Annotated in this window: 53 protein-coding genes and 1 pseudogene (1 of these 54 running past the window's edge); 30 read left to right on the top strand and 24 right to left on the bottom strand. The window is 48.4% G+C overall.

Features of this window, described 5'->3' with window-relative positions; translation table 11 throughout:
* From leuB to ACEW9I_RS12245, 3 genes are all read right to left on the bottom strand, one after another.
* Positions 1-347, bottom strand: the start of a protein-coding gene (leuB, locus tag ACEW9I_RS12255; protein ID WP_373540615.1) for a 3-isopropylmalate dehydrogenase. The gene continues 736 nt to the left of window position 1, outside the view; only the first 347 of its 1,083 coding nucleotides appear in the window; its start codon is at positions 345-347; its stop codon lies off the left edge, out of view.
* A gap of 73 nt (positions 348-420) precedes the next feature.
* Entirely contained in the window at positions 421-990 is a 570-nt protein-coding gene (locus ACEW9I_RS12250) for a Uma2 family endonuclease (RefSeq protein WP_373540614.1), read from the bottom strand.
* A 155-nt stretch (positions 991-1,145) separates the two neighbouring features.
* Positions 1,146-1,796, bottom strand: coding sequence for a PEP-CTERM sorting domain-containing protein (locus tag ACEW9I_RS12245; protein WP_373540613.1), 651 nt, complete (start codon positions 1,794-1,796; stop codon positions 1,146-1,148).
* Positions 1,797-2,058: 262 nt separating this feature from the next.
* Between ACEW9I_RS12245 and argB the strand changes: the two genes are divergently transcribed.
* Together argB and ACEW9I_RS12235 are read left to right on the top strand one after the other, a co-directional pair.
* Positions 2,059-2,934 carry an acetylglutamate kinase gene (gene argB / locus ACEW9I_RS12240; protein WP_373540747.1) on the top strand — a complete coding sequence of 292 codons (876 nt, stop codon included), beginning with the start codon at positions 2,059-2,061 and terminating at the stop codon, positions 2,932-2,934.
* A 175-nt stretch (positions 2,935-3,109) separates the two neighbouring features.
* Positions 3,110-3,655 (top strand): hypothetical protein, encoded by a 546-nt coding sequence (locus ACEW9I_RS12235; RefSeq protein WP_373540612.1) that lies wholly within the window; start codon positions 3,110-3,112, stop codon positions 3,653-3,655.
* Between the two features lie 122 nt (positions 3,656-3,777).
* Here the strand turns inward: ACEW9I_RS12235 and ACEW9I_RS12230 are convergent, their stop codons facing one another.
* Together ACEW9I_RS12230 and ACEW9I_RS12225 are read right to left on the bottom strand one after the other, a co-directional pair.
* Positions 3,778-4,224: a CAAD domain-containing protein gene (locus ACEW9I_RS12230; RefSeq protein WP_373540611.1), complete on the bottom strand. Its 447-nt coding sequence runs from the start codon at positions 4,222-4,224 to the stop codon at positions 3,778-3,780.
* A 314-nt stretch (positions 4,225-4,538) separates the two neighbouring features.
* A complete protein-coding gene (locus ACEW9I_RS12225) occupies positions 4,539-5,411 on the bottom strand; it encodes a 6-carboxytetrahydropterin synthase (RefSeq protein WP_373540610.1) in 873 nt (290 codons plus the stop codon).
* Positions 5,412-5,690: 279 nt separating this feature from the next.
* On the opposite strand from ACEW9I_RS12225, the gene ACEW9I_RS12220 reads away from it, so the two are divergent.
* A complete protein-coding gene (locus tag ACEW9I_RS12220; RefSeq protein WP_373540609.1) occupies positions 5,691-6,107 on the top strand; it encodes a hypothetical protein in 417 nt (138 codons plus the stop codon).
* 78 nt (positions 6,108-6,185) lie between these two features.
* On the opposite strand, the gene ACEW9I_RS12215 is transcribed toward ACEW9I_RS12220, so the two are convergent.
* Positions 6,186-7,961: an ABC transporter substrate-binding protein gene (locus tag ACEW9I_RS12215; protein ID WP_373540608.1), complete on the bottom strand. Its 1,776-nt coding sequence runs from the start codon at positions 7,959-7,961 to the stop codon at positions 6,186-6,188.
* Positions 7,962-8,358: 397 nt separating this feature from the next.
* Between ACEW9I_RS12215 and ACEW9I_RS12210 the strand changes: the two genes are divergently transcribed.
* From ACEW9I_RS12210 to ACEW9I_RS12200, 3 genes are all read left to right on the top strand, one after another.
* On the top strand, positions 8,359-9,510 hold the full coding sequence (locus ACEW9I_RS12210; protein ID WP_373540607.1) for an FtsW/RodA/SpoVE family cell cycle protein: 1,152 nt from the start codon (positions 8,359-8,361) through the stop codon (positions 9,508-9,510).
* A gap of 147 nt (positions 9,511-9,657) precedes the next feature.
* Positions 9,658-11,070: a 1-acyl-sn-glycerol-3-phosphate acyltransferase gene (locus ACEW9I_RS12205; protein ID WP_373540606.1), complete on the top strand. Its 1,413-nt coding sequence runs from the start codon at positions 9,658-9,660 to the stop codon at positions 11,068-11,070.
* Between the two features lie 166 nt (positions 11,071-11,236).
* Positions 11,237-13,126, top strand: coding sequence for a chloride channel protein (locus tag ACEW9I_RS12200; protein WP_373540605.1), 1,890 nt, complete (start codon positions 11,237-11,239; stop codon positions 13,124-13,126).
* A gap of 518 nt (positions 13,127-13,644) precedes the next feature.
* On the opposite strand, the gene ACEW9I_RS12195 is transcribed toward ACEW9I_RS12200, so the two are convergent.
* Positions 13,645-13,872, bottom strand: coding sequence for a hypothetical protein (locus ACEW9I_RS12195; RefSeq protein WP_373540604.1), 228 nt, complete (start codon positions 13,870-13,872; stop codon positions 13,645-13,647).
* An 86-nt stretch (positions 13,873-13,958) separates the two neighbouring features.
* Positions 13,959-16,985 (bottom strand): phosphoenolpyruvate carboxylase, encoded by a 3,027-nt coding sequence (ppc, locus tag ACEW9I_RS12190; RefSeq protein ID WP_373540603.1) that lies wholly within the window; start codon positions 16,983-16,985, stop codon positions 13,959-13,961.
* Positions 16,986-17,003: 18 nt separating this feature from the next.
* On the opposite strand from ppc, the gene ACEW9I_RS12185 reads away from it, so the two are divergent.
* On the top strand, positions 17,004-17,201 hold the full coding sequence (locus ACEW9I_RS12185) for a hypothetical protein (protein WP_373540602.1): 198 nt from the start codon (positions 17,004-17,006) through the stop codon (positions 17,199-17,201).
* A 129-nt stretch (positions 17,202-17,330) separates the two neighbouring features.
* On the opposite strand, the gene ACEW9I_RS12180 is transcribed toward ACEW9I_RS12185, so the two are convergent.
* The gene (locus ACEW9I_RS12180) at positions 17,331-17,558 is read right to left on the bottom strand and encodes a hypothetical protein (RefSeq protein ID WP_373540601.1); all 228 of its coding nucleotides are present in this window, start codon (positions 17,556-17,558) and stop codon (positions 17,331-17,333) included.
* A 184-nt stretch (positions 17,559-17,742) separates the two neighbouring features.
* Here ACEW9I_RS12180 and ACEW9I_RS12175 point away from each other — a divergent pair, with 184 nt between their 5' ends.
* From ACEW9I_RS12175 to cobD, 7 genes are all read left to right on the top strand, one after another.
* Positions 17,743-17,937, top strand: a complete 195-nt coding sequence (locus tag ACEW9I_RS12175) for a hypothetical protein (RefSeq protein ID WP_373540600.1) — start codon at positions 17,743-17,745, stop codon at positions 17,935-17,937.
* Between the two features lie 169 nt (positions 17,938-18,106).
* Positions 18,107-19,222, top strand: coding sequence for a type IV pilus assembly protein PilM (gene pilM, locus ACEW9I_RS12170; protein ID WP_373540599.1), 1,116 nt, complete (start codon positions 18,107-18,109; stop codon positions 19,220-19,222).
* 4 nt (positions 19,223-19,226) lie between these two features.
* Complete coding sequence (locus tag ACEW9I_RS12165; RefSeq protein WP_373540598.1) at positions 19,227-20,210, top strand: PilN domain-containing protein; 984 nt, start codon at positions 19,227-19,229, stop codon at positions 20,208-20,210.
* Positions 20,207-20,983, top strand: a complete 777-nt coding sequence (locus tag ACEW9I_RS12160; RefSeq protein WP_373540597.1) for a pilus assembly protein — start codon at positions 20,207-20,209, stop codon at positions 20,981-20,983. Before ACEW9I_RS12165 ends, ACEW9I_RS12160 begins: the two co-directional genes overlap by 4 nt.
* A gap of 140 nt (positions 20,984-21,123) precedes the next feature.
* The gene (locus ACEW9I_RS12155; protein WP_373540596.1) at positions 21,124-23,190 is read left to right on the top strand and encodes a secretin and TonB N-terminal domain-containing protein; all 2,067 of its coding nucleotides are present in this window, start codon (positions 21,124-21,126) and stop codon (positions 23,188-23,190) included.
* 534 nt (positions 23,191-23,724) lie between these two features.
* On the top strand, positions 23,725-24,006 hold the full coding sequence (locus ACEW9I_RS12150; protein WP_309739032.1) for an HU family DNA-binding protein: 282 nt from the start codon (positions 23,725-23,727) through the stop codon (positions 24,004-24,006).
* 35 nt (positions 24,007-24,041) lie between these two features.
* On the top strand, positions 24,042-25,115 hold the full coding sequence (cobD, locus tag ACEW9I_RS12145; RefSeq protein ID WP_373540595.1) for a threonine-phosphate decarboxylase CobD: 1,074 nt from the start codon (positions 24,042-24,044) through the stop codon (positions 25,113-25,115).
* A 30-nt stretch (positions 25,116-25,145) separates the two neighbouring features.
* On the opposite strand, the gene ACEW9I_RS12140 is transcribed toward cobD, so the two are convergent.
* From ACEW9I_RS12140 to ACEW9I_RS12130, 3 genes are all read right to left on the bottom strand, one after another.
* The gene (locus ACEW9I_RS12140) at positions 25,146-26,438 is read right to left on the bottom strand and encodes a glutamate-5-semialdehyde dehydrogenase (protein WP_373540594.1); all 1,293 of its coding nucleotides are present in this window, start codon (positions 26,436-26,438) and stop codon (positions 25,146-25,148) included.
* 187 nt (positions 26,439-26,625) lie between these two features.
* On the bottom strand, positions 26,626-27,276 hold the full coding sequence (hisIE, locus tag ACEW9I_RS12135) for a bifunctional phosphoribosyl-AMP cyclohydrolase/phosphoribosyl-ATP diphosphatase HisIE (protein ID WP_373540593.1): 651 nt from the start codon (positions 27,274-27,276) through the stop codon (positions 26,626-26,628).
* A 124-nt stretch (positions 27,277-27,400) separates the two neighbouring features.
* Positions 27,401-27,775: a ferredoxin-thioredoxin reductase catalytic domain-containing protein gene (locus ACEW9I_RS12130; protein WP_373540592.1), complete on the bottom strand. Its 375-nt coding sequence runs from the start codon at positions 27,773-27,775 to the stop codon at positions 27,401-27,403.
* 321 nt (positions 27,776-28,096) lie between these two features.
* On the opposite strand from ACEW9I_RS12130, the gene ACEW9I_RS12125 reads away from it, so the two are divergent.
* From ACEW9I_RS12125 to ACEW9I_RS12115, 3 genes are all read left to right on the top strand, one after another.
* Positions 28,097-28,303, top strand: coding sequence for a hypothetical protein (locus tag ACEW9I_RS12125; RefSeq protein ID WP_373540591.1), 207 nt, complete (start codon positions 28,097-28,099; stop codon positions 28,301-28,303).
* A gap of 133 nt (positions 28,304-28,436) precedes the next feature.
* Complete coding sequence (locus tag ACEW9I_RS12120; RefSeq protein ID WP_373540590.1) at positions 28,437-29,279, top strand: inositol monophosphatase family protein; 843 nt, start codon at positions 28,437-28,439, stop codon at positions 29,277-29,279.
* A gap of 277 nt (positions 29,280-29,556) precedes the next feature.
* A complete protein-coding gene (locus tag ACEW9I_RS12115) occupies positions 29,557-29,799 on the top strand; it encodes a hypothetical protein (protein WP_373540589.1) in 243 nt (80 codons plus the stop codon).
* Positions 29,800-29,837: 38 nt separating this feature from the next.
* On the opposite strand, the gene ACEW9I_RS12110 is transcribed toward ACEW9I_RS12115, so the two are convergent.
* On the bottom strand, positions 29,838-31,010 hold the full coding sequence (locus ACEW9I_RS12110; protein WP_373540588.1) for an AGE family epimerase/isomerase: 1,173 nt from the start codon (positions 31,008-31,010) through the stop codon (positions 29,838-29,840).
* 93 nt (positions 31,011-31,103) lie between these two features.
* On the opposite strand from ACEW9I_RS12110, the gene ACEW9I_RS12105 reads away from it, so the two are divergent.
* The 3 genes from ACEW9I_RS12105 to cobA are packed head-to-tail and all read left to right on the top strand — an operon-like array spanning position 31,104 to position 33,594.
* The gene (locus ACEW9I_RS12105; protein ID WP_373540587.1) at positions 31,104-31,976 is read left to right on the top strand and encodes a PEP-CTERM sorting domain-containing protein; all 873 of its coding nucleotides are present in this window, start codon (positions 31,104-31,106) and stop codon (positions 31,974-31,976) included.
* A 59-nt stretch (positions 31,977-32,035) separates the two neighbouring features.
* Positions 32,036-32,791, top strand: a complete 756-nt coding sequence (locus ACEW9I_RS12100; RefSeq protein WP_373540586.1) for a sirohydrochlorin chelatase — start codon at positions 32,036-32,038, stop codon at positions 32,789-32,791.
* A 5-nt stretch (positions 32,792-32,796) separates the two neighbouring features.
* Complete coding sequence (gene cobA / locus ACEW9I_RS12095; protein ID WP_373540585.1) at positions 32,797-33,594, top strand: uroporphyrinogen-III C-methyltransferase; 798 nt, start codon at positions 32,797-32,799, stop codon at positions 33,592-33,594.
* Here the strand turns inward: cobA and ACEW9I_RS12090 are convergent, their stop codons facing one another.
* The 4 genes from ACEW9I_RS12090 to ACEW9I_RS12075 all read right to left on the bottom strand — a co-directional run bounded on the left by ACEW9I_RS12090 (position 33,595) and on the right by ACEW9I_RS12075 (position 37,017).
* A complete protein-coding gene (locus tag ACEW9I_RS12090) occupies positions 33,595-33,804 on the bottom strand; it encodes a hypothetical protein (RefSeq protein WP_373540584.1) in 210 nt (69 codons plus the stop codon). It lies immediately after the preceding gene.
* A gap of 118 nt (positions 33,805-33,922) precedes the next feature.
* Entirely contained in the window at positions 33,923-34,642 is a 720-nt protein-coding gene (locus ACEW9I_RS12085; RefSeq protein ID WP_373540583.1) for a PP2C family serine/threonine-protein phosphatase, read from the bottom strand.
* Between the two features lie 177 nt (positions 34,643-34,819).
* Complete coding sequence (locus tag ACEW9I_RS12080) at positions 34,820-36,655, bottom strand: ABC1 kinase family protein (RefSeq protein ID WP_373540582.1); 1,836 nt, start codon at positions 36,653-36,655, stop codon at positions 34,820-34,822.
* Positions 36,656-36,702: 47 nt separating this feature from the next.
* A complete protein-coding gene (locus ACEW9I_RS12075) occupies positions 36,703-37,017 on the bottom strand; it encodes a DUF6825 family protein (RefSeq protein ID WP_373540581.1) in 315 nt (104 codons plus the stop codon).
* A gap of 457 nt (positions 37,018-37,474) precedes the next feature.
* Between ACEW9I_RS12075 and ACEW9I_RS12070 the strand changes: the two genes are divergently transcribed.
* The gene (locus tag ACEW9I_RS12070; RefSeq protein ID WP_373540580.1) at positions 37,475-40,516 is read left to right on the top strand and encodes an MFS transporter; all 3,042 of its coding nucleotides are present in this window, start codon (positions 37,475-37,477) and stop codon (positions 40,514-40,516) included.
* On the opposite strand, the gene ACEW9I_RS12065 is transcribed toward ACEW9I_RS12070, so the two are convergent.
* Positions 40,513-40,785 (bottom strand): hypothetical protein, encoded by a 273-nt coding sequence (locus ACEW9I_RS12065; protein ID WP_373540579.1) that lies wholly within the window; start codon positions 40,783-40,785, stop codon positions 40,513-40,515. The two genes, ACEW9I_RS12070 and ACEW9I_RS12065, sit on opposite strands and share 4 nt — an antisense overlap.
* Positions 40,786-40,878: 93 nt before the next feature.
* Between ACEW9I_RS12065 and ACEW9I_RS12060 the strand changes: the two genes are divergently transcribed.
* From ACEW9I_RS12060 to ACEW9I_RS12045, 4 genes are all read left to right on the top strand, one after another.
* Positions 40,879-41,253, top strand: a complete 375-nt coding sequence (locus ACEW9I_RS12060) for a photosystem I reaction center subunit IV (protein ID WP_373540578.1) — start codon at positions 40,879-40,881, stop codon at positions 41,251-41,253.
* A gap of 145 nt (positions 41,254-41,398) precedes the next feature.
* Positions 41,399-42,007 carry a hypothetical protein gene (locus ACEW9I_RS12055; protein WP_373540577.1) on the top strand — a complete coding sequence of 203 codons (609 nt, stop codon included), beginning with the start codon at positions 41,399-41,401 and terminating at the stop codon, positions 42,005-42,007.
* 25 nt (positions 42,008-42,032) lie between these two features.
* Complete coding sequence (locus ACEW9I_RS12050) at positions 42,033-43,238, top strand: glycosyltransferase family 2 protein (protein WP_373540576.1); 1,206 nt, start codon at positions 42,033-42,035, stop codon at positions 43,236-43,238.
* A 14-nt stretch (positions 43,239-43,252) separates the two neighbouring features.
* Entirely contained in the window at positions 43,253-43,465 is a 213-nt protein-coding gene (locus ACEW9I_RS12045) for an acetyltransferase (RefSeq protein WP_373540575.1), read from the top strand.
* A gap of 167 nt (positions 43,466-43,632) precedes the next feature.
* On the opposite strand, the gene ACEW9I_RS12040 is transcribed toward ACEW9I_RS12045, so the two are convergent.
* Positions 43,633-44,577, bottom strand: a complete 945-nt coding sequence (locus ACEW9I_RS12040) for a heme o synthase (protein WP_373540574.1) — start codon at positions 44,575-44,577, stop codon at positions 43,633-43,635.
* A 49-nt stretch (positions 44,578-44,626) separates the two neighbouring features.
* Positions 44,627-45,580, bottom strand: a complete 954-nt coding sequence (locus ACEW9I_RS12035) for a heme A synthase (RefSeq protein ID WP_373540573.1) — start codon at positions 45,578-45,580, stop codon at positions 44,627-44,629.
* Positions 45,581-46,144: 564 nt separating this feature from the next.
* On the opposite strand from ACEW9I_RS12035, the gene ACEW9I_RS12030 reads away from it, so the two are divergent.
* From ACEW9I_RS12030 to ACEW9I_RS12020, 3 genes are all read left to right on the top strand, one after another.
* Positions 46,145-47,161 (top strand): cytochrome c oxidase subunit II, encoded by a 1,017-nt coding sequence (locus ACEW9I_RS12030; protein WP_373540572.1) that lies wholly within the window; start codon positions 46,145-46,147, stop codon positions 47,159-47,161.
* Between the two features lie 224 nt (positions 47,162-47,385).
* Entirely contained in the window at positions 47,386-49,047 is a 1,662-nt protein-coding gene (ctaD, locus tag ACEW9I_RS12025) for a cytochrome c oxidase subunit I (protein ID WP_373540571.1), read from the top strand.
* 199 nt (positions 49,048-49,246) lie between these two features.
* Positions 49,247-49,861, top strand: a complete 615-nt coding sequence (locus ACEW9I_RS12020) for a heme-copper oxidase subunit III (RefSeq protein WP_373540570.1) — start codon at positions 49,247-49,249, stop codon at positions 49,859-49,861.
* 286 nt (positions 49,862-50,147) lie between these two features.
* On the opposite strand, the pseudogene ACEW9I_RS12015 reads toward ACEW9I_RS12020, so the two are convergent.
* The 4 genes and pseudogenes from ACEW9I_RS12015 to ACEW9I_RS12000 form a co-directional block, all read right to left on the bottom strand.
* Positions 50,148-50,822: pseudogene (locus tag ACEW9I_RS12015) on the bottom strand (ammonium transporter); the annotation flags it as partial.
* A 93-nt stretch (positions 50,823-50,915) separates the two neighbouring features.
* Positions 50,916-52,472 (bottom strand): ammonium transporter, encoded by a 1,557-nt coding sequence (locus ACEW9I_RS12010; RefSeq protein WP_373540569.1) that lies wholly within the window; start codon positions 52,470-52,472, stop codon positions 50,916-50,918.
* A gap of 214 nt (positions 52,473-52,686) precedes the next feature.
* A complete protein-coding gene (gene purE, locus ACEW9I_RS12005) occupies positions 52,687-53,205 on the bottom strand; it encodes a 5-(carboxyamino)imidazole ribonucleotide mutase (RefSeq protein WP_373540568.1) in 519 nt (172 codons plus the stop codon).
* Between the two features lie 150 nt (positions 53,206-53,355).
* Positions 53,356-54,939, bottom strand: a complete 1,584-nt coding sequence (locus ACEW9I_RS12000) for an ammonium transporter (RefSeq protein WP_373540567.1) — start codon at positions 54,937-54,939, stop codon at positions 53,356-53,358.
* Positions 54,940-55,194: 255 nt separating this feature from the next.
* Between ACEW9I_RS12000 and nagA the strand changes: the two genes are divergently transcribed.
* Both nagA and ACEW9I_RS11990 read left to right on the top strand, forming a co-directional pair.
* Positions 55,195-56,358 (top strand): N-acetylglucosamine-6-phosphate deacetylase, encoded by a 1,164-nt coding sequence (nagA, locus tag ACEW9I_RS11995; protein WP_373540566.1) that lies wholly within the window; start codon positions 55,195-55,197, stop codon positions 56,356-56,358.
* Positions 56,359-56,405: 47 nt separating this feature from the next.
* A complete protein-coding gene (locus ACEW9I_RS11990; protein WP_373540565.1) occupies positions 56,406-57,146 on the top strand; it encodes an ATP-grasp domain-containing protein in 741 nt (246 codons plus the stop codon).
* Positions 57,147-57,671: the final 525 nt, after the last annotated feature.

Raw genomic sequence — 57,671 nt, 5'->3', positions numbered from 1 at the left:
AGCTGGGGTAAAACTGCCGCAGGTCTGAGATTGGCAAATAGACCCAAACCCGCTCTCAAGCCCAATAAACCTGTCTCTGGGCGGAGATGACGCGGCAAGTTGTCCCACTGATAACCACCGATGGCGGCAAGTAAGACCCCATCACTCTGCTTGCAGGTGTCCAAAGTCGCTGCTGGCAAGGGTTCACCTGTTGCCTCGATCGCCGCACCACCAATTAAAGCCGCTGTAAATTCAAAGTTGATATCTTCTTGTGTGGCTACCAACTTCAGGACATCTACAGCTACTGCCATAATTTCTGGGCCGATCCCATCCCCAGCCAATAGTGTGATGCGATAAGTTTGAGTCATAGTGCTTGCCTTGCGATCGAACACTAGATATTTTACTGGCGATCGCGGCACAGTAGATCGATGGCTTTTTAGCTTAACGTCCCTGTAACACTCGATCGACTGTCAGATCTAGATTCTCCAATACACTTGACTCTATTTTATTATCTCCCGCAAATACCTTCTCTTCATACAAACCCTCTATCCATTCCAATACTGTCACCTTTCGGACGATCGGATCGACGATCCAATATTCGGCAATGCCCCTAGCCGCGTATTCCGTGCGCTTGTAACGATAATCTCTTTTTTCTTGGTTCGGGCTGACAACTTCCACGACGAGTAATGGTGGCGGCATATCCATCAACACGATCGATCTAGTCGCTCTCTCCATTGCCGTCGCTAATTCTTCAGACAACACCAGTAAATCTGGTACTCGCACGGATACTCGCGAACCACTTACCGCCATCTCTGTCTTCATCGTCAACCGATAGGCTGGAATACCCAACTGGCTGAAATATACGAACAGAAACGCTGCAATGCGACGATTGATTTCGCTCTCAGATGGCATATCGATTAGTTCTCCATTTTCTAGCTCATATAACTTATCCGTACCATCGTCATAGGCAAGGAATTCCGCTAGTGTCATTTTCTCGATCGCAACTGTCATCTGTACACCTCTGGCAAGCATATATTTCAGGATTCTAACATTTCCACTCGTTGGCTACCCGAACAGAACTCGAATGGATTCGATCGCTCGAAAAATAGGGTAGGGGCAATTCATGAATTGCCCCTACCCTATTTTTCGAGAAATATCCCCACCATCTACACAGACTTCGACTTAACACCTCTCAGCCGCAGCTTCAATGCAGCACCTCCGCCGAAACCCGCCAATGTACCCACGATCGTCAAGGGTTCGGGTACTGCTGTTGCTGAAGGAGATCCATCAAATTGAACTTCTGATAAACCTATGCCCAAGCCTTGGTTACTCAGCACGTTAAACCTGACATAGGATGCACTAACTGGCGCAAAACTGAACCGCTCTGGCGATTCGGGTCCAGGATCCTCTCCAGCCGCAAACTGAGTAGGCGCATCTCCTACCACGGTAAAATTAATGCCATCAGTTGAGGTGAGAACATTTACACCCTTAACACCAACTAAGGTGTTGTTGTTCCAATTCCACACACTAAGACCAGATAGGCTATAAAGTCCATTTAAGTTAAAGGTAAAGTTACCCGTACTAGCCGGATTCAACCCACTAGTCCAGGCATTAGCAATTGAAGATTGAGAGTGAGTTGCTGTTAGACTGAGGGAAGATAACCCTGAGCCGTTGGCTATATTATTTATCTCAAATCCCGAAGAGCCTGTCATGTTAGTTGAAGCCGTCACTCCGTTAATCAATGCGGCTTGGGCATTTGGAGCATTTGCGATCGATAGAGCTAGAGTAGCTAGCCCTAATGCAAGATTTTTGTTCATTTGTACTATTCTTTAGTCGATATTCGGGGTTAAATTAGCTCTATGAAGAGCAATAAATTTCGACATGTATCATATCGATTTATTGAGAATATGTTACACCAGTTATATCGATTCCACAATAACAATATTCACACTCATCTAAAAATCGTATCGACAGTTCAGATCTAAATTCCCGAATAACTCGATCTGCATAGACACGAGCTAAACTGCTAAAATCTTGGCTATTGCCAGTACCGATCGCCAGACTCCAACCCTCTCCAGCATGAACCACTCCAACGAAGATGCCACCCGCGTGCGGGTACTTAGCGAAGCCTTGCCCTACATCCAAAAATTCGCCGGACGTACCGTAGTGGTCAAATATGGCGGCGCAGCCATGAAAGATAGTTCTCTCAAAGAGGATGTAATTCGCGATTTAGTTTTTATGTCCTGCGTCGGCATTCGTCCCGTCTTAGTTCATGGTGGTGGTCCCGAAATCAATAGTTGGCTAGAAAAACTCGGCATCGAGCCACAATTCAAAGATGGTTTGCGCGTTACCGATGCGGCGACGATGGACGTTGTGGAAATGGTTTTAGTCGGACGAGTGAATAAAGAAATTGTCTCCCTCATCGCTCGTTGTGGTGGTAATGCCGTGGGGCTGTGCGGCAAAGATGGTAACTTAATCGTGGCACGTCCTGACGGTCGCGAAGGGATCGGATTTGTGGGTGAGGTGAGTGGTGTCAATGTCGATATTCTCAATACCTTAGTCAAGAGTGGCTATATTCCCGTCGTCTCCAGTGTCGCTGCTGATGAAAACGGACAGGCATATAATATCAATGCCGATACGGTTGCTGGTGAAATTGCGGCTGCATTGGGAGCCGAAAAACTGATCTTGATGACTGATACGCCAGGGTTGATGCGGAACTTCAAAGATCCAGATACTTTGATTCGTCACTTAGATATTTCTGGAGCGCGCGCGCTGATTGAAGATGGTACCGTCAGCGGCGGGATGATTCCGAAGTTGACTTGTTGCGTTCGCAGTCTGGCTCAAGGTGTCAAAGCCGCGCATATTATCGATGGACGATTGCCGCACTCCCTCTTACTCGAAATTTTCACCGATAATGGTACTGGGTCGATGATTGTTTCTTCAGCGACGATGTAGCGGGGATCTACCGTGTATGCAGAAGCCCGTTTAAGTTGTTGCGTCGTCTATCTTGTGCCTATGGCAGGATAACTCAAGGAGAAGCTCTAGGAACAGCCCCAACCCTCCTTGGAACCCACCCCCAGCCCCTCCAAGGAGGGGAGTAAGAGGGAGAGAGGAAAGCCCCATCTGCTTTGTGCAACACATTTACACTTATTTTTTGATTGTGACTTTTGATTCTGATTACCAGGCTGGACAAATTGCCTTCGAGCGGGGAGAGTACCGCCAAGCTGTCAGTTGTTTATTGGCTGCTGTAGCGCAAGTACAGCCAAATACCCGCATCGGTGGGGAAGTACAAGTGTGGTTGGTGACAGCTTATGAAGCTGCGGGGAAAATCCCTGAAGCCAAGGCTCTATGTCAAAAACTCGCCAGCCATCCCGATCTCGATACTCGCCAAGCGAGTAAACGACTGCTGTATATCATGCAGGCTCCAGAACTGATCCGGCGCGATGAGTGGTTGACCAAAATTCCTGACTTATCGCATCTGGAAGGGGGCGATGATAAGATGGCTGTCAATCGGACGCCAGCTCCATTATCACCGCCCCAGCCGCGATCGATCGATGAAAAATATGCCCCTGTAGATCTGACTCAGGTCAATACTCAAGATAATAACTTTATCGCGATCGCGCTGATGTTGACGATCGCGGCTCTGTGTGGATTATGGCTACTAGCGAAAAGCTGAACTATCCAGAGACTGAAGTGGATAGTGGATGGTGGATGGTGAATGGCTGGAGTCAATAAAATACCACCGATCGATCGGTGGTATCTAAGTAAACAGTAGATTAATCGACTTGACGATTGCCGCTAGGCGTTCTTGTTGCCAAAAATTTCGGTTTTGAAACTATCAATCTCATCAGTTAGTTCCTTCCGAGTGGAGGCTTGGAGAAGATAGCGATATACAAACCAACTAGCATACCCAATGCCCACTAATTCAAAAGTAGGTGCAAGTAACGGAATTTCATTCACAGCCGATAGAATTGCCAAAGTCAGCTTGACGCCAACGATAATCCCCAAGATTAAGCCCACAATAGTGACAGCACGCTTGTTGTTGGCGTAAGTCTGACCCAAATAAGTCGGAAACTCAGCCAAGATATCAAGAGCTTGTTTCACGCCGTCGGGTAAATTAACTGTATAGCTTTCTGGTGAAACTTGAGTAATGGAACCATTGCCAGCGTTTAATCCCAGGGGATTTGCTGGGATATCAACGGTGATAGTTTCGGCAGATTGAGTAGATTCTGGTGTATCGCTCATAATTTATTAATCCTGATTTCAAAATTGACAGGGATAGCAGATGGTAACCCACTTGTGCTGAGAACAGCATTCGGGACAAATACTCTTGCCGATTTTATCAGTTACGGCTGAAGGATCATAGTGTGAAGCTAATTCAATTATGAAATAATTATGTCAATGTCTAATTATTAGCTGTGCCACTTATACTATTTGTAGATGCCATCTGTGATGATTTATTGTCAAGCTTGGCTAATTATAAACGATCGATCGCTCAAATTCGATCGACCGATCGACCGATCGATCGCTAAAATTGTCACAATGGCTATAGTCACAATCTAGACACCAGCCAGAGCGACAGTGGCTAGTTGACGAGCTGCCAGCGTACTAAAATCTTGACTCCAAAGTAACTCACACGAGTTGTTGGGACTTTCGACTAGTTTGACTTTATGTAGCTGCGCGCCTAGCTCATGAATCGGTTGCTCGATGAGATAGCCGATATACACAGCGATATTTTCAGCCGTGGGGACGACTTTGGCAAAGTGGGCGATGTCTTTGTTCAAGAAGGTGTGATCTAGCGGTTCGACAGCATATTTGTCTACTAGCTCGTGGAGTTTGACCAAATCGACAATCATTCCCGTCCGGGCGTCGATTTCGCCAGTGACGGTGACTTCGAGGTGGTAGTTGTGTCCGTGTCCATTTACTCGCGCGCACTTGCCATAGATCTCACTATTTTGGGCGAGAGTGAGGCTATCTAGCGCGAGACGGTGAGCCGCGCTAAAGTGAGTACCGATAGTCAGTGAGGCTTCCATGTCTTTACCTGTATATTCTGCAAAAAGTTCGGGATGTTCAAATAGCTGAATGCGGACGAGCGGGAGGTGAGGAGCCAATCGCTGCCAAATTACCCTAGCAATATTTTCGGTGGTAGGCAGCGTTGTCTGAAATTCCGACCAGGTATCATTGAGAAAGCTGTAGTCTAGCTGGGAGGTGACTTCTTTGCTGATGACGTGTTTGACATCGGAGAGGTTGAGCACCATCCCATAGTCATCGATATCGCCATAGAGCGAGATGTACAAGACGTAGTTGTGTCCGTGTCCGTACGGCTGGGCGCACAAGCCAAATTTGACTTGGTTCTCCGCCGCGCTTAATTCTGGCAACCAATAGCGGTGGCTAGCGGAAAACTGTGCGCGACGGTTGATGATACATTTCATGAAAATTTACATAACGTGATATTTACTAGGATACTGTGTTTAGAATACGGACAACATATTTCCTCCTCAGTGAAGAATTAGGCATCCGGTGTAGATGTGGATGGTGGATGGTGGATAGTGGATAGTGGATGGTAAATAAATATTGTCTATTTTTTGGGTGAGAAGGGACTAGCTAATTCCCTCGCCACTACCCCCTACCCTCTGTCTTGATGCGCTAAACCCTCGGGGAACCCTACGTATCGCGCATCGCTACCCTCTACCCCCTACCCCCTAAATACTATGGAACGCGGTTTAATGTGGCTCCCGCTGCTGGGAGCATTTATCTGGTTGGCGAGAGCGGGTGCTAATGAGTACCAGAAACTTGAAGCCTACAAACGCTGGGCGGTAGGATTCGATCGCTGCAAGTATGATATCTATGCTGTGATGGGACTCAAAGATCGAGAAATTAGTTGGGGTAAGCCCACCAAAGCCGAACCGCAAGATCTTCAGACATTTAATCTCGATCGAGTCAAACAGATTCACTTAACGGTCGATCGAGTTACCATCGATCTAAATGATTTACCTAATAATGGTAAAAAGATCGATCTTCAGTTTCAGCTCATCGATGGGGACGACATCAATATTCCATTTACTGAAGTGCCAATGGCGGCTGAGTGGGCTGAGTTTCTGAGCAAGGCGATTGCCTCAACTAAATAACCTAGCTAATTTAGAGTCGGCACTGTTTGGTTCACGCAATAATTTGTAGATTTAGAGATCTCACTCAAGCTAGATTTATTATTCTGCACTAATAGTCAACTCATGCAGATTCCAGAATGGGCCAGCAATTGGTGAATAATCAATCCCTTTAACTCGATTTTTGACAGCCGATAATGATAGAGGATTGACTAAATAAATACATGGTAAGCTTGCTTGAGTGACTTTTTGAGTCTCGATATAAATTTGCCGCCGCTTTTCTTCATTTAATTCTTGTGCCGCTTGAATATAAAGCTCGTCGATTTTCTTTTCCCAATCAGCTACTTGACGTCCAGTAATTTGTTGTGTGCCCTGCTTGGGTTTGAGATTGAAAATATGCGAACCGCCATCTACCGACCAAAAATTGGCTCCATCATTTGGTTCGATCCCACCAGTGAATCCAATTAATAAGCTATCCCATTGTAATGAGCTATCAATTCGATCGAGTAACAGACTAAAAGCGATCGGTGTAAAGTCTACTTCAATCCCAATTAGAGCTAAATCTTGTTTTATTTGAGTACCCAAAGCTTCGCGAATTTTATTGCCAGAATTAGTGATTAAGCTAAATCTGACTGGATTGTCGCGATCGTCAACAAGTTTATTTTGGTCATTATATTTAAACCCAGCCTCTGCAAATAGTGCTTTAGCTTTTTGTGGGCTATAATCATAAAATGGTAATCCTTGTTCGCGTGATAAATAATAAGGACTAGGCACAGAAATCGGTGAATCTTGAGGTGCGCCGAGTCCGCGATAGATATTATTTATCATCCGCTGACGATTGATGCCATAAGCGATCGCCTGACGAAATTTGATATTATTAAACCAGCGTGATTCGATCGGATCGACTAGTGGCTTACCATCTCGTTCGCCTTGATTTAGATTGAAAGACATGAACGTAGTTCCGGTTGCTGGCCCACCATTATAAATTTTATAGTCACCTTTTTGTTCTTCTTTTTTAAGTAAAGAAAAGAAATCAGGCGAAACACCATAAGAGTCCAAACCACCCGATCTAAACTGAACTAGCGCGGTATCTGTAGATTCGACAATTTGCCAGATTAATCTCTGGATATATGGCTGTTGCTTCCCATTGGAATCTTTACGCCAATAGTAAGGATTCTTTTTAAAAACCAGCCGTTCTCCAGGTGTATAGGAGTCGAGTGTGAAAATGCCATTGGAAACTAAATCTGCTGGCTTGGTGTTAATTCCCCAAGTACTGAGAAATAGCGGTTTGCCCTTTTCATCTTTTTGGTCGATTGTCGGACGTAATTTGTGAGCTGGTAAAATACTAATTCCTAATGTGCGGAGGAAAGGAGCAAATGGCTCGGGGGTAATGAACTCGATCCGATCGTCAGCTACTTTTTTGACTGTAGGTAGTTTACGATTTTTCCCAATTTTGAGGATGTCGCGTGTATCGGTAGGGATCTGTTCGTTGAAATAAACTTCATTAAATGTAAACAACACATCATCGGTGGTTAATGATACACCATCTGACCATTTTAAGTTTGGTCTGAGTGTAAAGGTCACGGTCTTTTTATCTGAAGAGATGACCCAGGATTGGGCTAAGGCTGGCACGATCTCTCCTTTGCCATTTTCGGTAATTAATCCCTCACCGACGTAACCAAAAATATTGGGTGATTCATTGCTCAATGCGGCATTAAAAGTTTTGGGATCGCTGAGAATGGCTGATACTAATTGGTTAGTAGTTTGGGCGGAAGAGGAACTAATAAGTTGTTGGCAGCTACTAATCCCAATGGCGATCGCTATGACAAGTACTATTAGCGATTGTCGTTGCCAGTTTACAAATAGATTTTTTAACATAATTAGATTTAGAAAAATCTGAGCGGGGGAACTAATGCTCTAAATAATATGGGAGTAAATTACGATCGTGTCGATCGCTCAGATTGACAGTCAAGCAGAATGCTGAAAATCGAGCTGTCAGCTAATCTAACATATCTTACCTCGACCTCAAGACCCGATCGCCGTTTTGATGGAGAGCTGCTGACTGAAACAGATCGCCAGAGCTAAGCGACCAGAAATGCGTTCCGAAGGCGCAAGCGGCAGTTAATTTAGAGTGGGTGTTGTGGTTAAATAGGATGGGTTTCGATCGCGTAGGATCTCCGGCAAAGCAGCAAGCTCAATTTAAAATCAAGCTAGAAATGACGCTGGATGGAACCTTACCTCAAAATTTACACCCTACCCCTATTTTCCTAAGATCGTGAACTTGCGCCTTTTAATTCCATTTTTTGACCCCACAGTAAAAGACTGGTCGTTAACGGCAAGATTGATGCGGTGGTTGACTTTTCTGTGGCTGGCGATCGGCATGTTCGTACTATTCTCAGCTTCCTATTATCATGGGGAAGTCGAGAAAAAAGATGGCTTGTACTACATAACGCGTCAGCTTTTGTCGATCGCGATTAGTTTGGTAATATTTAATGCGATCGTTCATTCACCATTACGCAAACTGCTCAAAGTTGCCCAGTGGATCTTATTGGGGATTTTGGTGTTATTGTTGTTGACTGTCTTGACTGGTATGGGTCAAAATACAATGGGTGCAACGCGATGGATTGCGATCGGCCCCATCCAACTGCAACCATCAGAACTGATCAAACCCTTTTTGGTATTGCAAGGCGCAAAGCTATTTGGACGGTGGGAGCAGTATTCGATCCGAGTCAGAGTGACTTGGTTGAGCATCTTTGCGATCGTGTTATTGGCGATCCTCAAGCAACCGAATCTCAGCACCACATCCTTGTGTGGGATAGGGTTGTGGTCGATCGCTTTTGCTGCTGGGCTGCCATTGCGCTATCTGGCTGGCACGGCCATTGGTGGGGGACTAGTCGCAACGATGAGTCTGATGATGCACTCATACCAACGATCGCGAATGCTGTCTTTTCTCAATCCGTGGCAAGATGAACGCGGTGATGGTTTTCAGCTAGTGCAAAGCTTACTCGCGATCGGCTCTGGCGGTGTCTGGGGCAACGGGTTTGGGTTGTCTCAACAAAAGTTGGACTATTTACCGATCCAAGATACCGACTTTATCTTCTCTGTTTTTGGCGAAGAGTTTGGACTCGTCGGTGGAGTGCTGCTACTGAGTATCGTAATGAGCTATGCCACTTTGGGTTTGTCCATTGCCAGTCGCAGTCCAGATCCCGTCCATCGGCTGGTGGCAGTTGGCGCGACGACGTTTATTGTGGTGCAATCACTATTTAATATCGGTGTGGCGGCGGGGATGCTACCGACGACTGGTTTACCACTCCCGATGTTTAGTTATGGGGGTAGCTCGATGATGGCATCGTTGATTCAATCAGCACTGGCGATCCGAGTTGCCAGGGAGTCAGCCGCAGCAAAAGTGATTCCAATCCGACTATGATTTTTCGGATTATGCGATTGCACAGATGCGGTTGCTGGCGTGAAGCGTCGTCTTTGCACTACTAATTACACTCGAAATCAGTCATTCAGACGGTGATTAATTTTGCGATTTGAGGTATCCTCTACTGGGTCAAAGAGTATTTTTCCCATGCCCCCAATTACCAAAGCGCAACCACAACTAGCATTCCTGCCCCCTAGATTTAATGTGTGGGTGTTACGGCTAGTTGCTTGGGTATTGCCTTATTGGTTGAAGTCCAAACTGAAGATCGCCAACATCGATGTGACAGATATCGATCGCTTGGTAGAAGTCTACAAGCAGTCGCAGATGGGTAGGTTGCGGTTGATTATCGCTTTTCGGCATCCGAGTAGCGATGACTCTTTTTGTATGGGCTATCTATTGACAAAGCTACTCCCGGATGCGGCTCGGAAGCATCGGATTTTATTGAAGTCGCCTGTGTTCGCACACTTTATCTACGACCGGGGGATTCCATTGTGGGCGGGGAAGATTGTCAGTTGGTTGTATCCCAGACTGGGAGGGATACCCATCCATCGGGGGCGCGTTGATAGTGCGGGATTGAGGACAGCCCGAGAGTTGTTGGTCAATGGGCAGATGCCACTGGCGATCGCGCCAGAAGGGGCTACGAATGGACATAGCGAACTAGTGAGTCCGTTGGAGTCAGGAGCGGCTCAACTTGGCTTTTGGGCGATGGAAGACCTGATTGCAGCGGGGAGAGAGGAGGACGTTTTGATTATTCCGATCGGGATTCAATACTACTACGTCGATGAGCCGTGGTTGCGGCTAGAAGAAACGATCGCGCAGTTAGAACAGGATTGTGGCATGAGTATCGATCGACATGACTCGCGGGTAGCGATCGGTCAAAGCGACCCACGACCGATGCAGAAGTTACTCTATGACAGGTTTTATCGGCTCAGTCAGTATCTACTCTACCAAATGGAGAATTTTTACGCTCAATTTTATCAGTATCAAATCCCCGAGCGTCCGCCAGAAGCACAGACGATTTCGCGGACGGAGATCTCTCAAAGACTGCAATCTTTGCTAGATTTTGCCCTGCAAGTATCCGAAAGTTATTTTAATCTGCAACCCAGGGGTACCAAGATCGATCGCTGTCGGCGGATCGAGCAAGCCGGGTGGAATTGGATTTATCTCGAAGAGTTGACCATCCCTACTAATATGTCGCCAGTCAGCCGCAAATTAGCCGATCGCATTGCCAGCGAAGCCGATCTGCGGATGTGGCACATGCGGCTGGTCGAAAGTTTCATCGCCGTCACTAGCTCTTATGTCAAGGATCGACCGACAATCGATCGCTTTGCTGAAATCACCCTTTTGCTGTGGGATTTAGTCGCTCAGATTAGAGGTGAAAATGCCAAACGTCCGCAACTGGGCAAGCGACGGGTACAAATGACGATCTGTAACCCGATCCCGCTCTCTGATTATTGGGATCGATATAAAAGTGGTCGTCGCCAAGCGAGACAAGCCACACTCGATCTCACCCAAGAATTACAAACATCGATGGAAGGGACACTCGATCGCGGCTGGTAATTAGAACATAGCAGCCGAGGCGGTAAATTGGTTTTCCGATGCTAGCAGTGGATCTCGTCTGCTGATTGGCTTGTAACCACCAATAATCGATCCCCAATCGACCTCAATAAACATTACAATTTAATTAACAAAATTTAATTACCCTCTCATAGTTCTGGCGTTATCCATGACCGTAATTCCGCCATCATCAGTGTCTCCCATGACACCATTATTCTCACGGCTAACCGACAAGCTCAACCGCCTCGACCCCTCTCCTGGTCTAGTGGTGATGCTACTATCCGTACTCATTGGGGGCACGGCTGGATTGGGAGTAGTTTTATTTCACTATCTGATCGATCGATCGCACAGTTCCTCTCATACGCTGATTGTCGATCGGCTCAAGGGGTTGCTGCACATTCAAGGGACTTGGATTGTTGCACTAGTGCCGATCCTGGGGGGGATTGTCGTCGGGATCATGCGGTGGTACTGGCGAGATTTCGGTCCGAATATGAACTCGATGATCGCGGCGACCCAATCGGGCAAAAAAGTCTCTCCCTGGCGGGGATTGGTCAAGATGGTGGCGGCGTCGGTATCGCTCGGAACTGGTGCATCGCTGGGGCCAGAAGGGCCGAGTGTGGAAATTGGCGCAAATCTGGGGATGTTTTTGGGACAGGCTCTAAATGCTTCCCAAGAACGTCAACGTTTATTGCTGGGAGCGGGTGCAGCAGCAGGGATTGCCGCCGGATTTAATGCCCCGATCGCCGGAGTGTTTTTTGCCCTAGAGTTAGTGTTGGGTACGACGTTTGCGACTTCGGCAGTGAGCGTGGTGGTATTGGCGGCGGTAGTTGCATCGCTGGTCGCTCAAATTGGTCTAGGAGCGCGTCCGGCATTTGCACTACCCGTATATGAGGTAAAAAGTTTATTCGAGTTGCCCTTGTATCTGTTGTTGGGTGGGTTGGCGAGTATGGTTGCCTTTGCATATACCCAGACTGTAGACTTTGCGCGGGAAGCCTTCCAGGGGAATGTCAGTTCCTTGTCGTGGTTGGGCAAAATTCCTCGGTGTCTGACGCCAGTAATTGGTGGGGCGATTGTCGGAATTGTGGCTTTGAAATTCCCTCAAGTTACTGGCATTGGCTATGAGACGATCGAAGCGATGTTGCAAGATGTTCAGTTCTCGATCGTGCTACTAGTATCGATCTTGGTCGTCAAGTTATTGATGACGGCGGTGAGTTTGGGCAGTGGTTTAGTGGGTGGTTTATTTGCCCCATCGATGTTTTTGGGTGCGACGATGGGAGCGATTTATGGTAAATCACTGGTGCTATTATTTCCTAGTCTCAGCGGGCTGATTGCTGCCCCGCCAGCATACGCCATGGTCGGAATGGCTGCGGTACTAGCTAGCAGTGCTAGAGCACCACTGACAGCGATCCTGCTGATGTTTGAGCTGACTCGCGACTACCGGATCGTCTTGCCTGTGATGGCATGTGTCGGGCTGAGTATTTGGGCGATCGAACGGATGAACCCTAAGTCAAAATCGCCAGATAAATTGGATAAATTGGCCCTGAGCGTGCAACCAGATCGCTATCTAGCTAGCCTCCAGAATTTACAGGTGCGGGATGCGATGGATACGCACTATCTTCGGTTGTCCGATCGGTTGGATATTCTGGCGGCTGGGTTAAAATTGACGCAAAGTAATTGTCACAGTGCGCTCGTGATTGACGATCGCGAGGAATTACTGGGTATTATCACACTCCACGATCTGAGTCGGGCAATTTCTCAAGCCGAAGCTTCACCGCAACCCAGTCGCTTATTGACTGATAATTTGAGAAGTATTTGCACCAAATATTTAGTTTATGCCGACATTGACGAGCCGATTATTGAGGCGATCGATCGGATGGCAGCCAGAGGTTTACACCAATTACCTGTGATCGATAAGTCTCAACCAGATCTGGTAGTCGGGATTTTGCAACAGGATCGGATCGCACTGGCTTGTAGTATCGCATCTACCCGTCAGGCTTTGAGTAAGTACGATATCCTGCCTGCAAAGCTCACCCAATCACTCGATCTTACTCCTCAGTAGTCACTTCGTTCTAGTTCTAATCAATCGTAGGGTGTATTCGCGCGCATCAGCTCTACTGGAAGGCCAACGATTGTGTCTTGTCTTGACTGAAACACATGCGGAGGGAACCTCCGCGTGATTTCAGTCGCTGTCTCGCTAAACCTTCGGGGAACCCGTAGACGTTGGCGTTGGCGTAGCCTGCCGTAGGCATACGAAGTTCGGCGTGTCGTTGGCGTAAACCTGCCGTAGGCACAGACGGAGCGCGAGACGCTGCTTGGTGGAACGCACGCTGAGGGAACCTCAGCGCGATTCCATCCGCAAATCGTGGCTAGTGATGCGAAGTCCGCCTACGCGGACTAATAAACTAGTCCGCGTAGGCGGACTTTGTACTCTGAGGAGCAATTTTAACCGCTTGGGCGATCTAATGTAGCAGTCGCCGTATCGGTATGTACAGCTCCCCGACTTCTTAGAGAAATCGGGGAGCTAGATCGTAACAGCGACAATATCTTCACCGGCGTGATGACTGCTATGTCACGATCCTAAAGAGATTCAAATACTGCGGTAAAACCTGGGATGGTCAGACATTCGTCGGTGAATTCTTCAGCATCGCTGACATTTTCGATCTGATATTCCATAATCCGGCGATCGTCACCATACATTTTCTTGGATGAAAGCAGAGTGCTGGGATATCTAGTAGCCAGATCTTTGAAGATTTTACTACTAATGCCCCAGTCTTCAGCAGAACATGCGATCGTAATCCGCCACATAGTTAGGTTTTAGGCTTTAGGTTTTAGGGAGTAGGAGTGATAAAGGGTAGTAGGTAGGGTGGGCACTGTCAACTGTCAACTGTCACCTAGCCTGTATTCCGCATTCCAGCAGCGATACCATTGATGGTGAGCAATGCACCGTCGAGGAGTTCCTTCTTGCTGTAGCGCGAGTAAATCATTCCGGCTCCACCATGTTGGCGCAGACGCTTGAGGAGCGAGACTTGCAGGAAGCCCAACGGGACGATGCTACCATTGCGGAGTTGGATCGATCGCTGGAGTTCGGGATTGTCATCGAGAAATCGTTCGTGTCCAGAGATGCGTAATACCAGATCGCTGATGATCCGATATTCATGCGCAATCCGATCGAATAAGATCTCAAACCGCGCGCGATCTTCAGGCTGGGAGAGTTCTTCCATGTAGTGACGAGCGATCTGGAGATCGACTTTGGAGATCGTCATCTCGACTTTGGAAATAGCCATCCGGAAAAATGGCCATTTGCGGTAGAAGCCTTGGAGCAGTTCAAAGTTTTCGATCGGCGATTCGGCGACAAATTCTTCAAGTGCAGCACCAACGCCATACCAGGAGGGCAGGAGGAACCGACTCTGCGTCCAACTAAATACCCACGGAATGGCGCGGAGACTGGCGAGATCCCGCTTACCACCGCGACGCGCGGGACGGGAACTGATTTGGAGATGACTGATTTCATCGATCGGGGTAACCTGATGAAAGAAGTTGACTAAATCGGGGCAATCATACACTAGTGCCCGATAGTGACGACGCGATCGATCCGCCAGATCTTCCATGACCTCGTTCCAAGGTTCGATATCATCGATCCCGCCAGCCATGAGGCTGGTTTCGATCACAGCACTAGCGACCTGCTCCAGGTTGTAGAGCGCGAGTTCTGGCAAAGAATACTTAGATGCGAGCACTTCACCCTGCTCGGTAATCTTGATCCGACCATTGATACTATGTCCTGGTTGCGCCAAAATCGCCGCGTGGGATGGCCCACCGCCACGTCCGACACTCCCACCACGTCCATGAAAAATCCGCAGCTTTACGGCGAATTTCTCGGCGATCGACTGAAGAGCTTTTTGGGCTTTGTGGATCTCCCAGTTGCTACTGAGGAAGCCAGCATCTTTATTACTATCGGAATAACCCAACATCACCTCTTGGAGATTGGGTACCAATCCAGGAATAGCATTAGCTGGTGTTGGCTCATAGCCACCGGCGATCGCCGCTCGATATAATGGCGACTCAAATAGCAACTGCATTACTACTGGTGCTTTTTTGAGATCTTCGACTGTTTCAAATAGTGGCACTACCTGGAGACTGGTAATCCCTGTGGCGGGGTCGTACAGACCAGATTCTTTAGCCAGCAGCATGACTTCGAGGATGTCGCTGGCATCTCGATTCATACTGATGATGTATGTTTGGCAGATTTCGGGGCCAAACTCTTGATGTAACCTGCGGAGCATCCGAAAGGTTTCGACTGTCTCGACAGTTTTGGGTGAAAATGGGAGTTCGCCAGGGATCAGTGGGCGACGGGTTTGGAGTTCGCGCACCAGCCATTCGACGCGCTCGGCTTCGGATAGATCGTGATACGATCGCGGCAAGACCTGAAGATAGTCAGCAATTTCGGCAATCGTATCGGCGTGACGGCTGCTTTCTTGACGGATATCTAGTTGGGCAAGATTGAAACCGTAGATTTCTACTTGACAAATCAAGGTTTCTAGGGCTTGGCAAGTCAGTCCGGTTTGCTGCAAGCTAAGGCGAATCAATCCTAACTCTTTGAGGAAATCTGCCCCAGAGTGATAGCAGGTATGGGGGTTGAGTTCGGTCTTGGGCAATTGCAGATTGTCCCAATTAGCTACTTGACGCGATCTGTCGAGGGTATTTGATAGCCGCTCGATCATGTAAGTAAGCTTGAGGCGATATGGTTCTTGGCGGTAGCGGATTGACAACCGATCGTAGATTTCGGGGAAATGCGACTTGTCTTGCTCTAGTGATTCTAGTAATGCTGGTAGGACGTTGCTCCAGTGCAGCGACAGACTCAGTGAATTAGTCAAGCCTCGCGCCGATTTGATGTATTTTTTGAGGACGATGCCGCGTTGATAACAGGCAGTTTCCCAGGTAATCTTGGGCGTAACGGAAGGGTTGCCATCGCGATCTGACCCTACCCACGAACCAAACCGACAGAACCGATTATTGGGTGGCTTGAGATGGGGAAAAGATTGCTTCAGAGCCAGATGCAATCGCTGCGATAGTTGGGGAATCGCATCGAACAGCACTTCCTCAAAGTAGTGCAAGGTATAATCTACCTCATCCAAAACTGTTGGTTTAAATTGGTGCAGCTCGTCTGTCCGCCACCAGAGCAGGATCTCTTCTAAGAGCTGTTCCTCTAGTTCGGTGACTTCCCACGAAGATTCAATCCCCAGCCGTGCCATATCCTCCTCGGCTCGATCGAGTTTTTCGAGGATTTTAGCGACGCGGCGTTGTTTGTCGCGAATTGTGTGCCGGACGATTTCAGTAGGATGGGCGGTAAAGACCAAACCGATATCCAACTCATCAAATAGTCTTTGTACCTGCTGTGGTGGTACTCCTGCTGATTTGAGCTGTGGAAATAAGGCGGCAAATGTCCCCCGATCTTTTTGAGGTTGGGCAGAAGCTTGCCAATTTTTTTCGAGTAACCCAGCACCTAGCGCAGCAATATTCTCGGATTGGTGGCTGGTTGCAGCAGCGGGAAAACTCGGTACTGGATACTGGATCGATGACAACTTGAGTGCGAGCTTCTGTTCGCATTGCTCGTAGTGTTGCTCGACAATATTAATCAACTGAAAATATAACGCAAATGCCCGAGCAGCGCGGATGGCATCTTTGAGATCGAGTTTTTCGATCAGTTGATGTACTTCTTGAGATAGGGGTTCTGCTGCGCTCCCATCCGACGCACACATCTCCCTGAGTTGATTGAGTAGATTGACCAAATCTTGTCCGCAAGCATCTCGCAGTACTCGTTTCCACAGGTCTTCCATCACCTTGAGTCGATGGTTTAGTAATAAATTGGCTGGAGTTAAAACCATCAATTCTGTTTCTGAAACATGGGTTAACGGATACATATTACAGTTGCTCGCAGTGTGAAAAGGGGTGAACTACCCAAGGTGATGATGGTGCCGCGAACCGTGTATTGCAGCGGCACCATCATCACCTCTCGATTAAAATTTCTGGCTTGGCGCGGCTGTCTACGGACGCACCTGTCACTCACAGCCTTGGCTGCGTCTCGATCGCCGTTTTTTTTTACATATCTACCAGACATCAATGCGGCGATCGGTTAGGCAGACAGTTTTACCCAGAGCGCGATCTAGTTGGGAAACCGCTAACATTATACCAAAGATTTGGGCTGCGCCTGCTCTGCCGTCAAGTCCAATCTCGATCGGCTCAATATCTGGATACACAGATCGTACTTATGATTCGAGATCGATCGAGATTTCCGTAGTGGGGTTAGTGGGGAAATGCAGTACTGGCAATCGATCGCCGCGAAAGATCTCTTCACTCATCACTCCCAACTGGGTCAGGAGTCTCCCAGTCGCTACCGTAGCAACGATCGCTCCCAGCCACGGGGTGGCAGCCAGACTGACTAGTAAAGATGGTGACATTAGTCGAGGGGGCTGTGATGCTAAGGGTGTTGACATGACAGTAAATTCTAACTTGGATAAATAACTAAAGATCGAGATCTCGGACTTGCTGTAGTGGGTTAAATCCAGAGCAGATGCTGTTGATATCATAATCGAGTTGACATGCCCGTGGTTGTCACGATCGACACAGCAAAGTCCTCACAAGTAGGGGTGACGATCGCGCAGGGTGCGCGAGTGACAGATGTTGCGCCCTCAAACTAGACATCCGCTGCGAATACTCGCCCCCAATGGCGATCTGAATTTAGCAGCTCACCCTCTACCCGTATTGGTTTTAACGCTAAATCGCTATCACTATCCAGCGCAAATCAAACCGAGCGATCGCCTAAATAAAAAAAAACTATCAGCAATGTTAATTGTGGTGGGTAGTTACGGGTAATTTAAGAAGGAGAGCCATTAGATATTTAAATAATTCGGATCGAAATCGATCGAGGAGTCCTCAAACGGTCTGCGAGAAATTTCCCCTCTTTGTACTCTCTAGTACATTATCCCCCGTCTTCGCTGCTTTTCGTTAGTGGCATATTCCAGGCTATGAGTAACAAATTTATATGCTTAATCGATTAAAGAATCTATTCCCAAGGCGTGGTAGTGGAGTGGCAATCGAACTCGGGTCCGAACGGATCAACATTGCCCAACTCCAAAAAAAAGGTGCCGATCTAACACTTACAAAGCTATGTTTTGCTGAGGTTCCTGAAGGAATTTTTGAGGAAGGGCGAATTGTCAGTCCTCAAGAACTAGGTGATTTGATTCGGGCGACCCTATCTGAAAATAACATCAAAGCTACCCATGTCGCTACCTCAGTACCGATGCGCGAAGCAGTGATTAGATTGATTCCACTCCCCGCCGAACTAAACGATCGCGAAGTGCGAGATCTGATTCTCAATCAAGAAGCAGCACTATATTTACCATACCCGCGCGAAGAAGTCGATCTCGACTATCAAAAGCTCGATCTAGTCACTGACGAAGACGGATTGGATAAAGTCCAAGTGATGCTGGCTGCCACTCGCAAGGAAGTCACCGATAGCTACATCGAAACCTTCCAATATGCGGGATTGCAAGTAAAAGTACTAGAGATCAGTAGCTTTGCCGTCCTGAGGACTATCAAAGAACAACTCCGCCAATTTGCTCCCCAAGAAGCAGTAGTGCTGATCGATATTGAATTCGACTGTACCGAAATTGCGATCGTCGTCAACGGTATCCCTCAATTCAATCGTACCGTCCCGATCGGCACCTTCCAACTGCAAGAAGCCCTCAGCAGTGCCATGAATCTGCCCTCAACTCGGAATTCCGAAATCCTCCAAGATATCACCATCCCCGATATCCCAGTGAGTAGCATGGACAATCACAGCCAAGCGATGACGAGCATCAATCCTGGCATGGCAGCCATGATGCGGATCTTGGCAGAACTAGCTGATGAAGTCCGCCGCAGTATCGAGTTTTATATGAGTCACAACGGTCAACAACTCAAACTCGAACAACTACTCCTCGCCGGACCAGGTGGTGGCTTGGGACAACTCGACCTCTTCTTCACTCAGCGATTGAGTATCCCCACCACTCAAGTCGATCCCATCGGCGGCTTGGGACTGGAGCCAGAAATGGATATTCCGATCGGTCAACGCCCCGGACTAGGAGTAGTTCTGGGATTAGGAATGCGCGATATATAACAATATGTATAGTCTAGATATCAATTTACTGCGCGAACGAACTGAGTACCAAACAGGGTCACAAAGCGAGTTCGTCAATGACACGCGGATGGCACCTGCCAAATACGGCAAACTGCCACTATTTATCGGCGTCGGTGCCGCAGCTCTCACTCTACTGGCTTGTGGTGCTGGCTGGCTGATCTTGGATCGGCAAACCAGTCAACTCGAAGCCAAACAGCGAGACTTAGACCAAAAGCTCGGTAGTCTCAAGGTTCAAGACGCTCGGCTCCAAGAACTGAATACCCAGCTCAGTCAGATCGAGGGTGAGACTCAATCACTAGCTGGCGTCTTCAATCAAGTGCAACCCTGGTCGGCTGTCTTACAAGACTTGCGTGAAAGTATCCCTCAAGGTGTACAGATTGCTAGTGTGACCCAAAGTGAGTTCAAGCCCGTAGTTCCAGCGACTCCCGTACCTGCGCCTGGAGCACCAAGCGGTGGTTTGGTCAACAAAATCTCCACTCCTCCCAATCCTGAAGCTAGCCCCAAACCTGCGACACCGACAGGTAGTCCAGTGGCTACAGCTCCAACTAGCGTACCCGTAGCCCCCACGCCTGGTAATAGTGCTACTGTCGCTACTCTCCCCGCCGAGATTCCGACTGCCAAGCTGGAGATTATTGGGACTGCCAAATCTTTTGAGGAAGTCAACAACTTCATGTTGACACTCAAGCAATCAGCCTTCTTCAACCCAGACGAGACACAGTTGATGAATGCTAATTTAGTTGATGGTGTCACACTCACTGCACTCGGTCTCGATGGCAAACCGATCCCTGGAGCAACTACTTCGGACAAATCACGCCAGTTTGAGCTACCAAAAACAGTTGCTTACACAATTCAAACTTCACTCAAGCGCATTCCGGCGGCGGATCTGATGAGTGAGTTGGAGCGCAAAGGAGCTGTCGGATTGGTAACTCGACTCAGAAGTCTTCAACAACAGCAGGTGATGCCATGACATATAGTAGCGATTTGATCGAGAGCGATTTGGTCAGCAATACCTCTTTTATAGCTGCGCCAGCATATCCATCCATCTTTGGTATTACATTTAATCCGATCGTCAGCGGTCTATGTATAGCTGCTGTGGGTGTCGGTATTTCTGGATACCTATTCATGAGTTTTTTGCAACCACAACTGACCAAGAATCAGGAGCTAGAAACTAAGCTAGCTCAAACCGAAGACCAGATTCAACAGCGGAAAGATAATGCAATTAAAATTGCTGCTGCCGAACAAAAGCTCGATCGAGCTAAAGCCAAAAAGCAGATTGTGATTGGATTGTTTGCAAGTGATAAAAAGCTAGATACACTCCTCCTGGATCTGAATAAATTGGTGAATATCCGGCAAGGAGAGCTGCAAAAATTTAAACCAGATCTACCTGTAGCTGGTACTGGTAGTAGTGGCGCGGCGATCGTCACCGATAGTTCATTAGGTGCAGCATTAAATAACAAAATTAAACGAAAAGGGATTGATATTGAAGTCAAAGGCAACTTTGAGCAAGTCCAATCGATCTTACGTACGATCGAAAGGTTGGATCAATTACTAATTGTGAAAGATTTTAAAGCGGCAATTCCGGTGGAGGGTCAGAAGATAGTGCTCAATGCTCAAGGTAGACCCGTCCCTCAACCCGAAGCCGCAATTAAAACATCGTTTAAAATCCAAGCTTTGATTCCGATGAACACCGCCGAGCAAGCCGCTGCCGCGCCACCACCTGCACCCGCAGTCAAAAAATAACCATCCCACATCAGCTCGACAGCCAAGTGGGAATGCGGTGAGATCTTCAGCTAATGAGATAACATCTTTGACCCGCACGATCGATCGCCAAACCAAATTAAACACCCCGTAACTATTTTCCTGGAGTAGGAGATCTAAAAGTGAGCACAACTAAACAGATTATCACCAGTATTGTCATGGGTAGTGCCGTTACCGCGCTATCAGTAACTAGCGTCCAAGCAGCACCCCAACCCACTCAAGCATCCAAGTCAACACCCAGCAGCGATTTACTCGCTCAAACCGCACCCCTGGTCCCCAATCCGAAAATCACGATCGAGAACGCACCAACGATGCCCCGTGCCGTTGCGCCACCAGTCGGGGATATCAGCGTATCCAATATCGACGCAGCAACCCCCCAAATCGATCTTAATTCCACTACGCGGATCAATATGGTCTTGAAAAACTCCCCCGCACGGGAAGTTTTGGAATCATTGGCGCGATCGGCAAATCTCAATCTAGCTTATGCTGATACTTTGAATGCTGATGGCAAAGTTAAAGCCGAAGCGACTGTTTCGCTCAACCTTCGCAATGAACCCGTTCAAAACGCTTTCAACTACGTTCTTCAACTTAGCGGTTTAGAAGCAAATCGGATTGGTAACACCATTTTTGTTGGCAGTCGCTTGCCCGATTCTGTGCGCGAGACGATCGTTCGTACCTTGCGGATGAATCAAGTAACTTCGGCTGCTGCTGCCAATTTCCTTACCACTCAGGGTGCCGAAACCCAAATTGCGATTACCAAAGTTGCGCTGCAAACAGTCGGCGAAGGTGCTGCCGCCCGTACGGTTGAAACTAGAACACCAACAATTCTGGCACTCAAAGCCGATGAAGGCAACGGCCCACTCTTGCTCAAAGGCTTGGCTGTTAGCACTGACGAGCGGCTCAATGCGGTCACACTGATCGGCTCTGCGCGTAAAGTGGCAATGGCAACTAGCATGTTGACTAGACTAGATGGTCGCCGCCGCCAAGTCGCCCTCAATGTCAAAATCGTGGATGTCAATCTCTCCAACGCCAACTTGATGAACAATAGCCTGTCCTTCAAAGTGGGCGATGGCTTCCTGTCTGTCGATAAAGGTGCCGCTGTGTACAACTATGGTGGCTATAACCCCCCGACTAATAGTCAAGTACTTGCTAGCCCCACTACGCCTCCCGTTGTGGCACTCAGTCTACCTGGTGGTAACCAGCCGTTCTTGGACTACGACCCCAATGCAAGTTTGAGTAATCAAACCAGTGGTAATAGTGCTGGATTGGGTAATAATGCTCGTCCGAATCTGGGTACTATCGCCAGCCCCTATCAACCTGGTGTGACTGCGTACACTCCTCCTGGCAATGCCACAGTAGTAGCACCAACATTTAATACAGCAACACCAACATTTAACACTGGTTTAACTGCGGTAGTCAGCCCTCAGACAGGTCAACTCATCCAACCAGGCGGACAACTTACTGATGGTTCTGTCATCAGTCCAGCAACAGGTCAACTGGTACCACCTGGCGGACAACTCACTTTTGGCTCGGTAACTCCTGGCGGCCCAGCTACAGTCACTTATGGATTGCCCCAAAACTATCAAATTCCCACTAAGTTCCTCTCTACTCTCCAAGCTCAAATCATCAGTGGTAACGGCAAGATCCTAACCGATCCGACTTTGGTAGTTCAAGAAGGTCAAAAATCTACTGTCAATCTTACCCAAGATGTCTTTGGTGGCTTCAAAATAAATACTGTGGCAGGTACAGGGGCGACGGTCAGTACCAGAGAGCCAATTATCAAGCAAGCTGGTTTGAGCCTGGAAATCTTGGTCAATCGGATTGATGATAATGGTTTTATCTCTGTCGGTGTCTCGCCAACTGTATCCTCAATCGGTAGTACGCTTACTACTGCTGATGGTGATATCAGTTTGCTGCAATCACGAACGCTCAACTCTGGTGAAATTCGCTTGCGTGACGGTCAGACTCTGATCTTGTCAGGCATCATCCAAGAATCTGAACGTACCAGTGTATCCAAGGTACCAATTTTGGGTGATATCCCCATCCTTGGCGCGCTCTTCCGCAGCACCAACAAAGCCAATCAACGTCAAGAAGTAGTGGTACTACTCACACCTCAAATCCTCAATGACAACCGAGGTCAGGTCAACTACACGCCAGGAGTCGATGCCAGATTGATGCTTGGGAGATAGCACTTGAGTAAGGGTGCTGGTACTAGCCAGTTATTTGAGTGGCTGCGGAGATCTACCCACCCCACCCACTCAAGCAACTTATCGGTGCCAACCTGTGGGTTTAGGCTGTAGATCGATCGAGGTTTAGGAATTAGCAATTGCTCCCAATCCTCATTTCTGAGCGGCTAGACCCATGTTTTGTCAAAAATTTACCTAAATTATCCGCAAAATCATCAAAATCAACATAAATTACAGCTTTGAACGATCCAGATCGGGCTTGTAGACCTTAGAATAATGCAGTGGAACTAATATTGCATGAGAGTTTCAGCAGCTTGATGGCAAACTGAACTAGCAATTACAGCTTGTAAAGGCAAGCCGTCAAGTAGCGAGAACACATGTAAGCTTGAAGTACTAAAGACAGTCTGAAGCATAAATCAAGATGCTCCAGAGTCATTTTCAGCCTGAGAGTATCACTTTCCACTATTGGCGATGGCACTGACTCCACCAAAGTCACTTTGCCATTCCATCAATAACCTCAACAATGGAGATCTACACATGAATAAAGGTGAATTAGTCGATAGAGTAGCAGAAACAGCTAGTGTAACCAAAAAGCAAGCTGACACAGTTTTGTCAGCAGCCTTGGAAGCAATCATGGAAGCTGTATCGAAGGGTGACAAAGTTACGCTCGTCGGATTTGGTTCCTTTGAACCCAGAAATCGTCAAAAACGTGAAGGTCGTAATCCTAGAACTGGTGAGAAAATGGAAATTCCGGCAACCAAAGTACCCGCATTTTCTGCGGGAAAATTGTTCAAAGACAAAGTTTCTGCTGACGACTAAACCAATTTAGCTGAATTTAGATTCGGAAATATGCCTTGAACCGACCACAACATGGGGGGAACCCGACCTGGGCAGCTACGGTAGCGGACTGTCCCCCCTCTCTGATCTTAGATTTTTCAGCAAGTATCAGTCCGCTGGGACCTCCGCCCACGGCACTTGCTGCCATCAAGCTGCATCTACACCAGCTCGATCGCTATCCCGATCCTGACTATCCCGAACTCTGTGACGCGATCGCATCACACCACCACATCGATCGAGACTGGGTATTACCTGGCAACGGAGCCGCAGAATTATTGACTTGGGCGGGTTGGGAGTTGTCCAAACTCACCACTACGCTGATCCCGACACCAGCCTTTGGCGACTACTGGCGATCGCTCCAAACCTTCGGTACCAGAATCATCGCCCGATCGATGATGATGGCTGATGGTGAAATTGGCGATCTGGACTTTGCGCTCCGCCATCTGCCCCAGGAGATCCCGCATTCACTCGGATTGATTGTCAACAATCCGCACAATCCTACTGGGCAAATTTACCCACAGGAGATGATTTTGGCGTATTTAAAGGAATTTGAACTAGTTGTAGTTGATGAGTCCTTCATGGACTTTTTACCCCCCTCAGAGCAACAAAGTTTAATCCCGTTCATCGCCCAGTATCCCAATCTAGTCATCTTGCGATCGCTCACCAAATTTTATAGTTTGCCAGGATTGCGGCTCGGCTACTGCATCGCGCACCCAGACAGATTGCGCCTGTGGAAAAGTTGGCGCGATCCCTGGCCCGTCAACACCCTAGCGGCGGCGGCGGCGATCGCCGTCCTCCCCGATACCGAGTTCCAGCAACAGACTTGGAATTGGCTGGTGCCAACGCGTCAGCGATTGGCGGCAGGGTTAGCACAGATAGCTGGCTTACACCCTTATCCTGGTGCTGCCAATTTTATCCTAGTCAAATCCGATCGTTCTGCTGTGGACATCCAAACCGCTCTGCTGCAACAACACCAAATCCTCGTGCGCGACTGTCTGAGTTTTCCCGAACTTGGCGAAGGGTTTTTTCGAGTAGCTGTGAGAACGATCGCGGAAAACGATCGCTTAATCAGTGCCTTGCGATCGCTTTAGTAGATTACATTCATGCTGACGATCGACCGATTATAAATCTCGATGTGTAAATGCTTTGGGATTTTCGCCTGTATAGGTAGCGGCGATATGTCCGTTACCAGTAATTTGATACTTATAAGTCACCAATCCTTCCAAGCCAACTGGCCCGCGTGGTGGCATTTTTTGGGTACTAATCCCGACTTCCGCACCGAAGCCATACCGAAAGCCATCGGAGAAGCGGGTCGAACAATTGTGAAAGACATTCGCAGCATCGACGCGATCGCTAAATACTTTAGCAGTAGTCAGATTTTCAGTGACGATCGCATCTGTATGGCGCGAACCGTAAGTATTAATATGTGTAATTGCCGCTGCGAGATCGGGGACGACTTGGATCGCGAGAATCAAGTCGCTATACTCAGTTGCCCAATCAGTGGCGATCGCCAAATCGACAGTTAGATTTAGTTGATTCCCCAGGATTTGATGCCCGAGTTCGCTGAGGCGGATCTCGACACCATCGGCTTGTAATTTAGCGACAATAAGTGGTAAAAACTTACTCGCGATCGATTGATGAATCAACAGGGTTTCGATCGCGTTACAAGCTGCCGGATACTGGGTCTTGGAGTCGATCGTAATGGCGATCGCTTTATCAAAATCAGCCTCATTATCTATGTATAAGTGGCAGATCCCGTCTGCATGTCCGAGGACAGGAATTTGAGTATTAGCTTGGACGTATTGCACAAATTCGTTGGAACCACGCGGGATAATCAGATCGATATAACGGTCTAATTTAAGCAGCTCGGTAGTTTCGGCACGAGTAGTCAGGAGCTGAATTACATCGGGATCTACTTGCGATTGAGCCAATCCAGCTTTGATGGCTTTGACCAATACGGTACAGGACGCGATCGCTTCCCGTCCACCTTTCAACATCACTCCATTACCTGATTTGATTGCCAAGCTAGCAATCTGAATCACCGCGTCGGGACGAGCCTCAAAAATCACCCCTAAAACACCAACAGGACAGACGACACGCTTGACGATCAAGCCCGCATCTAGTTCGCGATGAATCTGGATTTGACCCACCGGATCGGCGAGTTTAGCCACATTACGGACGCCGACGATCGCACCTTTGAGTTTAGTCGCATCTAGTTTGAGGCGGGCATACAACGCTGGGGCAATTTCGCCTTCGGCGGCTTGACAGTCGGTAGCATTTGCCGCGATGATTTCGTCGGCATGATTTGCTAGCGATGTGGCGATCGATTCGATCGCGATATTCTTAGCTTCAGTAGGAAGACTCGCTAAATATTGAGCGGCTATTCGAGTTTTCTGAGCGATTTCTGTCAGCATGGCATTTTAGATGGTGGACAATATGCACCCTACTTTCTTCTGTGTGTTGCGTAGTCCTTTACCCTACCCCACCCCTTCTAAAGCGGAGGGAGCGAAAGCTTTACAAGGGGGGTTGGGGGGGTAAAAACTACGCTTCAACGCCAATCGGTGCATACGTGTTAGTTTTTGAAGGAAGTTAGAGGGATAACTATTTCCGTCGCGATTGAAGTTCGCGATAGACATCGCGGATACTGACGCGATGGTGAGCCAGCGCGACCAGAGTATGATAAAAAAGATCGGCGACTTCGCCTGCAATTTCATTGGCGCGATCGTCTTTACATGCCATGACTACTTCGACGGCTTCCTCACCAATTTTCTTGAGAATTTTGTTGTCCCCACCTGCAAATAAGCTGTGGGTATATGAACCGATCCGAGGGTTGTCTCGGCGATCGCAGATCGTCTGATATAGGTCTGAGAGGGTATCGGCGGGTGGTGCAGCGGTAGTAGTGGCAATTTGATGGAAGCAGCTCCGCGCACCTGTATGACAGGCGATATCGCCGACTTGCTCGACGCTGACTAGTAGCGCATCACTATCGCAATCATACCGAATATCCTTGACAAGCTGAGTGTGTCCGCTCGTTGCCCCTTTGTGCCAAAACTCCTGACGCGAACGACTCCAAAACCAGGTTTCACCCGTATCGAGCGTCTTTTGCAGCGATTGGCTATTCATCCATGCCATCATCAGTACCGTTCCATCCAAGTAGTCTTGCACGATCGCGGGCACTAAACCACGATCGTCGTACTTAATCCGGTCGATGGGGACGGCATGAGGAAGATCGATCGATTCATCAACGGACATGAGGTTAAAACTCGAAATAGTTAAGATCTAGTGGTCATTAATCCACGCTAGACACATTTTACCATTTCGACGTTCGCACATTAAGCTTAAATCCTCATGCCTAAAACCTAAAACCTAAAGCCTATTAAACTGCCTTGACTTCAGCGATCGAGATATCTTGCATTTTCCCAGCAAAGTCATTATCGGGAGTGAGGAACAACATGCAATGACATTCTTTGCGTTCGCGCATCGGGACGCAGGGGCAATTCCAGAAAGCAGCTTTGACTTCAGCTTCTTTGTCTTCATAGTGACGGCAGGGGCATAGTGGCGAACCTAGCTCTTCCTTATTTTTTGCCAATCCCTTAATTACGACAGCGGTGACCGATAGGTCTACACAAAAGTAGGTCTCTGTATTTTTGGCATAGGTTTCAGAAAAATGTCTCATCGCTTCCAGCGATTTGTCGCTAGGTTCATTCGATGTGTTGCTGACTTCCTGGGTTGCTGCTGGATTCATGACCATCAAGTTGGGGAGTGAGTGATTACTTGTTCTAGCATTTTACCGAAAAACTTGGCATCTGGCGATTGGATGTTAAGTTGTGACTAGTTTTGCCGATCGAACACTCTTTTAGACCCGATCTTTAACTCTAGCGATCGCGCTCATCCACAGCCTTGATGATTAACTGATAATTGCAGCTAGACATAATCCCGATCGAGCCAAAATCTCAGCCGATCGTCAATCTAAATAAATAGGATGAGTTTGACCATATCTGTCGATCGACTGATTGCTTCGTTCGCGACATCATCTATCATTATTTTAAATTTAAGACTAAGTTTTTAGTATATGCAGCTCATAATTGAATTAGATATCGAAGCTACTCGTCAGTTGGAAGCTATTCAAGACCACACAAATCAGGACTCCATGCTAGTGATCCAGCAAGGAATCAGCCTTTATTACCAACAGTTGCAGCCGCATCGTCAATTTTATATTGACACAAAAAAACAATATGAGCTAATTGGTAGCAGTGCAGCAATTACCAGCTCTAATTAATCAAAATATGTGGATCTCGGTCAGTTTCCCCAACCTCAGTGGGGAATTTTTTTGAGGTGACGGATTGACTACAATTTGGCAACTCGATAATGTACAATGGCAATGGCAGATATCGAGATCGTCAACCTCGCTTATGAACTCACCCCAAATCCCCGCAGATCGACTCTCTACATATCTAGAGGTGGCAGCAACAGCAGCTTTAGCCGCTGGAGAAGTATTACAGGCTTGTTGGGGTAAGTTGGAATCGATCGTCGAAAAAGGTCGCCCAGGGGATCTGGTGACAGAAGCCGATAAGCAAGCCGAAGCCGTCATCTTAAAGATCCTCCGCGCACATTTTCCCGAGCATTCGATCTTGGCGGAAGAGTCGGGTCAATATGGCGATCTCGATGCTAAGTATCTGTGGGCGATCGATCCGCTAGATGGAACGACCAATTATGCCCACCAGTACCCATTTTCAGCAGCTTCGATCGGATTACTGATCGATGGTGTACCGACGGTGGGCGCGATTTATGACCCCTTCCATCGCGAGTTATTTTGCGGCGCAGTGGGACTGGGCGCAACTTGCAACGCTCGTCCCATTCATGTCTCCAAGGTCGATAAGCTGGCTCAAAGTTTGCTCGTGACAGGTTTTGCTTACGATCGCCGTGAAACCCCAGATAATAATTATCAAGAGTTTTGTTACCTCACCCACGTCACTCAGGGTGTCAGACGCGCGGGAGCCGCATCGATCGATCTGGCATACGTCGCCTGTGGCAGGTTGGATGGCTATTGGGAGCGGGGACTATCTCCGTGGGATTTGGCGGCTGGCGTGGCGATTGTCGAAGCCGCTGGTGGCACAGTTACTGCTTACGATCTGACTGGATTTGATATTCGGTCGGGGCGGGTTCTGGCAACTAACGGACAACTGCACGCCGAGTTGAGTCAGGAGCTACTCCACGTTGCCCAGATCGAACCTTGGTCGTGGTTGACGCGTTAATTTGTGAACCGCTCAGCAGCAATTGGCGCATCGCTGCGCCTAACACACCCGACAATTGTGAGCACACAAAAACGGCTGGTAAGATTCTTACCAGCCTGTGAAAGCTTAAACCCCGATTTCCCTTAGTAATGGTGAATTTACAGTTAGGTCAGCACTACTAAAAAAGAATTATTAAAATTCGTGTTGCTATACTTAAAGAACTTAAATCAGCGCCTTGAATCTATATACATAATATATGGCAGCTTGGCGATGCAGAACATCAGCCATTTGATGTAAGTTGCTGTTTGCTGGAGATGCCCCCGCAACCGATCGCTCGGTCGGGATCGGTTGTGGTCGAAACAGGCTCCACCATTACGTCGAGCGGACAAGTAGCAGTTACCAAAGAGTTGAATCAGCGATCGCCTTTGTGGTGGCGATCGTTAGGAGATCGATTTTCAGTCAATTGTCTAAGATATTTGGCTTGTCGGTCGCGGGCGATCGCCTCTATTCTCAACCAAGAGACATCGAGCATCAATCCTGAAAATCCCAACGGTGAGGAACCAAATACTCAGATGAGCATCACGATCCTAATTCCTCAAATTGTTGCCAACACATCAACAATGCCCGTGGTACATGAAAACACCCTTTCCACTTGCCTCCTTTGAGATCCAATAACACTTCCCCCTGACGGTTGAGATAGCCAAACCACTCGCCATGTTCGGGATCGGCAAAGTGCCCCCAGGTATACTCATGCACGCGTTGATACCAAGTCCAACATTCCTCTCTCCCAGTCAGCCGATAGCCCATCGCTAGGGCGACGAGCGTCTCGACATGTACCCACCACAATTTTTGGTCCCATTCCAGTTGTTGGGGTGGATGACCATTGGCATCCATAAAATAATAAATCCCGCCGTAGCGATCGTCCCAGGCAAAATCGAGAATGTTTAAAACGACATCGACGGCTCGATCGACTGTCGTTAGATCCTGACGGCGGTTGGCGAGATCCATCATAAACCACATCGCCTCGATGCCATGTCCAGGGTTAATCGATCGACCCTCGAAACAATCGACATGACTACCATCAGAAGCGATATTTTCGTACATTAACCCGCTCTTTTTGTCAAGAAAGTCATTCATAACCTCCTCCACAGTCAAATCCAAGACTCGATCTAATTCCTCGCTCGGTAATAGCCACGACATTTCGAGCGTCAGGTTCGCCAAAATCATCGGTACGGCTAGGGATTTGAGCGATCGCGTCCCTGGATAGGTTTTGTTATAGCGACCCTTGGGGTCATCTTGACGGCGCAAGACGTTGTGATATGCTTGAAGTGCGATATCTTTCGTCCAAGATTCTCCGTCAGCGAGGGCATATTGACTAAAAGCCATCGCCGCAAAACAGTCAGAGAAGATACTGTAAGGCTGGGTGAGGGGTCGTCCCGCGCGATCGAGTGCAAAGTACCAATTTCCCTGCGGATCGCGTCCATGCTCGGCGAGGAAGCTGGCACCGTGTCCAGCGATCTTGAGCCACTCGCTCCGCTGCTCGACCCGATTGTACAACATCGAGAACGTCCACACTTGGCGATTTTGGAGCCAGATAAATTTATCTGTGTCGTAGACTTTGCCCGATCGATCGAGACAGGTAAAATAACCGCCTTGCTCCCAATCGATCGAGTGTTGTTCCCAAAATGGGAGGACGTTATCGAGCAAAGTGTCTCGATAGAGCTTGGCCAATTCTTGAAAGTTGTAGTTCATCCTGCCAATATTTCCTAGAATTAGTTAGATTTTTCCACTAAATGAGCATAATAAGAGCAGATCTATCTTTTAAGTATATTGGAGGTGTCAAACATGAAACTAAAATCTTGGGTATTGATTATCGGTATGGCAGCGATTGGCATCGTGGCGAGTGGTAGTATCGATCGAGCTAGGGCGGTGACTATCACCCTCTACGATGGAGCCTCCGGTTTCACGCCAGATGCTTATACAGCTACCCCATACTTTTATTTTGGAAATGAGGGTGGTTCGCAAAGTGTTGTAGGTGGTGCCACGCGACTAAATACTAGTGCTGCGGAACTGATTCAAGATGGCTATTCTAACTACGACAACCAGGGTCAACTAGTCAACGGATCGTTTCCGATCTTGGATAATAATGTTGGCTATACACTCAGCTTTACAGTCAAGGTCAACTCTCAAACTAATAATGGTACGAATGGCGACTATCGCGCGGGTTTTAGTGCGATCGTCTTAGGGAGCAACAAGCAAGGGATCGAGCTGGGATTTAGAAATCCCAATACGCAAGATCTCCCCAATATTCCCGATATCTTCTCGCAAGCCAGTGCTAGCTTTAACACCCTGGGCGAACAGAATGCCAATCTGGGCGGCATCCTCGGCAGTCTGACTAAGTACGATCTCCAAGTTTTGGGCAATAATTACACCCTCACTAGTGGCGCGAATACGCTCCTGAGTGGCTCACTGCGGGACTATACTGCGGCGATAGGAGCATTGAGTGGAGTCTATCGGACTCCGAATCTGATTTTCTTGGGAGATAATACCCAGTCGGCTGGTGCGAGTGTGGACATCACCAACATCGCCCTGACGACCAACACTCCGGTGCCCGAGCCAAGTAGTACGATCGGGATCGGACTAGCGATCGCCTTTGCAGCTAAACTCAGACGGAAATTGAGTAAAATCGATCGTCAAGTCACCAAACTATTGAAGTAAATAGGCGATCGTTGTTAGTGTTATAACTAGGATCTGACAACTATTTACCCCGCACTGATTTGGCTGACGCTTATTTATTAGTATCTCATGGCAGTCGCGATCCGCGTCCGCAACTGGAGATCGATCGACTCTCACACCAACTCAGCTTATGGCTCCACCAAGCCGCGACTGACGACTCACCCATCCTCGTAGCGACAGCGCAACTCGAATTAGCCGAGCAACCTTTACATGTCCAAATTTGTGATTTTGCACTTACTTGCGCTGCTAGCGGCATCTCTCGGATCGCGATCTTGCCACTATTTTTAGTTCCTGGCGTGCATGTGATGGCTGATATTCCCACCGAGGTAGATCTAGCCGCCAGCACTCTCTGCAATGCTGTCTCAGAGCCACACCACAGCATCGAATTAATGTTGCTGCCGTTTCTGGGTGCCGATTCAACTTTTGCAAATTTGTTCGCGCAGAACCGTTCGAGCTTGCCAGAGCGGGCTATGATGCTAGCCCACGGTAGTCGTAGAGCAGGTGGCAATGCAGTCGTCGAACAACTCGCAAGTAGTCTAAATTTGAAGGTGGCTTATTGGTCGGTGGCACCGAGTTTGAGCGATACAGTAGCCGTCTTAGTGGCGGCAGGTGCCACCGAAATCGGGATCTTGCCCTATTTTCTATTTACGGGTGGCATCACTGAGGCGATCGCCACAGCAGTGGCACAATTGACAGTACAGTTTCCACAGGTACGATTGAGCCTCGGCGCACCAATTGGGACTAGTCCAGAGTTGGTCGCTACCATCGGTCAAATCTTGCAATCGATCGCTTCCTGAAATTAGTGCAAAACCCAGACAGAGGACAAGTGACGCAGACAGTTGGTAAAGTTTATTTAGTTGGTGCTGGCCCTGGCGATCCAGGCTTATTGACCCTCAAGGGTAAAGTATTATTGGAAGCTGCTGACGTGGTGATTTATGATGCCTTGGTCAGTCCAGAGATTCTGGCGATCGTTGCTGCCCATGCCGAGAAAATCGATGCGGGTAAACGCATGGGCAGACATTCGCTGCTTCAGAATCAAACTACAGAGTTATTGATCGCCAAGGCTCGCGCACATGCTGTGGTCGTGCGGCTCAAGGGTGGCGATCCATTTATTTTTGGGCGGGGTGGGGAAGAAATGGAAGATCTGGTAGCGGCAGGCATCCCAGTTGAGGTGGTGCCAGGAGTCACTTCAGGTATTGCCGCTCCAGCCTATGCTGGCATCCCGCTGACACACCGCAATTATAGTTCTTCAGTGATTTTTGTCACCGGACATGAGATGGCTGGCAAATACCGTCCTGGCGTCAATTGGAATGCGATCGCCCAAAGTGCCGAAACGATTGTCGTCTATATGGGCGTCCGCAATCTCGATCGGATTACCCAGGAATTGATGGTGGCGGGATTGGCTGGCGAGACGCCGATTGCGCTGGTGCGGTGGGGGACTACTCCCAATCAGCAAGAACTGATCGCGACATTAGAGACGATTGTCGATCGCGTTGAAGTCGCACAATTTGGTGCGCCGTCGATCGCGGTGATCGGCAATGTGGTCAAGCTCCACGACATCCTCGGTAACTTGCACCCATCGCCAGTATCGATACTCTAGTTACCAAGATTGACGCGATGCTAACTTTTCACAATGTGCTTGAGTCTGATACAGAAATAGTTCGCGAGGATCGGCGGCATTAGTCAGGGTAGGGACTAAGTTGCGGGCTTGAAGTGCCATGTGGACTTGGAGATGAGCGACATAATCACTCATTTCTTCACCTGCTCCGATCTGATTATTTGGGGCAGTGTAGCCGAAATTGTTCTGCATCACCGATCGCTCTGTTAAAATTAAGGATGAGAGATTAACTCTCTGTTCAAAAGTTATCACACCCGCTCGGCTTTGGTTTCGGCTTCGCAACGAAGGTTAACAAATCGATCTCCCCAAATTACTGGATTGTAGCGATAATTACGGTAATATTATCACTCCCACCATGCTGCTTCGCGGCATCTACGAGAGCTTGCGCGGCAAGTTCTTCTGTCTCGGCTTGAAGATGGATGGCGATTTCATCGTGGGGGACTTCTTCGGTCAGACCATCACTACAGAGCAAGACGCGATCGCCAGGATAGATATCTTGAGTTTGAATATTGATCTGGCGCAAATCGCGCCGACCCAGACAGTGAGATAAGACGTGGCGGAGTGGATGTACCTTGGCTTCATCCGCATTGAGCTGTCCCAATTTCATCGCCCGAGCGACCCAAGTATCATCTTCAGTGATCGGGTCTAATTTGTCACCACGGAGCCGATAGAGCCGAGAATCACCAACGTGAGCCGACCAGACCGTCTCATCGCGGAACAAAATCATCACCATCGTGGTGCCCATATCGGCGCGTTGGGTGTTCTGTTCTTGGTCGGCAACAATGGCATCATTGGCGGAAATGAGAGCTTGAGCGAGCAGATTTTTGGTGTCGGGTTCGCTATCCCAATGTCTCTCCAAGTAGGTGTGAGCTGTCTCGATCGCGATCCGGCTGGCTTCCTCACCACCAGCATGACCGCCCATTCCATCAGCAACTATAAAAAATCGTCCTTCAGGATCGATATGATAGGCATCTTGGTTGGCACTGCGGACCATCCCTTTATCTGTAAGACCTGTGAACGACGATTTCATAATCTAAATGCCTGTACCGATTAACAATCCAAAATTTTAAAACAGACAGATGGAGAAAGTGCGATTTGTCGGCGGAGAGCGCGAACAGGTTACCAACAAGCCTTATCACTTCAGAGAAATTGTCAAGTGCTTGCCATCGTTAGTCTCATAATACCCAAATTGGTACCGATCGTTAAACTATGACATCCGGTCTTGACGATCGAGTTTCCGCAGTTGCCGAAACCAGACTACCAAGCTAATCAGCGCGATCGCACCAACTACACCAGCCCCAGTCGTGTATCCAGTGACAAATAGCATCGTAGCAGACAATGTAAATGTCGCAACCAAGATGGCGTAATTTGTGTTTTGCTGCATCGCGGCGAGGCGGCGCAAATAGCGATCGGTTTCGCTCGATCGGACGCGGACGCGGATGTCGCCGCGTTCGAGTTTGTCGATCGTGTCTTCGAGGCGGCGGGGCAATCCCAGAGCGGAAGTTCCGACTTGAGCTGCTTGTCTACCGATTTCGGCGAGAAATGTGTTGGCGTCTGGGGTGCTATTACCGTTACTATTCACAATCTGAAACGCAAAGGGCTGGGCGGCTGCCATAAAGTTAAAATCGGGATCGAGTCCTTTGCCGACGCCTTCGATGGTGGAGAAGGCGCGCATAACGAAGGTGAAGGTCGCCGGAAATCGGAAGGGCTGTCCGTAGGCGATATCATAGAGATCGTCAGTAATCTGGGCGATCGATTGACCTTCGATCGGTTTGTCGAGGAAGTTGTCGAGTAGATATTGGACTGAGCGACGAATTGGATCGGTATCCGCTTCGGCGGAGATGGCTCCGAGTCCCACCAATCCCCGCACCACGCGATCGGCATTGCGTCCGGCGATGGCGAGGAGGGTATCCATCAGTTTTTCTTTGGTGCCCGGTGCAATCCGACCCATCATCCCAAAATCATAAAAGATTAAGGCTCCGGTGGTGGGGTCGATCGCCACATTTCCCGGATGCGGATCGGCATGGAAAAAGCCATCGGTGAGGAGTTGCTGGAGATAGGCGGTGGCACTTTGACGGGCGATCGTTTGGCGATCGAGTCCAGCCGCTTCAATTCCTTCGTAGGAGCTGATTTTAATCCCTGGTAGATACTCTAGCGTCAGCGTCCGCGTGGAAGAATATCGCCAGTAGACACGAGGCACCATGACCCAATCTTGCAATCGAAAGTTCCGCCGGAAGGTATCAGCATTTTGACCTTCACTGATATAGTCTGTCTCTTCCCACAAGATTTTACAGCACTCATCATAGATTCCGAGCCAATCCCGCCCATTCTGTCCCCACTTGGGGTGGTTTTGAAAATACTTGGCAATCCCGCGCAGGATGTCGAGATCGATCGTAAATAATTTGTGCAGTCCAGGACGTTGGACTTTGACAACGACCTCTTCACCTGTAAATAATGTGGCGAGATGAACTTGCCCCAAACTAGCTGCGGCAAGTGGCATCGGATCGAAATTCGCAAATAATGCGGGAATACTTTTACCCAAATCCCGCTCGATAATCTCTTCTACCTGTGTGTAACTAAATGCAGGTACCCGATCCTGTAACTTCGAGAGTTCTTCCACATACTCGACCGGAAATAAATCGGCACGAGTCGAGAATAACTGCCCTAACTTGATAAAAGTCGGCCCTAATTCCAAAAACGTATCCCGAATCCAAATCGCCTGTCTCCGGCGTCTAGCGGCTTGTTTTGCCTCAGTGTAGCCACTAAGATAGCTCCACTGCTTGCCGTCTAGCCAGGAGCCACTCAAGAAGGTGAGGAAAAACGACCAAATATCGATCGTCCGCCGTCGTTTGGAGTAGTTGGTGCGGTTCCACCGATAGGCACGGTGCTGGCTATTGGGCTGAGGTTCTGTCACAATTGGGGGCATGGAATTAACTGACAATGGCACGGTAGCCTCAGGCGGAATAGACAACTGCTGCGCGACGCGATCCTCTGGTTGAGAGTCGCCGCTAGACGGTGGCAAAGCTTCGGAAATAGCAGTCACTGAATTTATCTTGGTTGGTTGCTAGATGGGGTGGTTTACCGACGCGATTAACTTTGATGCCGATGTCTTTGGATTTCGGCACGGAGTCTAGCAATCTCAGATCGGAGTTCGTCGATCGTTTCTTGGATGTCCACGGTTTGTCCGTTGGGGGCTACTGTAGTAGTATTCCCGCCTGCGTTGGCTGTCTCTCGGGCGGCACGCTCGATGACTTCTTGGGTAAAGTTTCGGAGTTTTTCACCCTGTTCGGCGTTGATTTTACCGAGTTCGCTTAGGGTATGGGTTAAGGTCTCGCCGAGTTTGTCATTGAGGCTTTGGGCTAGGGCGCGACCGACAAAAAAACTATTTAGTACATTTTTGGTCATAGTATCGATAGCTACGATTAATTGTGCGTCCGTAAAGAATTATAACGCGTTGACTGTGGCGGTTGGGGCTGTCGATCGGTGTAAGTTTGGGTGAGGCAGTGGTGGCGATCGGCGTGGCGGTGGCAAATAAGACCTTTCGTTTTGAGAGTGTTGAAGAGCCATAAACTTCAGTTAGCCAATTGTAAAGGATGCTTGGGTGGGGTCAAGATCGATCGCGGCAAGTAAGTTGATGGGGATGACTTACGCTGTTGCATCGCTATTTTGCCAGATCGACTCGCTCTGGCGTCTACCTCTTTTGGGATAGAACCATTACGGGAGGTCTCTCTCATAGGAAAGTTGGCGAATAGTTCTGATTAGAGATTGAATGGTCTAAATAAGGCGAATCTAAATTCTGCCCCCAACTCTCGATCGAACGATCGAGTATTTAACTTCAATCTGGTACTCATAGGAGAAAGCGATGTTTGCAATTAGGTCACTTTTTCATAGCCATGCCACCGATTTAGTAGCTCAAGTTCAGACAAATGTAGCTTTTTCAACGCCGCAATTCTTTACAGCCTTGGTTGCGGGTCTATTTTTGACATTTGGATTTCAGATGCTGCTGACCAACTTATCGGTAGCGGCAGGTATTTCGGTATGGAGTCTGGCTCCTCAAGACGATAGCGATTCTAATTCTAGCTCAAGTAGTCATCTGCCCCCGATCGGCACAGCAGTCGGAGTCTGGACAGTGGCGACCGTCAGTATCGCCTTGTTCTTTGCGTGTTTGCTAGCGGCAAAATTGAGCCTAGTTAATAGCGCGATCGTCGGTGCGACACTGGGATTGACGATCTGGGCGGCTTATTTCTCGATTTTGATCTGGATTAGCTCGACGACTGTGGGTTCGCTGGTCGGCTCAGTCGTGAGTACTGCCACTAGAGGATTTCAGACTGTATTCGGGACAGCGACCGCCGCACTGGGTGCGAAGGCAGCTAGCTCTGAGCTAGTGTCATCTGCTGAAGCCGTAGCCGCCGCAGTCCGTCGCGAAATGACTGCATATATCGATCCTCAAGATGTCCAGTCATCATTCCGAGATCTGATCGGGACAGTAAAGCCCCAAGAACTAGATCTCCAGGGGATTAGAGCCGAGTTTGAAAAAATTCTCAAAGACTCAGACTTTGCCAAAAATGTCGATAAGGAAAATCTCCCGACTCTCAGTCGCGAAACCTTTGAGAACTTACTCAAAGAACGTACCGATCTCTCGCCTCGCGATGTCAAAAAGATCGTAGACGAACTCGATCGCTCTTGGAATGGAGCGGTGGGTGGTGTCTCCAAAGGTGGCGGACTCAGCGAACTGATGAATCTCGTCAAATCTGCCAGACCGCAGGATCTCCTCTCTGGTGACTTCTCCCAGCAGCTCGATCGCTATGTCAAAGGTTTGGGTCAGGGCGAGAATTCGAGCCAGTTGCAGCAAGCCCTGGGTGCAATCATGGGGATTGTCATGGGTCGGGTGGACTTATCCGATCTCGATGTTGAGAAAATCAAAAGTCAGGTTCAAGGTGCTCAGTCACAGCTCAAGAGCCAGGTCGGTAAAGTAGTCGAGCAGGTACCAGGACAAAGCGGTACGCCTGGTATGAGTGTGATTCGATCGGATGTCGAGCACTATCTCCGCGATGCTTACTCTTGGCAAATGACACCCGAGCGGATCGAGCGGGAGTTTCGCGATGTCCTCTACGATCCTCAAGCTGATGCGCGCACGATTCGGCAAGGGATCGAGACGCTCAAGCCGGAAGAATTCACCGCCATCCTCCAGTCGCGCGGTGTCTTTACTCAGTCCAAAATCGCTGAAATCTCCGCAGCGATCGATCGCGTCCGGCTTGCCGTATTGGCAGAAGTACGCGCTCTAGAGTCCGCAGGCATGTTTGCCAAGACACAGGCGGCGGTCGATCGCTATTTGAAGACGACGCCCAAAGAGCAGCTATTTGCGAATACTGCCGCTCAAGACTTCAAAACTCTCCTCACCGACGGCGATGCCGACCCGCAAGAGTTACACGATCGCTTGGTTCGACTCAAAAGCGATCGCTCGATGAATGGTTTCCAACAGCGTACCGATCTGACTCCAGCGGAAAAAGCCCAAATCGCTCAGAGCCTTGCGCCGATCCTCGATGTCGCGATCGCCGATACCCAAGGACTCCAAGCAGGCATCACCACGCGGGTCAGTACTCAGTGGCAGCAGGTGCAAGACTACCTCCGCAACACTGGCAACGCCGAACTCAACCCCGAAGGCATCAAGCGAGACTTACAGAAGCTCCTCGATGACCCTCAAGCAGGTATTCATGACCTCAAACAGCGGGCAGCTAGTTTCGATCGCGATACGCTAGTACAGCTCTTGAGTCAGCGCAAAGACATCAACCCAGACCAAGTTAATAGTATCTTGGACGGCGTAGAGTCCAACTGGAAACAGGCGACACACGCGCCCGCCGCGATCGCTGACAAAGCCAAAGCCCAGTATGAAGATACCACAGCGGCGATCGCTGACTATCTCCGTCGTACTGGCAAGTCCGAACTCAATCCCGATGGTATCAAACGCGATCTGACGACACTGCTCCACGACCCCAAATCGGGACTAGAATCGATCCGCGATCGCTTGAGCCAAATCGATCGCGATACCCTCGTCAAGCTCCTGAGCCAGCGCAATGACCTCACCGAAGACGAAGCCAACGCGACGATCGACCAAGTACAGGATACGATTCGCGGCGTCTTGCGGACTCCTCAGCGGCTCGCAGTCCGCGCTCAAGCCAAAGTCAAAGACTTCCAAACTACCCTCGAAGACTACCTTCGCAACACCAACAAGCAAGAACTCAATCCCGATGGGATCGAGCGCGACCTCAAACTGCTGTTACAAGATCCTCGGTTGGGCTTAGAGCACCTCGGCGATCGCCTGTCCCATGTCGATCGCGCTACGATTGTGGCGTTGCTCTCCCAGCGGCAAGACATCTCCCCCGCCGAAGCCGAACAAATCGTCGATCGCGTCCTCGCCGTTCGCGATCGCTTGGTAGGGCAACTAGACGCCATCAAAGCCAAAGTTCAGTCCGTCATCGATGGCATCTTGGGCAAAGTCCGCGACTACCTCAATGCCCTCGAACGCCCCGAACTCAACTACGACGGCATCCAGCGGGACGTTCGCACCCTCTTCGACGATCCCAATGCTGGTTTCGAGGCTCTTCGCGACCGACTCTCACATTTCGATCGTGATACCCTTGTTGCCGTCCTCAGTTCGCGCGATGACATCTCCCCCGCCGATGCCAACCGGATTATCGACAGAGTAGAAGGAGTCCGCACCAACGTCTTACACCGCGCCGAGCGGATTCAAGACCAGATCCAGACCCGCCTCGCCGACGTCAAGCGTCAAGCCCAAGCTCAAGCCGAGTCAACCCGCAAAGCCGCTGCCACCGCCGCCTGGTGGTTGTTTGCTACCGCCTTTACTTCCGGTATCGCTGCTGCTGTTGCTGGCGCGATCGCCTAAATTGGTAGAGGGTAGAGGGTAGAGCAGAAGGGAGGAAGATCGGCAGTAGCTGCGATCGCGTCGAAAATTGCTACAACCAATGACCCGAATAAAGTCCGATCGACTAACTCCCAACTCAACCCTAAAATGGAGCGAACGCCGCACCCCGCATCCCACAAACCATCCATACGCAGGGGAGTTTGAGGGGCGATGCGCGCATCGCTACCGCTATGCTGAATACCAGTAGTCAGACATAAAGCCCAACCCAAACTCACGTTAAGTTTCTGCATCAAAAGATAAGCGATCGCCGCTAGTTCATCTGATAATGTTACTAAAGCTCGACAACTCCAGCGATCGAGCCAACTACTAACGAGGACAATCTCATGATCGAACGTGGTTCTAAAGTTCGGATCCTTCGCAAGGAATCCTACTGGTTTCGGGAAGAAGGTACTGTAGCGGCAATGGACAAAAGCAGCATCATCAAGTATCCAGTCATCGTCCGCTTTGACAAAGTAAACTATGCAGGCGTCAATACGAATAACTTCGGATTGCACGAGCTACAAGAAACAGCAGCTCCGACCAAAAAAGCTCAATCAACAGCATCATCTGGTGGTAAGCAAACCACGGTCGAGCCAGCCACCCGCCGGACTGGACAAGGCGACATGAAAACTGATGTCAAAGCTGGTGCGCCCGAAGCACCAGGGGTAGACGATACTACTGTTGAGGGTGCTCCCAACCAAGGTACAGAAGCCAGATAAGCTTAGTTTCAAGATTTTCATTAAGCGGCAGGGGCAATCGATCGACTGCCCCTGCCGCTTTTGTACTGAAGCTCTATCTTTTGGTAGAGCTATGAGTCTATCTTTAGGAGCTATAAATTAATATTCAATGTAGATATAATTCAGGATGTACTTAGAACGGATTCAGCAGCTAAAGACTGAACTAATTAGCATCATGAAAAATATCATCTCGCGCTTTAATAAATCGTTTTTTAGAGTAGTAATGAGCTGCTTGGCAGTCCTCCTATTAGTTACCACTACTGCCTGTAACGGTACAAATATGTCGGCAAATACCGATAAGCCAGCAGCTACTAACCCAGCAACAGGCAAGGTTGATAGTCTCTATAAGCCGTTGACACCGCCAAAAGGTGGGATGAATAACTACAGCGATGTCGATCCTAGAATGGATACATCTGAAGCCGCTGCCAAGACCGATCGACTCATCAAAAAGACTGATGACTTAGTTCAAAAAGATACCAATCCCTTTAAACAAATTCGTAAGGAATTTGATGATAAAGGAGTTCCCGAAAGAGCGGCAAATATTGCTAAAGATGTCAATCGCTCTGCCAAAGAAACAGCCGACGACGTTGCCAAAGGTACTGAAAGAGGATTCGACAACCTCAAGAAAAACACCAAATCATTTGTAGAGGATGTCAAATCAGCAGCAGGTGACGTGAACCAAAAAGCACAACAGCAAACTGAAGATGTCGAACGCACTATTCGCAAAAATAGCTAACCCATTGAATAAATCGTCTCAAAACATGATTATTCAATCTGTTGGGGAGAGAAACTTAGTAAAACCGCTAATTTCTACCCCACCGATCGCCCAATGTGAAATCAGTGTGATTATTCCAGTCAAAGACGAAGCTCACCACTTAATTGCCACTCTGGCAGCCTTGGCTAGGCAAACTTGCCTAGCAGGTCAACCACTGTGTCCGCGCCAGTATGAAGTCATCGTCTTGGCAAATAACTGCACTGACAACTCTGCGGCGATCGCCCGCCAGTTTGCCAGGGAGCATCCACATTTAGCCATCCATGTCGCGGAGATGACTTTACCACCAGAGCGCGCATATATCGGATACGTCCGTAAGTTATTGATGGATGAAGCGTACCACCGCCTGATGGGATTGGGTCGCCAACGCGGTATTATCGCTTCGACAGACGGTGATACGCAGGTAGCACCTACCTGGATTGCCGCTACCCGTGCGGAGATCGCCACTGGGGCTGATGCTGTCGGCGGGCGAATTTTGACCGAGCGTCAGAGCCGTCACGCTCTCTCGCCACAAGCGCGCACTTTCTTTTTACAAGAGGTTGGCTATCGGTTCTTGGTAGCGGAGTTGGAGTACTATCTCGACCCCGATCCATACGATCCACTCCCACGCCACTATCAGCACTATGGTGCGAGTCTCGCCGTCACGGCTCAGATGTATGCCACAGCGGGTGGGCTGCCACCAGTAAGAACGCCGGAAGATGAAGCTTTTTATCAGTCTTTGCTCAGAGTCAATGCGCGGTTTCGGCACAGTCTCCGCGTCCAGGTGACGACCTCCGCTAGAGCGACCGGACGCTCTCCGGTGGGATTAGCCAACCAGTTGACCAAATGGAGCGAAATGCCTGGTGATGCGGCTCTCAAAGTCGAGCCAGCAGCGGCGGTCATCTCACGGTTTCGATCGCGACGCAAGCTGCGGTTGGTATGGCAACGGCTATCGCAAGGGCAGCATTTGTCACTACCAGAGATCGAGTCACTAGCAGACAGACTAGGCGTGACCAAAGACTGGTTGCTCATCGAATTGTTTCGACCTCAAACTTTTGGCAGACTCTTTGAGAAGGTGAGCCAACATCAACAGCAAAGTTATCTCAGTCGCTGGCCGCTAATTGATGTCCAAACAGCAATTATGGAGCTACGGCAATCGAGAGCAATGCGGATCGAGTCAGGGGCATTGCGGTCGATCGCACATTTTAATTATTAATTATTGAGGCAAAAATGTTTCTGCAAAGTAAAAGTTCTGATGCCATAGTTGAAGTCGAGGATCTCGAAACACTGTTCAATCCACTCAAAGATAAAATTCATGGAAAAATTCAAGAAGGTCAGGAAGAACAAGATCCTGAGCCTTTTGCTAAACAGGATTTGACATTTGCTTCAGGTGAAGAGTTACCTCGCTGCTGGATCGATCCCAATTATCGAACCGCTGAGTAACCGATATATCAGCGGATGAACCCGAACCTTCATCAAATACTTATCCATCCACATAACTCAGTATCATCAGGTAAGCACTAACCACCATTGAATGTTTATTTGTACAAACAACCCAGTTGAATTCTTGATTCAACTGGGTTATTTGTGTGGATAGTCGAGCCAGTTACTTACTTGAGTATCAAAGCGATCGCTGCTTGAGTTTGGGGTAGACTATCAATCACGATCGCCGTACACAACAACATCATGTACAAGATCGAATACTTAAACATTGATTTAGCCACACTCTTCTCAGTTGGAGCTTGCAATAACTTCCAAGCTTCATACACAAATACACCACCCAATCCCACAGCCGATATTCCATACACGATGCCCGCTCCACCCAATGGATAAATCAATAACAGTGTAGTGGGGATGAGCAAGAGTGTATAAATCCAAATTTGTTTCGCTGTCGCCGCCTCACCGACAACCACAGGTAACATCGGTACCCCAACTTTGGCATAGTCATCTTTGAGCATCAGTGATAGTGCCCAAAAATGAGGAGGTGTCCAGATAAAGACGATCGCAAATAACACCCAAGCTTCGATACTCAAACTATTGGTTACCGCTGCCCAACCAACTAATGCTGGAATCGCACCAGCCGCGCCACCAATGACGATATTTTGGGGCGTATGGCGTTTGAGTAAATGGGTATAAATTACCATGTAGAAGGCGATACCAGCCATCGCTAATAAAGCTGCTAGGAGATTGGTAAAAACTGCCAAAATCGTAAATGACAATCCAGCCAAAACCGCCGCAAAAATCCCTGCATGGACTGGTTTGATTCTACCTGATGGGATCGGGCGACTACGAGTCCGTTCCATCGCATAATCAATATCTCGATCGTAAATACAGTTCATCGCTTGAGCTGAAGCTGCGGCAAACATCCCCCCGATGACTGTCACTAAAAACAAGACTGGATCGGTTGCTCCATCAGATGCCAACCACATTGCCGCCGCAGTTGTAATCAACAGCAATGGAATGATTCTCGGTTTGGTAAGTTGATAATAACTCTGAATAACTTGAAGGAAATTTTGGTGTTTAGAATCGCCAGATCGATCGAGAGTCTCTTGCATATTTAGGGAGTGGGGATGTTTGACCGCTGCGGCAGGAAGGGGAACTGAGCTAAAATTGACTGGCTAGTTGCGATCTTTTGAGTCGCCATGATAGTACAGTAATGACAACCAATGTACCTAGTAGAGTTGCACCGATCGATTGATGGGCAACTGTCAGCGTTTCTACTTGCAGATGGAGCTTGAAAGTAGCCACACCTAGCAATATTTGACCGATTAATAGTCCTCCAACCAGTGCAGCTAGTTTATAAAAATATTTGGGTAAATCTCGACTGCGCCAAATCGCGACTGTCACAGCCACACAGCTCAGTGTAGCGGGAACGACGCCAATAATGTGACTGTTCATGACCGTACACAGTTCGGAGTTACCAAAACATTGATGCAATGCCCATCTAGAGCCAACTAATCCACCAATCAGGCTCTGTACATAGATACAAGTCGCCGCAATCAATGGCAGCCAAACAGGCAACTGCACGACTGAGCGATCGGATGACCGATCGATTGGGAGCAAGCAGGTACCGATCGTCAGTAAAGTGACAAAGAATAACAGTGCTGTACCCAGATGTGCAGTCACAATGTCAAAGCGTAGCAGTTCGGTGACAGTAAATGCACCCAAGGCTCCTTGAATTAGGATCAGACTCATGGCAAAAGTAGTCGCCCCGGGCAGCCAACGCGGCAGTTGGTGCCGAAACCACCACGCTGAGCTAACGAGTAGCAACGTACTCAGCCCGATTAATGCCGCATCGAGGCGATGAAACCACTCTAGGAATACCTGAAGATTCATCTGCTGGGTGGGTACGAGTTGCCCATAGCACAATGGCCAATCAGGACAAGCCAAGCCAGCATTCATCACTCTGGTAGCACTACCTACCGCCATTAGTAACAGCGTGGCGATCGCGATCTTCCAGATCGATCGCCGGATACGGGTTTGAATGATGATATCCCCATTGTTGCTGCGGGAGCGATCTTCACGAGGATGTTGAGGGATAATTGCGGAATCTGACATGGTATCGATCGCTGAGTTAGGTTGCTTATTGTCTGGTTCTAGCTAATCTAGCTCACTCCTTTCAAGCTAGCATTAATACCTATTGACAGTTGGGCACTAAAGTGTGGTTTTGCTCGAGAAACTACTACTAGTCAACAGTGCAAACCCCAGTGATGTTTAGGTTAGAGCATCAATCGCTCCAGATCCCAAAGAAAATATTAAAGATCTTCGAGAGCGAAATCTCATCCGAGTCGCGTAATTTTCAGTCGGGGTCGAATCCCAAAGAAAATCTGAAGAAATGCAAATAAGTGCCGATCGATCCGATCGGCTACGGTACCTTAGTAAAGGTGGCAACGGAAACTATATCCATCCCGCTTTCGCTATTATCATAACTATCTAACTAAATTTCTAAGTTCGGCTCATCGCTGTCACTAAAGTGCTGGTTCTTACGTGTTCCAGATTACTAGTCATCCACCCGCTGTCAATCTTACTCCCCTCAACTGCCGCGATCGCGATCGCCGCTCAAATGATACAGCTAGTCGGATTTCCGATTTCATCAACTCTTTTCCATCCCCGTAATACTCCATGAATATTCCTAGCTCAATTCTCACGCTCCTGCTGGGTATAGGACTAACCTTAGTCAGCCTCTGGTATGGACAAAATCATGGCTTAATGCCCGTTGCTGCTTCCGAAGAAGCTGCACACATCGATGGGTTATTCAACGCCATGATGACGATTTCGATGGGACTATTTTTATTAGTTCAAGGCGTCATCGTGTATTCGGCAATTAAATTTCGGCGCAAACCTGGAGAACTCGGCGATGGTGCTGCGATCGAGGGCAATGTACCATTGGAAATATTATGGACGGCGATTCCAGCCGCGATCGTGCTCTGGATTTCGATCTATAGTTTTGAAATCTACAACGAAATGGGTGGTTTCGATCCTGCCGCGAACGACATGCACGCGATGCACGGAATGCCTGCGGGTAAAGGGAGCGCGATGGCGGCCACTCTCGACGGGATGCCCAATACCAGCACGCTCATGGCACTGGGTGTCGGTGCTTCCCCAGCCAATCAAGGTAAACCCGCTGCTGTAAGTGTCAATGTGCTGGGACTACAGTATGCCTGGATCTTTACCTATCCTGACTCCAATGTCACTACTAGTGAACTTCATGTCCCTGTTGGCAAAGAAGTCCAGCTCAATATGAACGCTCAGGATGTGATCCACGCTGTCTGGATTCCGCAACTGCGACTAAAACAGGACGTAATTCCTGGTACGCCCACGCAGCTAAGATTTACCACGAACAAAGTCGGTACCTATCCACTGCGCTGCGCCGAACTCTGTGGTGGTTATCATGGTTCGATGGTGACCCAAATGATCGTTCATACACCAGAAGACTACGCTACTTGGATTGCCAGTCAGCAAGACTCGGCTCAAGCTCAAGCAGAAGTAGTCAAGCAGACAATCGCGATGACTCCTGCAAATCTGTCTACAGCTAGCTATCTGGCTCCCTACGCCACAGAGATGGGCGTAAAATCCGAAATGGTTCAACATCTCCAACATCATGACATGAGCAAGTCGATCGCTTCTGCAATCAAATAATAGAAAGGCAGTAGCGTGTCGAGCCAGTAGGGTGGGCACTGTCTTGTCTCCCTAAACCCTCAGACAAAGCCGAGGATCGGGAGCCGCTGCCCACCAACCAGGATCTACGCAATTATAGCTAGATACCCATGTCGATTTACTAATTATCAAACCCATAGCTAGACACAAAACACAGATTAGGTATTTTTCCTCAAGCCCAAAGCCTAAAACCTAAAGCCTAAACCATGACAGCAGAATTATCAATTCCCACCCAACGTCCACAGGAAGATGAGATCGTTCATCATCACCGTAACTGGAAAGATTACTTTACATTTAGTACCGATCACAAAGTGATTGGTATCCAGTATTTTGTAACTGGCTTTGTCTTCTATATCATCGGTGGTTTACTTGCCGAAGGAATTCGGACAGAGCTAGCTACTCCCGATCCAGATTTGGTCGATCCTGCTACTTACAATAGTATGTTCACCATGCACGGCACGATCATGATCTTCCTGTGGATCGTACCAGCCGGAACGGGTGCATTTGCCAACTATCTCCTGCCGTTGATGATTGGCGCGCGGGATATGGCATTTCCCAAGCTCAATGCTGTGGCATTTTGGATCATTCCACCCACAGGATTGTTACTGATTCTCAGCTTCTTTTTAGGTCCTGCCCAAGCTGGTTGGACTTCCTATCCACCCCTGAGTTTACTAACAGGTAAAGTGGGTGAAGGGATCTGGATTATGACTCTATTGCTGCTCGGCACATCTTCGATTCTGGGGGGGATTAATTTCTTCACCACGATTCTCAAGATGCGGATTCCGAGCATGTCCATGATGCAGATGCCTCTGTTTTGTTGGGCGATGTTGGCAACTTCACTATTGATGTTGATTGCGACACCAGTATTGGCTGGCGCACTGATTTTACTCTCCTTCGACCTCATCGCTGGCACAGCTTTTTTCAATCCAGTGGGTGGTGGTGAGCCTGTAGTTTACCAGCACATGTTCTGGTTCTACTCTCACCCAGCGGTGTACATCATGGTGCTACCCTTCTTTGGGGTGATTTCGGAAGTAATTCCCGTGCATTGCCGCAAACCGATTTTTGGGTATGGCGCGATCGCGTATTCTAGTATGGTAATTAGCTTCTTAGGCTTGATTGTCTGGGCGCACCATATGTTTACTAGCGGTACCCCTCCCTGGTTGCGGATGTTCTTCATGATTACCACGATGGTGATTGCCGTACCGACTGGGATCAAGATCTTTGGGTGGCTAGCGACAATGTGGGGCGGAAAAATCAATCTCAATACGCCAATGCTGTTTGCGATGGGTTTTATCTCCACCTTCGTGATTGGTGGGATTACTGGCGTCATGTTGGCAGCAGTGCCTTTTGATATCCACGTTCACGATACCTACTTTGTCGTTGCCCACTTGCATTATGTCCTGTTTGGTGGCAGCGTCTTTGGGATTTTTACGGGTGTCTATCACTGGTTCCCTAAAGTCACCGGACGACACATCGACGACACTTGGGGCAAGATCCACTTCGTGCTAACTTATTTCGGTTTTAACGCAACTTTCCTCCCCATGCACATACTGGGATTGCAAGGTATGCCGCGTCGGGTTGCGATGTATGCACCAGAATTCCAAAATTTGAATCAATTTATCACCTATGGTAGCTATGTGCTGGCGATTTCGACTCTCCCCTTCATAGTGAATGTGATTTACTGCGCTTACAAGGGTAAGCCAGCGGGAAGTAATCCTTGGAATGCGTTGACTCTTGATTGGCAAACTACTTCACCCCCAGAAATCGAGAATTTTGAGGTTTTACCAGTGTTGACGACTGGTCCTTATGATTATGGTGATACTGAGGAAGTTGAAGAGCCAGCCAAGGTATTTACGACTTCGGGCTAGTTGCGATAGCAGTTGGCAGTGACAATTATTCCTGAGCTGGTGCGTTACGCTCCGCATTCGCGCAAGCGTAACACACCCTATCATTACTTGTGGATTGGCTTGCTTTAGATCTACCCACCCCACTGGGTGGGGAACCCGACCAGCAACCCTGCGGGCACCCCTCCGAGGAGGGGATTCTTAATCATAACCCCTAATATTTATGCAAGGATCTATTTCCGACCAGACGCAAATTAATATCGAGAGTGCTACCCATGAGAGCCATCATGACGCGCATCCAGATTTTCGGATCTTTGGTTTGATCGTGTTTCTCGTAGCTGAAGGGATGATTTTCCTCGGATTGTTTGTTGCCTACTTCGCATTTCGATCGATGGCACCCGAATGGCCGCCAGCAGGTACACCCAAGCTCGAACTCCTGCTACCTGGAATAAATACCGTTGTGCTGATTGCCAGTAGCTTGGTCATCCATCAAGCCGATACCGCTATCAAAAAGAATGATGTCAAAGGTTTGCAACTGTGGTTTGGAATTACTGCCCTGATGGGGATTTTGTTCTTAGGCGGACAGTTGTATGAGTACAGTCATCTAGAATTTGGTCTTCGTACCAATTTATTTGCGAGTACATTCTACGTCTTGACTGGATTCCACGGCTTACACGTTACTGTCGGCGTATTGTTGATTTTATCAGTACTATGGCGATCGCTCAAACCAGAACATTATGGCACCAATAATCATTTTGGTGTCGAAGCTGCTGAGATTTACTGGCACTTTGTCGATGTAATTTGGATTATTTTATTCATCCTATTATATCTAATTTGATCGTCTCCAATTTTCAATCGCTAAAAAGTCGTAGATCTAGATCGATCTACGACTTTTTATTTCCATAATCTGAGCTTATTTCCAAGCGCGTATTTTACTTGAAGCCTAAAGCCTAAAACCTTGCTTGGTGAAACACATGCGGAGGGAACCTCCGCGTGATTTCATCCGCAAAACCTAAAACCTAATTTAGCCTTCCTTCTCAGCCAGACTCAAACCAGCGGCAAACTCTTCACCATAGCCTTCTTCGCCGTGCTCGTTAATGTCCAAACCTTGATATTCAGCTTCTCGCCGTAATTAAACCAATCAAAATCGCACTTAGAGGAGTCACAAAACCAGCCGCAGGTGTAATCCCAACTAAGCCAGCCAAGAAACCACTCGCAATCCCGACCGCCGTAGGCTTAGCCCGCAATACCCACTCTAGGATCAGCCACATCAAACCGCCAGCACAGCTAGAAACCGCAGTGGTGACAAATGCCACGACAGCTAAACCATTGGCACCGAGGGCACTACCGCCATTGAAACCAAACCAGCCGAAGAATAGTAATCCGATGCCCAACAGCACATACGGTACATTATGCGGTGCTGCTGGTTGATTGGGGTAGGTTCTGCGCGGGCCGATCGTCCAAGCCGCTACGACAGCCGAAACACCAGAACTGATATGAACGACCGTACCACCAGCAAAATCCAAAGCACCAAGGTTGGAACCTAGATAACCTTTACCCCACACCATGTGAGCTAGAGGAGCATAAATGACTGTAGACCAAATCAAGATAAACCAGAAGTAAGCTTTGAAGCTCATCCGTTCGACAATTGCCCCAGAAATTAAGGCGGGGGTGATGATGGCAAACATCATCTGATAAATCATGAACAATTGGTGGGGAATTGTTCCAGCATAACCGATCGGATCGGCCCGATCGAAGGCAACATTATTTAGCCCAAACCAGTTGAGGTTACCAATAAATGGATTGCTGGCGAATACCATTTTTGCCGCATCAGTGGTGCGGAAATCGGCACCGCTAGCAGTCGATCCATTTTCGATCTTCAGCAAGATTTACTAAGGCTGCTCGATCTTGCGATCCATACCACCTCTTGGCTCTGTGCCATAAATTGAAGAGTTAGCAGAAGGAGTTGATTGGATCGCATACTCAGGGTAAGCTGGCATACCATGTTCGTGAATGTCGATGCCTTCGAGTTCTCCTTCCTGGGAAACGCGGAGTGTGCCAGTCAGATTGACGGCAGCCATTAACGCCATTCCGAGCGAAAAAGCTGAGAGGGTGACGATCGCACTACCGATAAATTGGGCAGTCAATACCTGCATCCTACCACCATAGAGTAGTCCTTTAACCAGCAATGGAGCCGAATTATCGGGGGCGAATGCTCCGCTGGCACCAAATTCACCTGTCGCGAATAGTCCGAGGGACAACGTGCCCCAAATCCCGCAAAAGCCATGAACGGGGACAGCACCGATCGGATCGTCAATTCGCAGCCATTCCAAGATATCGATCCCCCAAACCACGACCGCACCACCGATGGCACCGATCGGAATCGAACCCGTGGGATTTACCCAATAACAGGGACAGGTGATCGACACCAATCCAGCTAGGAAACCATTGACTGTGTAGCTAAGATCCCATTTCTTGGTCTTGGGATAACCGACGAACATAGCTGATAGTCCACCCGCACAAGCGGCGAGGGTAGTATTTGCGGAGACTCTTGCTGTCCCCTGAAAGTCCATTGCTGACAGCGTAGAACCAGGATTAAAACCATACCAGCCAAACCAGAGAATCAGACCGCCGATCGCGGCGATCGTCAAATCGTGAGGTAGCATCGGGCCGCCACCATCCCGCTTGAACACCCGACCGAGGCGAGGCCCCAGGACGATCGCACCAGCAAGCGCGATGATCCCACCGACGGTATGAATCACCGTCGATCCCGCAAAGTCCCGAAAACTCGTACCCACAAAGGGTAAAAAATTGTTCTCACTACCCATCGATACTAAAAATCCATCTGGCCCCCACACCCAATGTCCGATAATCGGATAGATGAAGCCAGAAACACCAGTACTGTAGAGCAGATCGCCAACAAATCCCGTCCGACCGAGCATCGCCCCTGAAGTAATCGTCGAGCAGGTATCGGCAAAGGCGAATTGAAACAGCCAGAAAGCTAAGAAGGCAACACCTGTGGATTGATAAGTTGCTGGCGCACCTTGCAAGAAAAACCAATTACCGCCGATGAACCCATTGCCAGTACTAAACATAAAGGCAAAACCGATCGCGTAAAACAGCAGTCCGCACAGACAGGTGTCAACGATACACTCCATCAGCACGTTGACAGTTTCGCGCGATCGAGAGAATCCCGCCTCCAGCATTGTGAAACCAGCCTGCATTCCAAATACCAAAAATGCTGCGAGTAATGTCCACAACGTATCGATCGGATTGACAATATCATTTGCCTTGACGACAGGATCTGCGGCGATCGCTGGCGCACCGACAAAATGCGCGACAATCGGTATCGCCACGAAGGCTAGCACCAAAATAGCCACAAACTTAGAAAATAGCAACAGATAACCATATCTGCGCCATTCGGGGTCTTGGAATCTTTGACCTCCCAACTACCGATCGAGCAATATGTGGTAGCAACCTGAGATCCCGATCGTGAAATAAGGCTCTAGTAGAACTGCCATTTGGAGTCGCACAGGTAAACCTGAAAACCATTGCTACAAGCTAGCTGAAGCTGAATAAATTTAAGATTACGCAAGCTAGATTGAAAAAAATGTGTTCTTAATTACATTTCGATCGAGAAGTCAAAGATCGCCTTAGTTGTAGTTAGTCTTTGTCTAGATAAGTGCGATAGCCGATCTCTGCTAGCCTAGCTTGTTTATCCAGCACCATTTCTTTGAGGCTTTGTCGATAGGAAATGACTTGAGCTAACAGATCTGGATCTTGAGTTGCCAGGATTTGGACGGCGAGTAGTCCGGCATTGGTAGCATTGCCGATCGCGACTGTCGCAACGGGAATACCTGCGGGCATTTGGACGATCGAGTACAGTGAGTCTACACCCTGCAAGGTCTTGGTCTGAACGGGTACACCGATCGTGGGTAAGGGGGTGAGAGCTGCGACCATGCCTGGTAAATGAGCCGCGCCACCCGCACCCGCAATAATTACTTTTAAGCCCCGCTGGTGGGCTGTTTGAGCGTATTCAAACATCCGTTCGGGGGTACGATGTGCAGAGACGATCTCAACTTCATGCGCGATTTCAAATTGTTCGCAGATTTCGATTGCGGCTTTCATCGTCGGTAGGTCAGAATCGCTACCCATAATGATGCCAATCAGGGGAGATGTCATAGTTTGGAATTGCTGGATAGTTTCTCAAAGCTATGAGCATCATATGGTATTGGCGAACCGAAATCATTATTTAAAAACAAAAAAGACTAGGCTGTCTGAGAGCCTAGTCTTTTTTGTTGAGATTGGATTTCTAGATCGAATCCTCAGATCTTAGAGACCACCACTCGCTTTTGGATATTCTGAGCTACCGCCATCAGCTTTACGCTGAGAGTAAATCTCTTTGCTATAGTCAGATGTGCCGCCGAGTGACGATCCTGGATATGCTTCCATTCCGTGTTCGCTGATGTCCAATCCTTGGAATTCTTCTTCCGGAGTAACCCTAATGCCCGTGGTCGCTTTCAGAATTGCCCAGAAGATTAGGCACAGCACAACTGTTGCTCCACCAACTGACAATATCCCAATTAGTTGATGACCCAATTGCTCAAAGCCACCGCCAAAGAAGGTTCCAAGTTTTGGTGCAGGGGTAACACCAAAAGCGTCTCCCTGACTGAATAAGCCGACTGCCAGAGTTCCCCAAATCCCATTGACTAAATGCACAGCAGTTGCGCCGACAGGATCGTCAATTTTGATCCGATCGAAGAAACTAACTGCAAATACAACCAAGACCCCAGCCACAGTACCAATAATTGCGGCGGAGGGCACGCTAATCCAAGCACAGGGAGCAGTTACAGCTACCAGCCCTGCCAAGATCCCGTTGATAACCATCGATAGATCTGGTTTGCCGAGGACGAGCCAAGCAACAGCTGTAGCGGCAATCCCACCGAAAGCACCACCAGTATTGGTAGTCACGGCAATATGTCCGATCGCTGCTGATACACCCATTGTCGAGCCAGGGTTGAATCCAAACCATCCGAACCACAAAATCAAGCAGCCCAGGGTCGCAATACTCATATTGTGACCTGGTATCGCATTGGCGGTACCATCATTATTGTATTTACCAAGTCTCGGCCCAACCATCCACGCCCCAATCAGCGCAGCCCAGCCGCCAACGGAGTGGACAACAGTAGAACCAGCAAAATCATAGAATCCCATTTTTGCCAGCCAACCACCGCCCCAAATCCAATGTCCGGTAATCGGATAAACGATGCCGACTAACAATAAGCTAAAAACTAGGAAGGAGAGAAATTTAATCCGTTCGGCAACTGCACCAGACACGATCGTGGCGGCGGTACCTGCAAACGCCAGTTGGAAAAAGAACTTAGCACTTAGAGGTACTCCTGTCCAATTGAGCGAACCAAATGCTCCCTTGTAGGCATCACCCATAGCTGGACTATTGTCCGCGCCTGTCAAGAAGAATCCTTCGGTACCGATGAAGTCATTACCTGTGCTAAACATCAAGCCAAATCCCAGCACCCAAAAAGCGACGCTGGAGAGGGCAAACACGATGAGGTTTTTTGCCAAAACGTTGACAGCATTTTTCTCGCGACAGAATCCAGTTTCTAACATGCAGAAACCAGCATTCATAAAGATGACTAGCATCGCTGCAACCATCACCCAAGCAGTATCGAGATTGACCTTGAGTTCTTCCGCCATTTTAATCGCATCTGGCGGGGCTTTTTGTGCTACGGCTGCAACATTCCAAAAAACGATAATCGCTACAGTAATCGGCAAGCAATTTCGCCAAGTGCCGGATAGTTGTCTATACCAATTGACAGCAAACAGCTTTCTCAGCAAACGATTAAAGCTTTCTTCTGTAGATCTTTGTTGTTGCTTTGTGTTTATTTTTGAAACCATCAGTAATTTCCTATTTTTCGATAGAGTCGCAGAATATCTGTTTCTCAGGAGACACTGCGACTATTAAATTAATTAACCCAATCCGAACTAAGTTATTGTAGTGTGTTCTGAGTATGTTTAGAAATTTATTGATTTAGTCACAGCGTTCGTCTAGTGTATTTAATTAAACAGCGGACGAGATCGAGAAATGGTCAAATTGGATACAAATTGATATATTAACGATCGAGAATGTCCAGTCGCCTACGATCGATAACCATGAAGGATTACAAAATTACTAATGCTCGGATTCCTGGATATCTGGGGATGCAGCAGATCGAGATCGGCAATGGCAAGATTGTCAAAATTGCCGAACGACTGGCGACAGCAAATTTACCAGGTGTAGATGTCGAGGGCGATTGGATTTCTCTGGGTGGGGTGGATCTTCAGATCAACGGAGCGTTGGGATTGGCGTTTCCCGATGTGCGAATGGAGGATTTGCCTCGGCTGACACAAATTTGTGACTTTCTCTGGGCGCAGGGTGTAGACGGATTTTTACCAACGATCGTCACGACATCGATCGACAATATTCATCGATCGTTAGCCGTCTTTACCGAGTTCATCAAACATCAGCAGCCAAATACATCTCAAGTACTGGGCATCCACCTAGAGGGGCCATTTCTCAATCCGCAAAAACGGGGTGCTCATCCTGCCGCATATCTACTGCCACTGACGCTAGATGCTGTCACTTCAGTTTGCAGTAAATATAGTCAAACTATCAAAGTAATTACCCTTGCTCCAGAATTAGACCCGACAGACACGATCGTTCCTTATTTAAGGTCTTTGGGTATTATTGTCAGTCTGGGGCACTCTCAGGCGAATTTTGCCCAAGCCGAACAAGTATTTACCAGTGGGGCATCCATGGTGACTCATGCTTTTAATGCGATGCCAGGATTGCACCATCGGGAGCCAGGGTTATTGGGTGCAGCTCTCACACAGCCACATGTTCGATGTGGATTCATCGCTGATGGACAGCACGTTCACCCAGCGATGCTAAAGTTGCTCGTAAGAGCGGGTAAGTGTAGTGAAGGATTATTTCTAGTCAGTGATGCTTTGTCCCCCCTGGGTTTGCCTGATGGTAAATATCCCTGGGATTGTCGGGAGATTGAGGTAGTTGATGGGACGGCGAGACTGGCTGATGGAACGCTTTCGGGGACGACTCGATCGTTATTAGTTGGAGTACAGAATTTAGTTAGATGGGGGGTTTGCGACGTGGGTAATGCGATCGCACTAGCGACAATATCCCCACGTCTAGCTCTGAGACAGCCTGCGGCACCTCAAATCGAGATTGGCGATCTGTATTTGCGCCAGTCGGCAAATTTGCTCCGGTGGCATTGTGACTCACGTGGAGAATTAAGTTGGCAAAGATTGCAAGTTCCTTAAATTAGAGCTTCGCAGATTAAATCGGGGTCAATGTAAATCGCTAAAATATGAAAGTCTATATTATTCAAAATAAAGATGGCGAATTTGCCAGTGTGAATTTTGCTGTTGCTTCTGACGGTTTTCGGAAAATGGGCTGGGAGATTGTCCCTTTTAGTAGACAAGACAATACCCGCTTATCCGATTTAGCGTCAGAAGATGTGGTGGTGGGATATGTCGAAGATGTGAATGCCGCTCTATCTCAATTAGGTTTCCAATCGCCAGTTGAGATTAATTATCCAGATGAATTAGCTAGCTTTTTAGGTAGAAAGGTGTGGAAATCGCAAATTAACTACATCGCCAAACATCCAGAGCTATGGAATATTTTTATTAAACCTGCAACTTTAACTAAAAAATTTACAGGACGCTTGGTTCGCAGTCCTAAAGATTTGATTAGTTGTGGGGACGAATCAGAAGATACTGAAATTTGGTGTTCGGAGCCAGTAAATTTTTTGGCAGAGTGGCGATGTTATGTCCGCTATGGCGAGATTCTGGGCGTGAAACATTACTTCGGTGATTGGCGGGTACATTTCGATGCCCAAGTTATCGAAAAAGCGATCGCGGCTTATACTTCGGCACCAGCGGGTTATGCTGCGGACTTTGGGGTGACGGATAAGGGCGAAACTTTATTAATTGAAGTCAACGACGGATATTCGATCGGATCTTACGGGTTATTTTCGGCGGATTATGCGCGGTTATTAGCATCTAGATGGGCGCAAATAACTGGCTCTAGAGATTATTCAATTTATTAATATATCCGATCGAGAAAAGATTTGTTAAGCAGCTAGCTTAGGGCGGAGAAAGTTTTATGAAAAGTTAGGATGGCTGCTTAGTCATAAAACGGATAGACCAATAAAAGAGATTGGGGCTAGGATTTTACTAATTCCTTTATCAACGATAGAGACTACGCTTGATTTAGTCAGAGAAGCAATGGAATCTATCAGTTTTATCGATGTGCTCACCTGGACTAAATCTATTTTTGGGTCTTCGATGCTTTCCCGCCGAAGACATCTGAATTCATCCTCTAACTCTGACACAAAACCTTCATGAAGTCTTGCCCTATCTAGAAGGGCAAAATGAACATGCTAGGCAGTGCCCACAGACCATTTGTGATTTAGTAATATAAATATTTTAGGTAATTAGGGCTTGCTGAAGAAGACTATAACCCGCGAAGGGAGACGAATTCAATCGATAACGGGAAGAGCGAAGTCCCAGAAAATTAGCTAAGATCGGTCTAAAGCCTAGTCCAAGGTGTTAATACTCATGTACCGACAAGT

The organism is Chamaesiphon sp., from assembly GCF_041738855.1.
In the GTDB taxonomy this organism is placed as follows: Bacteria; Cyanobacteriota; Cyanobacteriia; order Cyanobacteriales; family Chamaesiphonaceae; genus Chamaesiphon.
The sequence above is the reverse complement of the archived record's forward strand: the minus strand, read 5'-3'. Positions and strand labels throughout refer to the sequence as shown.

Bases quoted from the DNA above. Each gene is read 5' to 3' on its own strand.
- ACEW9I_RS12250 (WP_373540614.1), bottom strand. From the start codon at position 990: ATGACAGTTGCGATCGAGAAAATGACACTAGCGGAATTCCTTGCCTAT.
- ACEW9I_RS12245 (WP_373540613.1), bottom strand. From the start codon at position 1,796: ATGAACAAAAATCTTGCATTAGGGCTAGCTACTCTAGCTCTATCGATC.
- argB (WP_373540747.1), top strand. From the start codon at position 2,059: ATGAACCACTCCAACGAAGATGCCACCCGCGTGCGGGTACTTAGCGAA.
- ACEW9I_RS12230 (WP_373540611.1), bottom strand. From the start codon at position 4,224: ATGAGCGATACACCAGAATCTACTCAATCTGCCGAAACTATCACCGTT.
- ACEW9I_RS12225 (WP_373540610.1), bottom strand. From the start codon at position 5,411: ATGAAATGTATCATCAACCGTCGCGCACAGTTTTCCGCTAGCCACCGC.
- ACEW9I_RS12220 (WP_373540609.1), top strand. From the start codon at position 5,691: ATGGAACGCGGTTTAATGTGGCTCCCGCTGCTGGGAGCATTTATCTGG.
- ACEW9I_RS12215 (WP_373540608.1), bottom strand. From the start codon at position 7,961: ATGTTAAAAAATCTATTTGTAAACTGGCAACGACAATCGCTAATAGTA.
- ACEW9I_RS12205 (WP_373540606.1), top strand. From the start codon at position 9,658: ATGCCCCCAATTACCAAAGCGCAACCACAACTAGCATTCCTGCCCCCT.
- ACEW9I_RS12200 (WP_373540605.1), top strand. From the start codon at position 11,237: ATGACCGTAATTCCGCCATCATCAGTGTCTCCCATGACACCATTATTC.
- ACEW9I_RS12195 (WP_373540604.1), bottom strand. From the start codon at position 13,872: ATGTGGCGGATTACGATCGCATGTTCTGCTGAAGACTGGGGCATTAGT.
- ppc (WP_373540603.1), bottom strand. From the start codon at position 16,985: ATGTATCCGTTAACCCATGTTTCAGAAACAGAATTGATGGTTTTAACT.
- ACEW9I_RS12180 (WP_373540601.1), bottom strand. From the start codon at position 17,558: ATGTCAACACCCTTAGCATCACAGCCCCCTCGACTAATGTCACCATCT.
- ACEW9I_RS12175 (WP_373540600.1), top strand. From the start codon at position 17,743: ATGTTGCGCCCTCAAACTAGACATCCGCTGCGAATACTCGCCCCCAAT.
- pilM (WP_373540599.1), top strand. From the start codon at position 18,107: ATGCTTAATCGATTAAAGAATCTATTCCCAAGGCGTGGTAGTGGAGTG.
- ACEW9I_RS12165 (WP_373540598.1), top strand. From the start codon at position 19,227: ATGTATAGTCTAGATATCAATTTACTGCGCGAACGAACTGAGTACCAA.
- ACEW9I_RS12160 (WP_373540597.1), top strand. From the start codon at position 20,207: ATGACATATAGTAGCGATTTGATCGAGAGCGATTTGGTCAGCAATACC.
- ACEW9I_RS12150 (WP_309739032.1), top strand. From the start codon at position 23,725: ATGAATAAAGGTGAATTAGTCGATAGAGTAGCAGAAACAGCTAGTGTA.
- ACEW9I_RS12140 (WP_373540594.1), bottom strand. From the start codon at position 26,438: ATGCTGACAGAAATCGCTCAGAAAACTCGAATAGCCGCTCAATATTTA.
- hisIE (WP_373540593.1), bottom strand. From the start codon at position 27,276: ATGTCCGTTGATGAATCGATCGATCTTCCTCATGCCGTCCCCATCGAC.
- ACEW9I_RS12130 (WP_373540592.1), bottom strand. From the start codon at position 27,775: ATGGTCATGAATCCAGCAGCAACCCAGGAAGTCAGCAACACATCGAAT.
- ACEW9I_RS12125 (WP_373540591.1), top strand. From the start codon at position 28,097: ATGCAGCTCATAATTGAATTAGATATCGAAGCTACTCGTCAGTTGGAA.
- ACEW9I_RS12120 (WP_373540590.1), top strand. From the start codon at position 28,437: ATGAACTCACCCCAAATCCCCGCAGATCGACTCTCTACATATCTAGAG.
- ACEW9I_RS12110 (WP_373540588.1), bottom strand. From the start codon at position 31,010: ATGAACTACAACTTTCAAGAATTGGCCAAGCTCTATCGAGACACTTTG.
- ACEW9I_RS12105 (WP_373540587.1), top strand. From the start codon at position 31,104: ATGAAACTAAAATCTTGGGTATTGATTATCGGTATGGCAGCGATTGGC.
- ACEW9I_RS12090 (WP_373540584.1), bottom strand. From the start codon at position 33,804: ATGCAGAACAATTTCGGCTACACTGCCCCAAATAATCAGATCGGAGCA.
- ACEW9I_RS12085 (WP_373540583.1), bottom strand. From the start codon at position 34,642: ATGAAATCGTCGTTCACAGGTCTTACAGATAAAGGGATGGTCCGCAGT.
- ACEW9I_RS12075 (WP_373540581.1), bottom strand. From the start codon at position 37,017: ATGACCAAAAATGTACTAAATAGTTTTTTTGTCGGTCGCGCCCTAGCC.
- ACEW9I_RS12070 (WP_373540580.1), top strand. From the start codon at position 37,475: ATGTTTGCAATTAGGTCACTTTTTCATAGCCATGCCACCGATTTAGTA.
- ACEW9I_RS12065 (WP_373540579.1), bottom strand. From the start codon at position 40,785: ATGCAGAAACTTAACGTGAGTTTGGGTTGGGCTTTATGTCTGACTACT.
- ACEW9I_RS12060 (WP_373540578.1), top strand. From the start codon at position 40,879: ATGATCGAACGTGGTTCTAAAGTTCGGATCCTTCGCAAGGAATCCTAC.
- ACEW9I_RS12055 (WP_373540577.1), top strand. From the start codon at position 41,399: ATGTACTTAGAACGGATTCAGCAGCTAAAGACTGAACTAATTAGCATC.
- ACEW9I_RS12050 (WP_373540576.1), top strand. From the start codon at position 42,033: ATGATTATTCAATCTGTTGGGGAGAGAAACTTAGTAAAACCGCTAATT.
- ACEW9I_RS12045 (WP_373540575.1), top strand. From the start codon at position 43,253: ATGTTTCTGCAAAGTAAAAGTTCTGATGCCATAGTTGAAGTCGAGGAT.
- ACEW9I_RS12040 (WP_373540574.1), bottom strand. From the start codon at position 44,577: ATGCAAGAGACTCTCGATCGATCTGGCGATTCTAAACACCAAAATTTC.
- ACEW9I_RS12035 (WP_373540573.1), bottom strand. From the start codon at position 45,580: ATGTCAGATTCCGCAATTATCCCTCAACATCCTCGTGAAGATCGCTCC.
- ACEW9I_RS12030 (WP_373540572.1), top strand. From the start codon at position 46,145: ATGAATATTCCTAGCTCAATTCTCACGCTCCTGCTGGGTATAGGACTA.
- ctaD (WP_373540571.1), top strand. From the start codon at position 47,386: ATGACAGCAGAATTATCAATTCCCACCCAACGTCCACAGGAAGATGAG.
- ACEW9I_RS12020 (WP_373540570.1), top strand. From the start codon at position 49,247: ATGCAAGGATCTATTTCCGACCAGACGCAAATTAATATCGAGAGTGCT.
- purE (WP_373540568.1), bottom strand. From the start codon at position 53,205: ATGACATCTCCCCTGATTGGCATCATTATGGGTAGCGATTCTGACCTA.
- ACEW9I_RS12000 (WP_373540567.1), bottom strand. From the start codon at position 54,939: ATGGTTTCAAAAATAAACACAAAGCAACAACAAAGATCTACAGAAGAA.
- nagA (WP_373540566.1), top strand. From the start codon at position 55,195: ATGAAGGATTACAAAATTACTAATGCTCGGATTCCTGGATATCTGGGG.
- ACEW9I_RS11990 (WP_373540565.1), top strand. From the start codon at position 56,406: ATGAAAGTCTATATTATTCAAAATAAAGATGGCGAATTTGCCAGTGTG.